Annotated in this window: 51 protein-coding genes, 1 tRNA gene and 1 pseudogene; 24 read left to right on the forward strand and 29 right to left on the reverse strand. The window is 70.3% G+C overall.

The features are described from left to right. Positions 1–72 precede the first annotated feature (72 nt). On the forward strand, positions 73–531 hold the full coding sequence (locus tag D3272_RS17550) for a Fur family transcriptional regulator (RefSeq protein ID WP_129220512.1): 459 nt from the start codon (positions 73–75) through the stop codon (positions 529–531). Positions 532–803: 272 nt separating this feature from the next. Further along, positions 804–1,601, forward strand: coding sequence for an outer membrane protein (locus D3272_RS17555; protein ID WP_129220513.1), 798 nt, complete (start codon positions 804–806; stop codon positions 1,599–1,601). A gap of 314 nt (positions 1,602–1,915) precedes the next feature. On the opposite strand, the gene rpmF is transcribed toward D3272_RS17555, so the two are convergent. Continuing rightward, on the reverse strand, positions 1,916–2,110 hold the full coding sequence (gene rpmF / locus D3272_RS17560) for a 50S ribosomal protein L32 (protein WP_129220514.1): 195 nt from the start codon (positions 2,108–2,110) through the stop codon (positions 1,916–1,918). Between the two features lie 237 nt (positions 2,111–2,347). Between rpmF and sdhC the strand changes: the two genes are divergently transcribed. From sdhC to D3272_RS17605, 9 genes are all read left to right on the forward strand, one after another. After that, positions 2,348–2,761, forward strand: coding sequence for a succinate dehydrogenase, cytochrome b556 subunit (gene sdhC, locus D3272_RS17565; RefSeq protein WP_129220515.1), 414 nt, complete (start codon positions 2,348–2,350; stop codon positions 2,759–2,761). Between the two features lie 13 nt (positions 2,762–2,774). Next, the gene (gene sdhD / locus D3272_RS17570) at positions 2,775–3,167 is read left to right on the forward strand and encodes a succinate dehydrogenase, hydrophobic membrane anchor protein (protein ID WP_129220516.1); all 393 of its coding nucleotides are present in this window, start codon (positions 2,775–2,777) and stop codon (positions 3,165–3,167) included. A 46-nt stretch (positions 3,168–3,213) separates the two neighbouring features. Then, entirely contained in the window at positions 3,214–5,082 is a 1,869-nt protein-coding gene (gene sdhA / locus D3272_RS17575; RefSeq protein WP_129220517.1) for a succinate dehydrogenase flavoprotein subunit, read from the forward strand. A 15-nt stretch (positions 5,083–5,097) separates the two neighbouring features. Next, entirely contained in the window at positions 5,098–5,442 is a 345-nt protein-coding gene (locus D3272_RS17580) for a virulence factor (RefSeq protein WP_245496644.1), read from the forward strand. Between the two features lie 83 nt (positions 5,443–5,525). After that, entirely contained in the window at positions 5,526–6,407 is an 882-nt protein-coding gene (kdoO, locus tag D3272_RS17585; protein WP_129220518.1) for a Kdo hydroxylase KdoO, read from the forward strand. A 130-nt stretch (positions 6,408–6,537) separates the two neighbouring features. Continuing rightward, on the forward strand, positions 6,538–6,801 hold the full coding sequence (locus D3272_RS17590) for a DUF433 domain-containing protein (RefSeq protein WP_165361395.1): 264 nt from the start codon (positions 6,538–6,540) through the stop codon (positions 6,799–6,801). Then, positions 6,792–6,989: a hypothetical protein gene (locus D3272_RS17595; protein WP_129220520.1), complete on the forward strand. Its 198-nt coding sequence runs from the start codon at positions 6,792–6,794 to the stop codon at positions 6,987–6,989. The genes D3272_RS17590 and D3272_RS17595 overlap by 10 nt, the downstream gene beginning before the upstream one ends. Positions 6,990–6,999: 10 nt before the next feature. Then, positions 7,000–7,779, forward strand: a complete 780-nt coding sequence (locus D3272_RS17600; RefSeq protein WP_129220521.1) for a succinate dehydrogenase iron-sulfur subunit — start codon at positions 7,000–7,002, stop codon at positions 7,777–7,779. A 153-nt stretch (positions 7,780–7,932) separates the two neighbouring features. Next, positions 7,933–8,712, forward strand: coding sequence for a hypothetical protein (locus D3272_RS17605; RefSeq protein WP_129220522.1), 780 nt, complete (start codon positions 7,933–7,935; stop codon positions 8,710–8,712). Between the two features lie 36 nt (positions 8,713–8,748). Here D3272_RS17605 and D3272_RS17610 read toward each other — a convergent pair whose 3' ends face one another. Next, on the reverse strand, positions 8,749–9,369 hold the full coding sequence (locus tag D3272_RS17610) for an urease subunit gamma (protein ID WP_129220523.1): 621 nt from the start codon (positions 9,367–9,369) through the stop codon (positions 8,749–8,751). 12 nt (positions 9,370–9,381) lie between these two features. Then, the gene (locus tag D3272_RS17615; RefSeq protein ID WP_165361396.1) at positions 9,382–10,224 is read right to left on the reverse strand and encodes an urease accessory protein UreD; all 843 of its coding nucleotides are present in this window, start codon (positions 10,222–10,224) and stop codon (positions 9,382–9,384) included. Positions 10,225–10,315: 91 nt separating this feature from the next. Here D3272_RS17615 and D3272_RS17620 point away from each other — a divergent pair, with 91 nt between their 5' ends. Further along, on the forward strand, positions 10,316–10,771 hold the full coding sequence (locus D3272_RS17620) for a DoxX family protein (protein ID WP_129220525.1): 456 nt from the start codon (positions 10,316–10,318) through the stop codon (positions 10,769–10,771). A 303-nt stretch (positions 10,772–11,074) separates the two neighbouring features. On the opposite strand, the gene D3272_RS17625 is transcribed toward D3272_RS17620, so the two are convergent. Further along, the gene (locus D3272_RS17625) at positions 11,075–11,815 is read right to left on the reverse strand and encodes a hypothetical protein (protein ID WP_129220526.1); all 741 of its coding nucleotides are present in this window, start codon (positions 11,813–11,815) and stop codon (positions 11,075–11,077) included. Between D3272_RS17625 and D3272_RS17630 the strand changes: the two genes are divergently transcribed. Continuing rightward, positions 11,814–12,131: a hypothetical protein gene (locus tag D3272_RS17630; RefSeq protein ID WP_129220527.1), complete on the forward strand. Its 318-nt coding sequence runs from the start codon at positions 11,814–11,816 to the stop codon at positions 12,129–12,131. The genes D3272_RS17625 and D3272_RS17630 overlap by 2 nt on opposite strands. 872 nt (positions 12,132–13,003) lie before the next feature. On the opposite strand, the gene D3272_RS17635 is transcribed toward D3272_RS17630, so the two are convergent. The 3 genes and pseudogenes from D3272_RS17635 to D3272_RS17650 all read right to left on the reverse strand — a co-directional run bounded on the left by D3272_RS17635 (position 13,004) and on the right by D3272_RS17650 (position 15,443). Further along, the gene (locus D3272_RS17635; protein WP_129220528.1) at positions 13,004–13,345 is read right to left on the reverse strand and encodes a hypothetical protein; all 342 of its coding nucleotides are present in this window, start codon (positions 13,343–13,345) and stop codon (positions 13,004–13,006) included. A gap of 8 nt (positions 13,346–13,353) precedes the next feature. Then, positions 13,354–15,201: pseudogene (locus tag D3272_RS17640) on the reverse strand (phage portal protein). A 44-nt stretch (positions 15,202–15,245) separates the two neighbouring features. Further along, a complete protein-coding gene (locus D3272_RS17650; RefSeq protein ID WP_129220531.1) occupies positions 15,246–15,443 on the reverse strand; it encodes a hypothetical protein in 198 nt (65 codons plus the stop codon). 493 nt (positions 15,444–15,936) lie between these two features. Between D3272_RS17650 and rpsA the strand changes: the two genes are divergently transcribed. Then, the gene (gene rpsA, locus D3272_RS17655) at positions 15,937–17,673 is read left to right on the forward strand and encodes a 30S ribosomal protein S1 (RefSeq protein ID WP_129220532.1); all 1,737 of its coding nucleotides are present in this window, start codon (positions 15,937–15,939) and stop codon (positions 17,671–17,673) included. A 169-nt stretch (positions 17,674–17,842) separates the two neighbouring features. After that, the gene (locus D3272_RS17660) at positions 17,843–19,126 is read left to right on the forward strand and encodes an Hsp70 family protein (RefSeq protein WP_129220533.1); all 1,284 of its coding nucleotides are present in this window, start codon (positions 17,843–17,845) and stop codon (positions 19,124–19,126) included. 58 nt (positions 19,127–19,184) lie between these two features. On the opposite strand, the gene D3272_RS17665 is transcribed toward D3272_RS17660, so the two are convergent. The 3 genes from D3272_RS17665 to D3272_RS17675 form a co-directional block, all read right to left on the reverse strand. Beyond that, on the reverse strand, positions 19,185–20,168 hold the full coding sequence (locus D3272_RS17665) for a type 2 periplasmic-binding domain-containing protein (protein ID WP_129220534.1): 984 nt from the start codon (positions 20,166–20,168) through the stop codon (positions 19,185–19,187). Then, on the reverse strand, positions 20,165–22,297 hold the full coding sequence (locus D3272_RS17670) for a phospholipase C (protein WP_129220535.1): 2,133 nt from the start codon (positions 22,295–22,297) through the stop codon (positions 20,165–20,167). The genes D3272_RS17665 and D3272_RS17670 overlap by 4 nt, the downstream gene beginning before the upstream one ends. Positions 22,298–22,384: 87 nt before the next feature. Continuing rightward, positions 22,385–22,936, reverse strand: a complete 552-nt coding sequence (locus D3272_RS17675; protein WP_129220536.1) for a hypothetical protein — start codon at positions 22,934–22,936, stop codon at positions 22,385–22,387. 388 nt (positions 22,937–23,324) lie between these two features. Between D3272_RS17675 and D3272_RS17680 the strand changes: the two genes are divergently transcribed. The 4 genes from D3272_RS17680 (at position 23,325) to D3272_RS17695 (ending at position 28,180) form a co-directional block, all read left to right on the forward strand. Next, positions 23,325–24,791, forward strand: coding sequence for a sensor histidine kinase (locus D3272_RS17680; RefSeq protein ID WP_129220537.1), 1,467 nt, complete (start codon positions 23,325–23,327; stop codon positions 24,789–24,791). Beyond that, the gene (locus D3272_RS17685; protein WP_129220538.1) at positions 24,776–26,131 is read left to right on the forward strand and encodes a sigma-54-dependent transcriptional regulator; all 1,356 of its coding nucleotides are present in this window, start codon (positions 24,776–24,778) and stop codon (positions 26,129–26,131) included. Before D3272_RS17680 ends, D3272_RS17685 begins: the two co-directional genes overlap by 16 nt. Positions 26,132–26,228: 97 nt before the next feature. Beyond that, positions 26,229–26,891, forward strand: coding sequence for a hypothetical protein (locus D3272_RS17690; RefSeq protein ID WP_129220539.1), 663 nt, complete (start codon positions 26,229–26,231; stop codon positions 26,889–26,891). After that, the gene (locus tag D3272_RS17695; protein ID WP_245496645.1) at positions 26,888–28,180 is read left to right on the forward strand and encodes an MFS transporter; all 1,293 of its coding nucleotides are present in this window, start codon (positions 26,888–26,890) and stop codon (positions 28,178–28,180) included. The genes D3272_RS17690 and D3272_RS17695 overlap by 4 nt, the downstream gene beginning before the upstream one ends. Positions 28,181–28,225: 45 nt before the next feature. Here D3272_RS17695 and D3272_RS17700 read toward each other — a convergent pair whose 3' ends face one another. The 4 genes from D3272_RS17700 to D3272_RS17715 form a co-directional block, all read right to left on the reverse strand. Then, positions 28,226–30,031: an oligosaccharide flippase family protein gene (locus D3272_RS17700; protein ID WP_129220540.1), complete on the reverse strand. Its 1,806-nt coding sequence runs from the start codon at positions 30,029–30,031 to the stop codon at positions 28,226–28,228. A 207-nt stretch (positions 30,032–30,238) separates the two neighbouring features. Continuing rightward, positions 30,239–31,111: a glycoside hydrolase family 16 protein gene (locus D3272_RS17705; RefSeq protein ID WP_165361398.1), complete on the reverse strand. Its 873-nt coding sequence runs from the start codon at positions 31,109–31,111 to the stop codon at positions 30,239–30,241. A 34-nt stretch (positions 31,112–31,145) separates the two neighbouring features. After that, on the reverse strand, positions 31,146–32,531 hold the full coding sequence (locus tag D3272_RS17710; RefSeq protein WP_129220542.1) for a polysaccharide biosynthesis/export family protein: 1,386 nt from the start codon (positions 32,529–32,531) through the stop codon (positions 31,146–31,148). A gap of 169 nt (positions 32,532–32,700) precedes the next feature. Next, positions 32,701–33,744: a glycosyltransferase family 8 protein gene (locus tag D3272_RS17715; RefSeq protein ID WP_165361399.1), complete on the reverse strand. Its 1,044-nt coding sequence runs from the start codon at positions 33,742–33,744 to the stop codon at positions 32,701–32,703. A gap of 247 nt (positions 33,745–33,991) precedes the next feature. On the opposite strand from D3272_RS17715, the gene D3272_RS17720 reads away from it, so the two are divergent. Continuing rightward, a complete protein-coding gene (locus tag D3272_RS17720) occupies positions 33,992–35,044 on the forward strand; it encodes a hypothetical protein (protein ID WP_129220544.1) in 1,053 nt (350 codons plus the stop codon). Positions 35,045–35,063: 19 nt separating this feature from the next. Here the strand turns inward: D3272_RS17720 and D3272_RS17725 are convergent, their stop codons facing one another. The 3 genes from D3272_RS17725 to purE form a co-directional block, all read right to left on the reverse strand. Continuing rightward, entirely contained in the window at positions 35,064–35,747 is a 684-nt protein-coding gene (locus D3272_RS17725; RefSeq protein ID WP_129220545.1) for a TetR/AcrR family transcriptional regulator, read from the reverse strand. A gap of 305 nt (positions 35,748–36,052) precedes the next feature. Continuing rightward, positions 36,053–37,156, reverse strand: a complete 1,104-nt coding sequence (locus D3272_RS17730; protein ID WP_245496646.1) for a 5-(carboxyamino)imidazole ribonucleotide synthase — start codon at positions 37,154–37,156, stop codon at positions 36,053–36,055. Then, positions 37,149–37,625, reverse strand: coding sequence for a 5-(carboxyamino)imidazole ribonucleotide mutase (gene purE, locus D3272_RS17735; RefSeq protein ID WP_245496658.1), 477 nt, complete (start codon positions 37,623–37,625; stop codon positions 37,149–37,151). Before purE ends, D3272_RS17730 begins: the two co-directional genes overlap by 8 nt. A 234-nt stretch (positions 37,626–37,859) precedes the next feature. Here purE and D3272_RS17740 point away from each other — a divergent pair. Next, positions 37,860–37,935, forward strand: a tRNA-Ile gene (locus D3272_RS17740). A 200-nt stretch (positions 37,936–38,135) separates the two neighbouring features. Here D3272_RS17740 and D3272_RS17745 read toward each other — a convergent pair. From D3272_RS17745 to D3272_RS17755, 3 genes are all read right to left on the reverse strand, one after another. Then, positions 38,136–39,455, reverse strand: coding sequence for an alpha/beta hydrolase family protein (locus D3272_RS17745; RefSeq protein ID WP_165361400.1), 1,320 nt, complete (start codon positions 39,453–39,455; stop codon positions 38,136–38,138). A 130-nt stretch (positions 39,456–39,585) separates the two neighbouring features. After that, the gene (locus D3272_RS17750) at positions 39,586–39,897 is read right to left on the reverse strand and encodes a putative quinol monooxygenase (RefSeq protein ID WP_129220548.1); all 312 of its coding nucleotides are present in this window, start codon (positions 39,895–39,897) and stop codon (positions 39,586–39,588) included. After that, complete coding sequence (locus tag D3272_RS17755) at positions 39,890–41,581, reverse strand: FAD-dependent monooxygenase (RefSeq protein WP_165361401.1); 1,692 nt, start codon at positions 41,579–41,581, stop codon at positions 39,890–39,892. Before D3272_RS17755 ends, D3272_RS17750 begins: the two co-directional genes overlap by 8 nt. 101 nt (positions 41,582–41,682) lie before the next feature. On the opposite strand from D3272_RS17755, the gene D3272_RS17760 reads away from it, so the two are divergent. The 3 genes from D3272_RS17760 (at position 41,683) to D3272_RS17770 (ending at position 45,718) form a co-directional block, all read left to right on the forward strand. Continuing rightward, positions 41,683–42,339: a TetR/AcrR family transcriptional regulator gene (locus D3272_RS17760; protein ID WP_129220550.1), complete on the forward strand. Its 657-nt coding sequence runs from the start codon at positions 41,683–41,685 to the stop codon at positions 42,337–42,339. A 108-nt stretch (positions 42,340–42,447) separates the two neighbouring features. Beyond that, positions 42,448–44,172 carry an HAD family hydrolase gene (locus D3272_RS17765; protein WP_129220551.1) on the forward strand — a complete coding sequence of 575 codons (1,725 nt, stop codon included), beginning with the start codon at positions 42,448–42,450 and terminating at the stop codon, positions 44,170–44,172. Between the two features lie 247 nt (positions 44,173–44,419). Beyond that, on the forward strand, positions 44,420–45,718 hold the full coding sequence (locus D3272_RS17770; protein ID WP_165361402.1) for an OprO/OprP family phosphate-selective porin: 1,299 nt from the start codon (positions 44,420–44,422) through the stop codon (positions 45,716–45,718). A 45-nt stretch (positions 45,719–45,763) separates the two neighbouring features. Here the strand turns inward: D3272_RS17770 and D3272_RS17775 are convergent, their stop codons facing one another. From D3272_RS17775 to D3272_RS17815, 9 genes are all read right to left on the reverse strand, one after another. Continuing rightward, positions 45,764–46,381, reverse strand: a complete 618-nt coding sequence (locus tag D3272_RS17775) for a YfdX family protein (protein WP_165361403.1) — start codon at positions 46,379–46,381, stop codon at positions 45,764–45,766. A 339-nt stretch (positions 46,382–46,720) separates the two neighbouring features. Next, on the reverse strand, positions 46,721–48,517 hold the full coding sequence (locus D3272_RS17780; protein ID WP_129220554.1) for a glycoside hydrolase family 15 protein: 1,797 nt from the start codon (positions 48,515–48,517) through the stop codon (positions 46,721–46,723). A 21-nt stretch (positions 48,518–48,538) separates the two neighbouring features. Next, the gene (locus D3272_RS17785) at positions 48,539–49,534 is read right to left on the reverse strand and encodes an SDR family oxidoreductase (RefSeq protein ID WP_129220555.1); all 996 of its coding nucleotides are present in this window, start codon (positions 49,532–49,534) and stop codon (positions 48,539–48,541) included. A 244-nt stretch (positions 49,535–49,778) separates the two neighbouring features. Beyond that, positions 49,779–50,222 (reverse strand): cytochrome o ubiquinol oxidase subunit IV, encoded by a 444-nt coding sequence (locus tag D3272_RS17790; protein ID WP_207210243.1) that lies wholly within the window; start codon positions 50,220–50,222, stop codon positions 49,779–49,781. Continuing rightward, on the reverse strand, positions 50,219–50,845 hold the full coding sequence (locus D3272_RS17795) for a cytochrome c oxidase subunit 3 (RefSeq protein WP_129220556.1): 627 nt from the start codon (positions 50,843–50,845) through the stop codon (positions 50,219–50,221). Before D3272_RS17795 ends, D3272_RS17790 begins: the two co-directional genes overlap by 4 nt. Then, the gene (locus D3272_RS17800; protein WP_129220557.1) at positions 50,842–52,929 is read right to left on the reverse strand and encodes a cbb3-type cytochrome c oxidase subunit I; all 2,088 of its coding nucleotides are present in this window, start codon (positions 52,927–52,929) and stop codon (positions 50,842–50,844) included. Before D3272_RS17800 ends, D3272_RS17795 begins: the two co-directional genes overlap by 4 nt. After that, positions 52,926–53,825 (reverse strand): COX aromatic rich motif-containing protein, encoded by a 900-nt coding sequence (locus D3272_RS17805; RefSeq protein ID WP_207210244.1) that lies wholly within the window; start codon positions 53,823–53,825, stop codon positions 52,926–52,928. The genes D3272_RS17800 and D3272_RS17805 overlap by 4 nt, the downstream gene beginning before the upstream one ends. Positions 53,826–54,713: 888 nt before the next feature. After that, positions 54,714–55,346, reverse strand: a complete 633-nt coding sequence (locus tag D3272_RS17810; protein ID WP_129220558.1) for a hypothetical protein — start codon at positions 55,344–55,346, stop codon at positions 54,714–54,716. Between the two features lie 50 nt (positions 55,347–55,396). Next, on the reverse strand, positions 55,397–55,963 hold the full coding sequence (locus tag D3272_RS17815) for a hypothetical protein (RefSeq protein ID WP_129220559.1): 567 nt from the start codon (positions 55,961–55,963) through the stop codon (positions 55,397–55,399). Positions 55,964–56,015: the final 52 nt, after the last annotated feature.

Consider the following 56,015-nt stretch of genomic DNA (forward strand, 5'->3'; position numbering starts at 1 on the left):
AGTGATACTCATTTTCAATCCTCCCGGGGAGGAAAGCCTCTTTGAAGCCGCGACCGCGGATCCGGAACCCGCATGACGACCACCCACCAGACCAAACGGCTGCCCTCCAACTACCAGCTCGTCTACGATGTCGTGCGGGCCCAGGCGCCGGGCGTCCACGCCCCTGCGGGCGACATCTATGCGCGGGCGAGGGCGCTGAAGGCGACCCTGGGCTATTCCACCGTGTACCGGGCGCTCGATCGCCTGTGCCGGATGGGTCTGGTGCTGGAGCTGCACCTGCCGGGGATGAGCGCGGCTCTCTATGAACAGGCCCGCTCCGGCCACGCCCATTTCGTCTGCCGCGCCTGCGGCCGGATCGAGGACGTGGACTGCGACGTGCCCGCCGATGCCATTCATTCTTTCGTGAAGGGGCGCGACGGGGAGGTCGAGGAGATCATCCTGACCGTCCACGGCCGCTGCATGTCATGCAGACAGGCCTCGCCCCCCGCCGCAGAATCGGCCGAAGGCCAGCACCGGCCCGAGCTATCATAGATTAGGAAGCCGTTAGAATGCGTTAACCGTCGCGGAAGTTCCGCCAATTCGGCACAGTCTGAGCCGTTCTTTTAAACGGCTATTAACGCAATTCGGATCACGCCCTCACCGATTGGCGGTCAAATGTGGCAAGATCGCCCTCTACCGCCACAAAGCTGTGACGTTGCCGCAACAGCAGTCCGGAAGGCGCAGCGAGGGCCGGATTCGCGATTGCGTCGTCCCGGGGCCCGGCCGTAGGGTCCCTCCAGAGATCGCTCTGGAGAAAAATCTCGATGTTCGCTTCCAAGAAAATCGTCACCGTTGCCGCCATGCTGGTCGGCGCCGCCGGCGCGGCTCACGCCGCCGATCTGCCGGCTCGCGTGGCCCCGGCCCCGTATGTGGCCCCGCTGCCGGTCTTCACCTGGACGGGCGCCTACTTCGGCATCAATGCCGGCGCGGCCTTCGACAACAAGCAGGAGTTCACCACCACCGCCAACCGTTCGGACGGCATCGGCAACACGAAGTTCAGCGACAGCGGCTTCTCGGCCGGTGGCCAGATCGGCTACAACTATCAGCTGCAGGGCTTCGGCGGCTTCGGTGGTCCGGGTTCGGGCCTGGTGGTCGGCTTCGAGGCTGACGCCATGTACATGGACACCGACAAGTCGGTGAACACCATCACGAACAACGGCACCGCGTCGTTCCGTTCGGGCCTCGACTTCCTCGGCACCGCCCGCGGCCGCCTCGGCTATGCCTTCAACCAGTTCATGATCTACGGCACGGGCGGCTTCGCCTACGGCAACGTGAACAGCCGCGTCGTCTCGATCTACAACGGCAACACCGACCTGCAGCGTCAGTCCGGCTTCAACACCGGCTACACCTACGGTGGCGGCGTGGAATACGCCCTGCCGACGGGCTCCTTCCTGAACTTCTTCCACTCCAGCGCCGTGACGCTGAAGGCCGAATACCTCCGCTACGAGCTCGACAGCTCGAACCTGCGCGACACGTCGGTCAACACCGTCAACCTGCAGCCCGGCCTGAAGGTGAAGAACGAGGGCAACATCGCCCGCATCGGCCTGAACTACAAGTTCTAGTCGCCGTCCCGGCTCCGGCCGGGTCCGACCCGAACGCTTCCGGCCTGGCCGGAGGAAAGGCGCCGCAGCGAAAGCTGCGGCGCCTTTTTCAATGGTGCGCCGTCCTTCCCTGCGCCGTCATGACGGTGCGCCCGCCCTGGCGCGCCCTGTGCCGCTCCAGGGCGTCGAGCCCGGCGAGGCCGCCGGCCTGCGGCGTCGCCGGTCGGAGCCTCGCCGGTCAGAGCCCGGCCGGTCATGGCTCCGGCACGAAAAAAAAGCCCCCGGCCCGGAGGGGCAGGGGGCTTCTGTTGCGTCGGGCCGATGCGGCGCGGCGGTCAGTCTTCCGCGGCGACGGTCTTGGGCTTGAGGACCATGCGGCCCCGGTACATGCCGCTCTTCAGGTCGACATGGTGGGGGCGGCGCAGTTCGCCCGAGTCCTTGTCTTCCACGTAGGTGGGCTGTGCCAATGCGTCGGCCGACCGGCGGAAGCCCCGCTTCATCGGCGATGTTTTCCGTTTCGGGACGGCCATATCGCTCTCCGTTAAAATGTCACGTCCCGCTCAACAGGGGACGGGCCGCTCCGCCGAGACGGGCAGCCATCGGCGTCTCCCTAGCGGCAAACCGTGCCGGACGCCAGCCCAAAAACCGACTCCGTCGCCCGCAGGCCCGATCGGCGCTGCGTTGAAGCGACGCCGACGCAAATTGTTGCGGCGCCGCAACGATCCCTGTATCCCGATGGCCCAGCACTGGAGGGGGATCATCCAACGATGGCGGAAGCGCAATCGCGTCCGGAAGTGACGCGTCACCCGAGGCCCCTGTCGCCGCACCTCGGTGTGTATCGGCCGATGCTGACCATGATGATGTCGATCGCGCATCGCATCACCGGCATCGTCTTGTCGGCCGGGACGCTCCTGCTGGCCTGGTACCTCGTCGCGGCGGCCTCGGGGCCGCATGCCTTCGAGATCGCGGCGGGCTTCCTGTCCTCCTGGCTGGGCCTGCTCATCCTGTTCGGCTTCACCTGGGCGCTGTTCCACCACCTGCTCGGCGGGGTCCGCCACTTCATCTGGGATGCCGGCTACGGCATGGACCATCCCCAGCGCGAATATCTGGCACAGGCCACGCTCGGCGGCGGCATCCTCCTCACCGTGCTGGTGTGGATCCTGGCCTTCCTGGTGCGGTGAGGAGCGGTCCGCGATGAGCAACCACCCCAACCACATGCGGACCGAGCTGCGCCGGGTGCGCTACCTCGGCTCCGCCCGCTCCGGCACCACCGGCTCCATGCACATGCGCCTGACCTCGCTGGCCCTGGTGCCGCTGACGGTCGGCTTCGTCTGGCTCGCCCTGTCGCTGGTGGGCAAGCCCTACCGGGCCGCGCTGGCGACGCTGTCGCAGCCTGTCGCGTCCATCTTCCTGCTCCTGTTCATCCTGGCGGGCATCTACCATATGCAACTCGGGATCAGGAATATTGTCGACGACTATGTCCACGACGAACACGTCAAGGAATGGTCGCTGGCCGCCAACCTGTTCGCCTGCTTCGTCGTCGGCATCGCAAGCGTCTATGCGGTGATGCGGCTCAGCTTCCTGTGATGATGTCATGCCGGTGGGGGCGGCCCGCCGGTTTCGGAGAGATGTGATGGCCACCAACGGCAGCGGGACGAACGGCGCCTCGACCAACGGAACGGCGGCGAACGGCAAGGCGGCGAATGGCAAGGCCGGCCCCGCCTACCCGATCACCGACCACTCGTTCGACGTGCTGGTGGTGGGGGCCGGCGGCGCCGGCCTGCGCGCCGCGGTGGGCTGCGCCCAGGCGGGCCTGCGCACGGCCTGCATCACCAAGGTGTTCCCCACGCGCTCCCACACCGTGGCGGCCCAGGGCGGCATCTCGGCGTCGCTCGGCAACATGGGCCCCGACGACTGGCGCTGGCACATGTACGACACCGTGAAGGGTTCGGACTGGCTGGGCGATCAGGACTCCATCGAATACCTGTGCCGCAACGCTCCCCAGGCCGTCTACGAGCTCGAACACTGGGGCGTGCCGTTCTCGCGCACCGAGGAGGGCAAGATCTACCAGCGGCCCTTCGGCGGCATGACGACCGACTACGGCAAGGGCACGGCCCAGCGCACCTGCGCGGCCGCCGACCGCACCGGCCACGCCATCCTGCACACGCTCTACGGCCAGGCGCTACGCAACAAGACCGAGTTCTTCATCGAGTACTTCGCCATCGACCTCATCATGGAGGAGGGGCGCTGCCGGGGCATCGTCGCCCTGAAGCTCGACGACGGCACCATCCACCGCTTCCGCTCCAACCTCACCATCCTGGCGACGGGCGGCTACGGCCGGGCCTATTTCTCCGCCACCTCCGCCCACACCTGCACGGGCGACGGCAACGCCATGGTGCTGCGCGCCGGCCTGCCGCTGCAGGACATGGAATTCGTGCAGTTCCACCCGACCGGCATCTACGGCGCCGGCTGCCTCATCACGGAAGGCTCGCGCGGCGAGGGCGGCTACCTCACCAACTCCGAGGGCGAGCGCTTCATGGAGCGCTACGCTCCCTCGGCCAAGGATCTCGCCTCGCGCGACGTCGTCAGCCGCGCCATGACGATGGAGATCCGCGACGGCCGCGGCGTCGGCAAGGCCAAGGACCACATCCACCTGCACCTCGAGCACCTGGACCCCGCGATCCTGGCCGACCGCCTGCCGGGCATCTCGGAAAGCGCCAAGATCTTCGCCGGCGTCGACGTCACCAAGGAGCCGATCCCGGTGCTGCCGACCGTGCACTACAACATGGGCGGCATCCCGACGAACTACCATGGCGAGGTGCTGACCAAGGTGGGCGGCGACCCCGACAGCGTCGTGCCGGGCCTGATGGCGCTCGGCGAGGCCGCCTGCGTGTCGGTGCACGGCGCCAACCGCCTCGGCTCCAACTCGCTGATCGACCTCGTGGTCTTCGGCCGTGCCGCGGGCCTGCGCGCCGCCGAGCTCGTCACCCCCGGCGAGAAGCAGCGCGAACTCGCCAAGGATGCCGGCGACCTCGCGCTGGCACGCCTCGACCGGTTCCGCCACGCCAGCGGCGGCACGCCGACGGCGGACCTGCGCGGCCGCATGCAGCGCACCATGCAGAACAATTGCGCGGTCTTCCGCACCGGCGAGGTGCTGGAGGAGGGCGTGAAGCTCATCAACGACGTTTGGCGCGGCTCCGCCGACATCCGCACCACGGACCGGTCGCTGATCTGGAACTCGGACCTCGTCGAGACGATGGAGTTCGACAACCTCATCAGCCAGGCGGTCGTCACCATGGAATGCGCCGCCAACCGGCAGGAGTCGCGTGGCGCCCATGCGCGCGAGGACTTCCCCAACCGCGACGACAAGACCTGGATGAAGCACACGCTCGCCTGGCTCGACGAGGGCTCGCAGAAGGTCACGGTCGACTATCGCCCGGTGCACACCTACACGATGAGCAACGACGTGCAGTACATCGAGCCCAAGGCCCGCGTGTACTGATCTGGGTGGGGCGCCATGAGTTTCGGTGTCGGTATCGGGCATAACAAGCGACGGGCGGGACGCATGTATGCCATTGTCTTCGATTTCGACACCGAACTGCTCAAGGCGAACTACCCCGGGCCGAGCTGGAATAACGCCTCTGACAACGTCAAGCGATACCTGACGGTGAGGGGGTTCACCTGGATGCAGGGCTCGACCTATTTCGGTGACGACAGTGTCGATGCCGTCCGCTGTGTCCGTTTCGTGCAGAAACTTGCCAAGAAGTACGCCTGGTTCACGCCATCCGTGCGAGATATCCGCATGTTGCGGATCGAAGAGAACAATGATCTCAGGATCGCACTCGACGACGACGATGACTGACATCGCAGTACGGCGGGCTGTGTGAAGTGGAGAGCAGAATGCCGGTAACCGGGTCTCGATCGTCGTCGCCTGCAAACTCAGCCATGCGCAAGACGAGCGTCTGCGTCCCCATCACCCTGGCCGACTGGCAGGCCACACCCGACGCGGCCATGCGGCGCGACGCCGTCGGCGGGCTCGAACGCGGCGACGTCGTGCTGTTCCCGGACCTGCCCTTCACGCTCTCGCCCGCCGAGGCCAAGCTCCTCGACCCCGCCACCGTCAAGGACGGCACCAAGACGGTCAAATACGACCCCGACACCGGCCGCGTGTGGGGCTATGCCGACGGGGTCGACGCCGCGGCCGTCAAATCCATGATGTCGCGCTACGCCGATCACACCCGCCGCCTGCTCGACGCGCTGACGCCCTACGGCACGGCGCTGAAGATCGGCAACACCTCGTTCCGCCCGGTCGAGGCGCAGGGGCGCCAGCAATCGAAGCGCCACGACGACACGCGCCTGCATGTCGACGCCTTCCCGTCGCGCCCGAGCCACGGCCAGCGCATCATGCGGGTCTTCACCAACGTGCATCCCGGCGACAAGCCCCGCGTTTGGCGCGTCGGCGAGCCCTTCGAGACCGTGGCGGAGCGGTTCCTGCCCCGCATCGCGGCACCGCTCCCGGGCAGCGCCGCGCTGATGAAGCTCGTCGGCATCACCAAGTCGCAGCGCTCGCCCGCCGACCACTACATGCTCCAGCTGCACGACCGCATGAAGCTCGACGACGCCTACCAGCAGACGGTGCCGCACCAGACGGTGGCGTTCGCCCCGGGCCAGACCTGGATGGTCTTCACCGACCAGGTGTCGCATGCCGCCATGTCGGGCCAGCACGCGCTGGAGCAGACCTTCACCCTCGAGGTCGACGGCATGGCCGACCCCGAGCGGGCGCCGGTGCGGGTTCTGGAGCGCATGAAGGGCCGCAAGCTGCACTGAGAGTTTTTGGACCGAATGCCCCCGTCCTCGCAACCGACGAGAGACGTCCCGAAGGTTTCGGAGGACATTGGGGCACAGGTTCGAGACGGTCACGGATTCCGATGCGGCGAGCCGGCCCGGGAGGATGGAGATGGTGACGAACGCGACGCCTTTTCCGCGCATCACACGCGATCGCGGCGTGGTGGGCGGACGGCCGCGCGTGCGGGACCTGCGCGTCAGCTTCGGCATCAGCCGCGGCACCCTGGGCGACGGTGTCGCGGTCGATGACTTGCTCGTCGCCGATCCCCATCTGCAGCGGACCGGTATCCTGGACGCTTGTCGTCACGGTGCCGGGCTGGCGCGGGAGCGGGCGGCGGTCCTCGCATCGCCGGCAGGAATCGCGTGGTGGATATGAAGCTGGCGCCGGACTGGACGTCGACCCTGGGCCAAGCCGGCCACGATGCCGTCCATCGCTCCCGCGTCGGCCCCCCGCTGGTCCGGGTCCTGCGCGGGACCGAAGCCGACCTTTCATCCCATGCCCTCGTGACGGTCGACGACGACCGCGTGCGGCTCCGTCTCCCGAACTTCGATACGAAACGATAGGCTGGCAACCATGGTTGAACTCGCGCTCCCGAAGAACTCCCAGATCAAGACGGGCAAGACCTGGCCGAAGCCCGCCAACACCAAGGCCTTGAAGGAATTCCGCATCTATCGCTGGGATCCCGACACGGGCGAGAACCCGCGGATCGACACGTATTTCGTCGACCGCGAGGATTGCGGCCCGATGGTGCTGGACGGCATCATCTGGATCAAGTCGACCATCGACCCGACGCTGTCGTTCCGGCGCTCCTGCCGCGAGGGCATCTGCGGCTCCTGCGCCATGAACATCGACGGCACCAACACGCTCGCCTGCACCAAGGGCATGGACGACGTGCGCGGCGCCGTGAAGCTGTATCCGCTGCCCCACATGGAGGTCGTCAAGGACCTCGTCCCCGATCTGACGCGCTTCTACGCCCAGCACGCGTTGATCGAGCCCTGGCTCAAGACCGACAGCCCCACCCCCGAGAAGGAGTGGAAGCAGTCGCCCCAGTCGCGCCACGCGCTCGACGGCCTGTACGAATGCATCCTGTGCGCCTGCTGCTCGACCTCGTGCCCGAGCTACTGGTGGAACGGCGACCGCTACCTCGGCCCGGCGGCGCTGCTCCAGGCCTATCGTTGGCTCATCGATTCGCGCGACGAGGCGACGGGCGAGCGCCTGGACGGTCTGCAGGATCCCTTCCGGCTGTATCGCTGCCATTCGATCATGAACTGCGCCAAGGCATGTCCCAAGGGCCTGAACCCCGCCAAGGCCATCTCCAAGATCAAGAACATGATGGTGGCGCGCGAAGCCTGACGGGGCGGTCGACGCACCCCGCATGCGTCAGGCGCGCGTCAACCATTCGCCATGTTTGGCGCATCCATCCGCGCCAACCTGCGTTACCGCTGCAGAGGGACGGGTCCGGGCAGCGCTCCAGTGCGCCCGCCGTCCCGCAGTGGAGTGGCCGAGATGGCGCAGAACAATGGTCGCGGCGCGGTCGCCCTGATCGCCGGCGGGATCCTGGCCGTGACGGCCAGCGTGACGATGTTGAACGATGCCCATGCGGCCGAGGCCGGTCTTCGCCGGCCGGCCCACCGGGCTGCCGCGACGCATGCCCGCCCGGTCCGGGCCGCGGCGGCGCGTCCTCTGACGATCCGTCGTCGCGCCGCCGTGGCGCCCGTGGGCGTGGCGGGCGGCCCCGGCTTCTACGGGGACGAATATCTCGTGCGGCAGCACGCCTGGAACGACCCGCGGCTTTATTACTTCGGCCCGTTCCGCACCGGCGGCCAGACCTTCTACGGCGACCAGGCCGGCAACCCGATCACCCGCGGCAACGCGGGCCTGGGGCAGATCGCCGGTTACGGCGGCGCTCGGGGCGGTTATGGCGGGCCTCACTTCGATGCCGTGGGCGGCTTCCATTACGGGCCCGGGCCGGACTACAAAGTCGACAACGACTATGCCTCGGGCAGCCTGTCGCGGCCCGACTATGGCGATATCGAGCCCAGCTACCCGAGCGTGAGTTCGCGGGTCGCATCCCTCAATTCCGGCGTGGTGCCGCACACGACCGACCCCGTCATGGATCGGGCCACCGGCCGCAAGCTCCAGGCCGAGGGGCGCAGCACCGCATCCTTCGAGCAGGCCAAGGCCGAGTTCGCCGCCCCGATGCGGCGCCAGGCGCCGGTGGAGGCGGGGTTCGCCAACGGCGGCCTCGGCAGCATGGGCTTCCAAATGGGCACCGGCGAGTTCTGACGATGGCGGAGACGGGGCTTGAAGCCCCGTCTCCCGTCACAGCTTGCCCATGACCTCGCCGCGGAAGCCGTAGACTTCCCGGTCCCCCGCCAGCGCCACGAGCCGGACGTCCCGGCTCTGGCCCGGCTCGAACCGGACGGCCGTGCCGGCCGGGATGTCGAGCCGGAAGCCGCGGGCCTTGGCGCGGTCGAAGCGCAGGCCCGGGTTGGTTTCGAAGAAATGGTAGTGGGAGCCGACCTGGATGGGCCGGTCCCCGCCGTTGGCGACCGACAGCGTGACGGTGTCGCGCCCGTCGTTCAGGACGAGGTCGCCCGGCGCCGACAGGAGTTCGCCCGGCACCAGCGCGTCCTCGGCCCCGCGGATCGGGTGGTGCACGGTGACGAGCTTGGTGCCGTCCGGGAAGGTGGCCTCGACCTGGACGTCGTGGATCATGGAGGCCACGCCCTCCATCACCTGGTCGGCGCGCAGGACCTCCGAGCCGGCCCGCATCAGGTCCGCCACGCTGCGCCCGTCCCGCGCGCCCTCCACCACCATGTCGGTGATCAGCGCCACGGCCTCGGGGTGGTTCAGCTTGACACCCCGCTCCAGCCGCCGCCGCGCCACCTGGGCCGCCATGGCGATCAGCAGCTTGTCCTTCTCGCGCGGCGTGAGGTTCATGCGGGGGCTCCGTCAGGTCCAGAGGCGGGGCAGGGCGCGGCCGCGCAATCCGGACAGCAGCGCCACGATAGCGGCGCGCAGCCGCTCTGGCGAGGGCGAGATCGCCCGGGCCACGAGCAGGCCGTTCCAGGCGCTGACGCCGGCCGTCACGGCGGAGTGGGGCTCGAGGGCCGCCCGCGCCGCCGCGACGAGGCCTTCGGCCCGCCCCGACACCATCACGAGGCTGGCGCTGGCCCGGGCGCCCGCGCCGAGCGCCGGCCGGTCCAGCACGGCGGCGATGTCGCCCGCGATCGCGACATCCTCGGCATAGGCGAGCCGCCCGTCGCGGCGCAGCCGCCACCGGTCCGAGACGCGCCCGGCCCGCATGGTTTCGCCCATGGCGAGGCGGCCGAAGACCAGGATCTCGGCCATCAGGAGCTCGGAATCCCCCGCCATGTCGACCGAGAGCCGCCGGTCGAGGCGGGCGCCGTCGAACAGGATGGTTTCCTGCGGCAGCCATTCGAGGCGGGCGCCGGGTGCCAGCGCGAGGTCGACGGCGACGCCCGTCCCGGCCGTCCGCCCGTCGGCCTGCTGGCCGCGATATACCTTCTCGGCCGCCGTCGTGGTCAGCGTCACGGCGGCGCCGGCCTCGGCCGTGAAGGCGAAATGCGCCTCGTCGCCGCCGGCCATGCCGCCGCCGGTATTGACGATCACGGCCTCGCAGGTTTCGCCGCGGCTGCGCGGCAACCGCAGGCGGTAGCCGCCGGTCTCGTGCGGGCCGATCACCTCGGTGCGGGCGCCGACGCGGCGGAACCCGGCCGCGAGCGCGCCGCGCGCACGGTTCGAAGGGGAGGGGGAAGGGGCGGCTTCGGTCATGCCGGCGGTGTCGGGCTTCGCGCGGCGGCGCGCAACCCCTCGGGCGGCGCGCCGTTGATCCGGCAGCCCCCAGAGACCCCGCGAGACCGCCATGACGCCCGAGCCCACGACCCACCCTCGGAGCCGGGCCGCCGCGCGCCTGGCCCTGGCCGCCGTCTATGCCGGGATCGGCATCGTCCACGTCACGGCGCCCGACGCCTTCCTGCCCATCATGCCGGATTGGGTGCCGATGCCGCGCGACGTGGTTCTGGCGACGGGGGCCTGCGAACTCGCCGGGGCCGCCGCGCTGCTGACGCCGCGGCTGCGCCGGGCGGCGGGCTGGGCCTTCGCCGCCTATGCGGTCTGCGTCTTCCCGGCCAACATCAAGCACGCGGTCGACAACGTCCACGTGCCGCCCATCCCGTCGTCCTGGTGGTACCACGGGCCGCGGCTCGCCTTCCAACCCGTCTTCGTCTGGTGGGCGCTCTGGGCCGCGGGGGTGGTGGACTGGCCGTTCGGAGGCCGCGCGACGGTCCGTCGACAGGGGGGCGACGCGATCAAGGGCTGACGCGGCGATCTGTCTCGCCTGTGCCGAGACGGCCCGTCCAGGCTCGTGTCGGCTACGATCGCTTCAGGGCGAACCAACAGATGGGGTCTTCCAGGGTTGGTGCATGATCCATGGCGGCCCATCCCGCCTCGATCCACGACAGCATCTCGGCCGGAGTGCCGGGCCGAGGTCGGGTCCCATGCCGATGATCGGCATGGGTGCCCCTTCCTGGCGCGCCGCGATCATGTCGTGCGTCGTTGCGCGTGTCGCTCTCGCGTATCGATGAGAAGCACGGCTCCGCCGCACGACGAGGTGCCGCGACCCCTACAGCGTTTTGAAACGCTTCATGTAGTCGAGTGCCACGTCGTAATCCCCGTTGCTGCGCGGGCTGATGATCTGCATGCCTTCGAAGAAGCGCCTGTACTCGTGCATGAGGATCCGGAGGGCGGGAACGCGGTCCAGCGTCGCCGTGCGGGTCTGGGCGCCGCGAAGCGTCCAGGTCAGTGTCTCGCCCGAGACCTCGAACAGCATGGTCCCCGGCCAGGAAAAATACGCCTCCGCGACTGAGTCCGTGCCGTGCGACAAAGTTTTGAGAACGTTGCTCATGCTACCCCACCATTCGACGATGTCGGTCCATTCCGCATCCGTGATGAGGGGTCGTCCCCACACGGTGACACGGATGGATCCGTCCACGTAGAGGGGGCTTCTGAGTTTCAACTCGCCCACGGTTTCGATCGGAACGAAGCGACCGTCCTGCTTGGCGCAGGTCTCGATATGGAGCATCTCGTTCGCCATCATCGCGTTTCTCCTCACGGGAGTGGCACCAGACGCGTGATGCGGCCCTTGTAGGTCGTCATGTTGTAACAGACCCCCGTTTCGAGTGCCTATGAGTTTCCATCCGCATCTGTCTGGATCAGCGATGATCCCGTCTCTGTTCTTGCCGCGGACATCGCCGACGATGTCCTGGATCTCACTGATGCGCATTTTGCGGGGCAGGAAGGTTTGCGTCTGGCCCTCGCTGCCGTTCCAGTCGTCAGGAGCATGCCGCTCAAGGATGTGCTGCATGCTGGGCTTGTCGAGCAGGAAGATCTGGTTGCCGATCGTGTATCGGCGGGTTTGCATGAGGGAGGTGGCGCCCGCGGTGGTCGGCGCCGCCGCCCAGGTCATCCAGCGTGAAGTCACCAGGGTAGACACCCCGTTCCATCAGGCGGCGGACGACGTCGAGCATGTGGCGCCGGATCTCGTCCTGAGTTCTGAGGTCGAGATCCTCGCGAAGATTTGCGGCTATAAACGGAAGATCGATGAAATCGATATCGGCTTCGTTACGCAGCTCGCGCGCTGTGCGTTCTATGACTTCTTCGATCATGGAACATCTCAGTGATGGATTTTGCGTTCAATCACATCTGGTAGTTTTATATCTATGGCTGGAGACCCGGAGTCGACGTGACAGGACGCCAAGATGATCCTGGCATCACTGAACGGCAAGCGGACCATTGAGCCGCTTGCAAACGGCATCGGCGTTCCGCCGACACTCAGATAGGCATCATCGCGTTCTGCAGCCGGCAGTCCGCCAAACATGACACGGACGGTTGTCGATGTCCCCCGTTCGCCGATCGGCTTCCCATTGGGTCTCAGGAAATCACACACGCGCTGGATGGCGGCCTCGCCCGGCTCACGCTCGGCCGGGTCCGTCGGCTCGGCCGGCCGTCGGCTCGGCTCCTCGGGTGGGATCCCCTGGGCCTGTGCCGTCCCGACCGGGTTCAGCAGGTTGAGGAGCCAGGCGAGGCTTCCGGGCTGATTGTGGCCGGTGCCGCCTCCTCCGGAAGCCGGCGCACCGGCTGCGGCGCTTGCGCCAGGACCGCCTCGGCTCCAGCGGCCTCGCGGGTCGCGGGGTTCGGATGGGTCATAGTCGAAGGCCCGTGTGGCGTCCGTTGCTCTTCCAGGATCATCATCTGCGAAGACCGCCGCCGCGCTGGGGTATGTCCCGTCCTGGATGAGTCGTGCTTCCACCAGCCGCGCCGTCACCGCCGCCGGCCACAGCCCCAGCCCCGCGTAGATCTGCGTCGCCTCTCGCCTTCTACAGCGCGATGGCGGCGGCCGAGGCGGCGTCGACCTGCCACAAGGGCAGGAACGCGAAACTCAGCGCCGCGGTGTCGATGCCCTCCGAGCGCAGCATCGAGGGTACCCACGAGAACAGGTCTCGTGGGAGCCCTTGCCGGTCAAGCCGTGTGCTGCTCAAGCTACACCAGGGGGTTATGGTGTATTGCATGCTGGCTTGAGGCCGAGCCAGCAGATAGGATCAGACAGGGTGAGGGGCTTACCCATCGCGATCCACTCAGCTTCGATCCGTCGAAGATGCTCGCTCGGTTCGCCGGGCCAGAACGCCATGTGGATCGCGTGATCATAGTCACCGGGGTAGACGCCCCGGTCCATCAGGCGGCGGACGACTTCGAGCGTGTGGCGCCGGATCTCGTCCTGTGTTTTGAGGTCGAGATCCTCGCGAAGACTTCCGGCTATAAACGGAAGATCGATAAAATCGATATCGGCTTCGTTCCGCAGCTCGGCGACCGTGCGTTCTATGGTTTCTTCGATCATGGTAAGCCTCAGTAATGAAGTTTGCGCTCGACCACACCTGGAGTATTGATACCGATAGCTGGAGATCCGGGAGTCGACGTGACAGGACGCAAGGTGATCCTGGCATCACTGAATGGCAAGCGGACCATCGAGCCGTTTGCAAACGGCATCGGCGTTCCTCCGACGCTCAGATATGCATCATCGCGTTCTGCAGCCGGCAGTCCGCCAGACATGACACGGACGGTTGTCGATGTCCCCCGTTCGCCGATCGGCTTGCCATCGGGCCTCAGGAAATCACACACGCGCTGGATGGCGGCCTCGCGCGCGGCGCTTTCCATCCGGGCGACGTCGGCTTCGCTGGCGACATATCCGGGCGGCTCCAGGGTCTCCAACTCGCGGTTCGTCGGGTCGATCTCCTTGAGAGTCTGCCAGGCCCGCACGAAGTTTCGGACCCGGACGACCTCGCCCGGTTCACGCTCGGCCGGGTCCGTCGGCTCGGCCAGCCGTCGGCTCGGCTCCTCGGGCGGGATCGTCTGCGCCTGCGCCGTCCCGACCGGGTTCAGCACGTTGAAGAGCCGGGCGAGGCTTCCGGGCTGCTCGTGGCCGGTGCCGCCTTCTACGGGGGCCGGCGCGCCGGCCGTGCCTGTACCGGTCTGACGCCAGCGGCCTCGCAGGTCGCGGGGTTCGGACGGGTCATAGTCCAACGTCGGGCTGGTATTTGCGCCCTGGGCTGCTTCCGCCTCGGCGAACACCGCTGCCGCGCTGGGGTAGGTCCCGTCCTCGACGAGCTGCGCCTCGACCAGCCGCGCCGTCACCGCCGCCGGCCACAGCCCCAGCCCTGCGTAGATCTGCGACGCCTGCGCCTTCTGGAGCGCGATGGCGGCGGCCGAAGCCGCATCGAGCTGCCACAAGGGCCGGAACGCGAAGGTGAGTGCCCCGGGGTCGAGCCCCGCCGAGCGGAGCATCAGCCGGTCGAGCCGCTCCAACTGCGGGCGCAGGTCCAGTTCCTGTCGCGCCGCGATCATGTCGTAATAGTTCCGCGTATCGCTCTCCCCCGTGGCCGACAGGCCCGAGGGCGACTGGCCGAGCAGCCGCGTCACGGGAATGTCCGCCGCCCCCGCCGCCACCTGCAGGAAGCAGCGCACCATCTCGGGCAGGCCGCCGAAGTCGATCGCCTGGCGCGACCAGGTCTCGCCGTCGCCGAGCAGCAGGAGGTTGTTGATCGACTTCATCGCCGCCGCGTAGGCGAAGCGCGCCGACAGCTGCGCGGTGGTGTCGGCTGAACTCAGGTGCTCCGACAGGTTCGGCACCGTGACGATATCGACCTTGGCCTCGTGCATCAGCGACGTCGCGCCCGCGGTCGTCAGCGCCGCCGCATGGACGGCGTCGTAGAGGGCCTGCAGCACCGAATCCGACCAGGGACTGGCGGCCGTCCACGGATCCGGCAGCGGGTTGCCGAGGAAGCGTACGACCCGCGAGGGGTGGAGCGTCAGCGGAGCACGGCCGGAGCCGGCGAGTTCGTAGAAGGCCGGCTAGCCGCCCCAGGGGCTCAGCGGGTCGCTGGACGAACCCGCGGCGCCGAGCTGCCAGCGCGACACGACATGTAGGAACTTGAGCCCGCCGGGCCGCAGTCCCTCCTCGTCGAGCGGCCAGGCCAGCGCTGCGGCGTCGGTCTCGCCGGTGCCGACCACGATGGCACCGCCGCCGTAAAGCCGGCCCAGCACCAGCGCGCGCTGCACGGCCTTGCGCAGCCCGAGCCGCCGTTCCGCGGCCCCGGCCCCCGCCACATCGGCCGCGTGGCCCGACCAGGCGCGCCATAAGAGCAGATCGCGATCAGGTCGCGTCACCTGATCGCGTGAAGATGCTCGCAAAAACATGGCACGAGAGCTGAAGTCGCGAGCCAAGGCGAGCGGCGACGGCTCTAGCGCACCATGTCGTAGGGCACGATGTCGACGACCTTCCGGGCGAGCCAATCGCCGCGATACATCGCATCGATCTGGGCGCGGGACAGGTCGACGACGTGGAAGGCGTCGCCGGCGGCCTTGTCCTTGCCGGCCCCGAGCAAGGCCGCGAGGTTCGACAGGCTGTCGCGCGTCTCCGCGCCGAAGGAGAACGACATGGCGGGGCTCGCTGTTTGTGAGGGGAAGAGGGCGCGCGGCTTCGGCCCGCGGCTCATGGCGAGCGGCGGGGGTGGGCGGGCGCGGGGATCTGTCGGGAGAGGGCCGTCGCGAAGAGGCGGGCCGGAACGAAAAACGCCCGGAAGCGCGATGCCCCGGGCCGAGACCGCAATCCTGCAGTGAAGCGATTCTGGTCCGATCAGCCGCCCGACGTCAAGAACAAAGAAAGAACATCGCCGCGGCCGCCGATCCTCCTTGCCGCCCCCCGGCCGACCTGCTATTCGACGCTCCGGTTGCATCAGCGCGTCCGCCCCTCTTGGGGATGGCGGGCCGTCGACCCATATTCAGAAGACCGCTGTCCCAGACCGGCCCAATGCGCCGGCCCGCCCCTCCGGGGTGGTCGGTCCCCGCCGAGGGGACCGCCGGTTCAGGCCAGCGCCCATGAACACCAACCGCCGGCGCCGCTCGGGATTGCCCCGGGCCTCAGGAGACCGAATGTCCGCAGTCACTTCCTACGGTTCGCCCTCGCGCGATGATTTCGCCGCGCTGCTCGACGAGAGCTACGGCAAGAACGAAGCCTTCGAAGGCACCGTCGTCAAAGGCATCATCGTCGCCATCGAGAAGGATGTCGCGGTGATCGATCTCGGTCTGAAGACCGAGGGCCGCGTGGCGATGAAGGAATTCACCAACAACGGCCGGGACGAGCTGCCCGGCGTCGGCGACGAGGTCGAAGTCTACCTGGAGCGCATCGAGAACGCGCTCGGTGAGGCGGTGATCTCGCGCGACAAGGCCCGGCGCGAAGAGAGCTGGGTCAAGCTCGAGAAGGCGTTCGAGCGCCAGGAGAAGGTCGAAGGCATCATCTTCAACCAGGTCAAGGGCGGCTTCACCGTCGATCTCGACGGTGCCATGGCGTTCCTGCCCCGCTCCCAGGTCGACATCCGCCCAGTGCGCGACGTCGCCCCGCTCATGGGCGTGCCGCAGCCCTTCCAGATCCTCAAGATGGACCGCCGCCGCGGCAACATCGTGGTGTCGCGCCGCACGGTCCTCGAAGAGTCCCGCGCCGAGCAGCGCCACGAGATCGTGGCCAACCTCGAAGAGGGCCAGGTCATCGACGGCACCGTGAAGAACATCACGGATTACGGCGCCTTCGTGGACCTCGGCGGCATCGACGGCCTGCTGCACGTCACCGACATCGCCTGGCGCCGCGTCAACCACCCGACCGAGGTGCTGACCATCGGCCAGACCGTGCGGGTCAAGATCATCAAGATCAACCACGAGACGCACCGCATCTCGCTCGGCATGAAGCAGCTGCTCGACGATCCGTGGCAGGGCATCGAGGCCAAGTACCCGATCGAGATGAAGCTCAACGGGCGCGTCACGAACATCACCGACTACGGCGCCTTCGTGGAGCTGGAGCCGGGGATCGAGGGCCTGATCCACGTCTCGGAGATGTCCTGGACGAAGAAGAACGTCCACCCCGGCAAGATCGTGGCGACGAGCCAGGAGGTCGAGGTGCAGGTGCTCGAGGTCGACGCCGTCAAGCGCCGCATCTCGCTGGGCCTCAAGCAGACGCTGTCGAACCCCTGGGAGTCCTTCGCGGAGCGCTTCCCCGTCGGCACCGAGGTCGAGGGCGAGGTCAAGAACAAGACCGAGTTCGGCCTGTTCATCGGCCTCGATGGCGACGTGGACGGCATGGTCCACCTCAGCGACCTCGACTGGAACCGCCCGGGCGAGCAGGTCATCGACGACTACAAGAAGGGCGACGTCGTCAAGGCGCAGGTCCTCGATGTCGACGTCGAGAAGGAGCGCATCTCGCTCGGCATCAAGCAGCTGGCCGGGGACCCCTTCGTGTCCAAGGTCGGCGAGGAGCCGGGTACCTCGGGCGATCTGCGCAAGAACGCGATCGTCACCTGTGAGGTGATCGACGTGAAGGAAGGCGGCATCGACGTCAAGATCGTCGGCACCGACCTCACCGCCTTCGTCAAGCGCAGCGAGCTCGCCCGCGACCGCAACGACCAGCGCGCCGACCGCTTCGCCGTCGGCGAGAAGGTCGACGCCCGCATCACCCTGTTCGACCGCAAGGCCCGCAAGGTGTCGGTGTCGATCAAGGCGCTGGAGATGGCCGAGGAGAAGGAAGCCATCGCCAACTACGGCTCCGCCGATTCCGGCGCGTCGCTGGGCGACATCCTGGGCGCCGCGCTTCGCGCCCGCACCGAGGGCGAGAAGAAGTAAGCTTCTTCTCCCCGAACCGGTCCGACACACGAGGCCCGCGCGGCATCCCCGCGCGGGCCTCTCTTTTTGCCGCGGTCCGCCGCGTGGTGCCCGGCATCGACCTCGGCCTTGGCCTCGGCCACGACGCCCCGGGGCCGTCGGGACGCGTTACCTGCGAGAAGGACCATCCATGCGCGCCATCGGCATCGATTTCGGCACCACCAACAGCGCCGTCGCCGTGGTGGAGCCGGACGGGCAGGTCAGGAGCCTGTCCTGGCCGTCGGCCTCCGGCGACGTCGGCGTGTTCCGCACCGCGCTCGCCGTGTGGAGCGAGGGGCGTGTGCCGCGTGCCGTCGTGCACACGGCCGGCGGGCCGCAGGCGCTGGAACACGCCCTGTCGGGCTCCGGCCACGGGCGCCTCGTCCAGTCCATCAAGACCTATCTCGGCAGCCGCGGCTTCACCGAAACGCGGCTCTACGGGCGCCGCTTCACCATCGAAGACCTCGTCGCGACCTTTCTCGGCCATCTCGTGCCGGACCGGGAGGTGCTCATGGCCGGCGCCCACGGCATCGTGGCGGGGCGCCCGGTGGTCTTCGCCGGCGACCGGCCCGACGAGGCCCTGGCCGTCGGGCGGCTCGGCTCGGCCTTCGCCCAAGCCGGCTTCGGCGCCGTGGACCTCGCCTACGAGCCGCTCGGCGCCGCCTATTGGTATGCCCGCAACCTCACCCGCGACGAGACCGTGCTGGTGGCGGACTTCGGCGGCGGCACGTCGGACTTCTCGGTGATCCGCTTCCACCGGGCCGGCGGGTGGCGCGACGCCGAGCCGCTGGCGCATGGGGGCGTCGGGCTCGCCGGCGACACGTTCGACTACCGGCTCATCGAGCATTACGTGGCGCCGCAGCTCGGCAAGCATTCGCACTACCGGTCCTTCGACAAGCTCCTGCCCATCCCGGCCTATATCCACGCCGCCTTCAGCCAGTGGCACCAGCTGTCCTGGCTGAAGGCGCCGCAGACCATGGCGGAGCTGAAGAAGCTGCAGGCGGCGAGCGACGACCCGGAGGCCATGGAGCGATTGATCGACTTCATCGACCTCGACCTCGGCTTCGAGCTCTACCAGGCGATCAGCGGCGTCAAGATCCGGCTTTCCGAGGCCGAGGCGGCCGACCTCGCCTTCGACAGCGCGGGGATCCGGCTCTCGGCCCATGTGACGCGGGCCGACTTCGAGCGTCTCATCGCGCCCGACCTCGCCCGCATCGCGGCGGCGGCCGACGACACGCTGGCCCGCGCCGGCCTCGGCACCGACGATATCGACGCGGTCTTCACCACGGGCGGCACATCGCAGGTGCCGGCCGTGCGCCGGATCTTCGTCGAGCGCTTCGGCGAAGCCAAGCTCCACGCCGCCCACCCGCTGCAGTCGGTCGCGTCGGGGCTGGCGCTCTACGCCGCCGACAGGGCGGCGGGGCGAGCCGCGTAGAGCGCTGTCGCCTCGGATGGATGGGCGCTCGCCCGGCGGAACGGGCCGCGCCGCGCCGTCACGGCGAGGCCGGCACCACCATCGTCCCGGCGGGCCAGGGCTGGTTGGGCCCGGGCGGCAGCTTGAGGTCCGAGCCCGCGCCGAGGTTCTTCGCCCACAGCTCGGCATAGGTGCCGGTCGCCCCGACGGTTTCGGCATACCACCCCGGGCGGAAGCCCAGCGGCGTCGCGGCCTCGGCCAGCGGTGCCGCCCCGGCGCCCGTCCAGCCGGAGCGCGGGGCGGAGCCCAGCACCAGCGCCTGCAGCACCCAGGCCGTCATGGCGGACCAGCGCCCGTCCGCCGTGCCGGTCGCCAGGAACACGGGGTCGAGCGCCAGCGGGGCGTCGAGCAGGCGGCTCTTCAGGCCGTGGACACCCCCGTCCTGCCGCACCTCGGCGAGGAAGGTGGCGTCGCCCGCGACCGCGGTGCAGCGCCCGACGTTGTAGGCGTCGCGCAGCTCGACGTCCTCGCCGAAGCCGAGCCGCTTCACCGCCACGCCGTCGCGCTCCAGCGCGGCTTCGAGGGCCCGCTGCGCCCCGGTCCCGATCATGAAGCAGAGGCTCGCGCCCGAAAGGTCGTGCAGGGTCCGCACCGGGGACGCCTCCGGCACCATCACGGCTTCGGTCTCGATGAAGGCCGGGGCGCCGAGCACGATGCGGTCGGCGAGGTGTTGGGAGACGATGGTGCCGGCCGACAGGAACAGCACGTCGAAGGCGCCGGCACGGGCGGCCTCGAAATCCTTGGCGGCGTCCATCACGGTGAACCTCGCCTGCGCGCCCGGCCCCAGCGCCGCCACCGCCATGGCGCGGCAGAGGTCGACGGCGAGGCCGTGGGCGGGCCCGTCGCTGCCCTCCTCCACGGCGGCGACGCCCGGCCGTTCCTCGGCTCCGCAGGAGACGGCCCTGGCGGCCGCGATCCGGTCGATCACGGGACCCGCCCGGGCCGGCACCGCGGCGGCGCCCGCCAGCAGCAGCGCCGCGACGGCGAGCGCCCGCCCGCTCACCTGTTGTAGGCCGGGAACGTGATGGGCAACGTGTTGAAGCCCTCCGGCACCTTGGTGGCGATGCCCTGGCGCCGGTCCTCCGGCACCATGCCGATCGCCTGGCAGCCCTTGCCGTCGTAATGGGGCAGGTGGTTCACCACCGCATCCGGGATGGCGGCGTAGGAGGCCGGCAGCGGCGGCAGTTCGCCGGTGAGGCGCTTCGGCTCGAAGGCCGACAGCAGGTCGTCGGTCTCGGGCGTGTTAATGTCGCGCGGCCCGAGGTGGTGCTGCACGAAACCGTTCGGGCCGTTGAACCTGGCGTCCTCGCCGGCGATCAGCGCCTGGGCCTCGTCGGGCAGGCTGGCGAGGGGGGGCAGGTCGTAGATGGCGTTCAGCGTCTCGATCACGGCATTGTGGTCGCCCTCGGCATGCGACACCGCATGGGCGCGGGCATAGGGCGAGATCACGATCATGGGCACGCGGATGCCGCGCGCCAGCGGCAGCCCGTCCGGCCCGTAGGACAGGATGCGGGGCGCCACGTGGTCGAAGAAGCCGTCCGACTCGTCGTAGGTGATGACGATGGCCGATTGCGACCAGATCTTCGGGTCGGAGGCGACGGCGTTGATGACCCGCGCCGCCATGCCCTCGCTGAGCTGACGGTCCGAATAGCCCGGGTGGTCGTCGTCGCCGCCCTTGTTGGACGCGATGGTGGCGCGCTCCATGGCGGTGAGGCCGGCCGGGTTGGGGTAGTTCGGGTTCTGGATCGGCGGCGCGTCGCCGGCGATCGCCGAGAAGCCGCCGCGGATGTAGAAGACGCCGCCGTCGAGCGGCAGCTTGCCGCCCTTGACGTCGGAGAAGAAGTCTCCGAGCCCCTTCATGTTCTTGTTCATGTCGGGGTTGTTGGCGAGATAGCCGAAGTATTGCGGGCCCTGGTGGTGGCTCACGTAGCTGTCGTGGGTGGTGTCGCCCTGCGGGTCGGTCGGCTCGTGGTCGTAGCCTTCCTGGTACCAGCGCCACGACACGGGTGCGCCGCCGCGCGACGCGATGAAGGGGATGTCCTGCTTGACGTCGGGGAGGTCGAAATCCGGGTTGGCGTCGTTCGACGTCACCCGCACGGCGTTGCGGCCCGCCATGGTCAGCGGCACGGTGGCGTAGGTCTGGTTCACGGCGATGTTGCCGTTCTTGTAGCCGTCGCGCGGGCCGGCCGGCTGGCGCCCGGCCGCCGTCGTGTCGAACTGCGAGCCGTAGAAGGGCTGCGGATCGTTGACCAGCGGGGCGCCCTGCGTCTTGCCGCTGTTCTCGCCGTTGGTATAGGCCTTGCCCTCCGGCCCGTGCTTGACCCACTGCGTTTCGCCCGCCTGGCCGGCGATCATGGCGATGGCGTTGGGGGTCGAGGGCGTGTCCTCGGTGGCGAAGATGTTGTCGAAGATCGTGAAGCGGTTGGCGTAGTTCCAGAAGAACGGGATCGTGTCGCAGTCCATGTAGGACATCACGAGGTCGGCGTAGTCCTTCGCCATGCTGGCGCTCTTGGCGCCGCCCGAGGCGACGAAGCGGCCATATTCGGTGGCGGCGAAGCCGTCCATGCGGGCGATGCCGTCGGGGCCGACGTCGATCTTCTTGGCGAGGCCCTTGTGGCTGTGGTCGACGCTGTCCGTGAAGGTGGCGTTCTGCTCGGGCCCGATGCGGAAGGGCTGGGCGCTGCGCTCCGCGCCCTGCCAGTCCCGGTAATGCTGCATGAAGCCCGGCGTTCCCTCGGCGCCGCGGGGCTTCGTGCCGGTCGAGAAGAGACCGTCGACCCCCGGGAAGGAGCCGTATTCGTTGTCGAAGGAATGGTTCTCGTTGAACACGACGAAGACGTAGCGGACCTTCTTGCGCAGGGCCGCGATCGTCTCGTCGCGCGACAGGCTCGAGGCGGCCGGGTCGACCACATAGGGCTTCACGGCATCGGACGGGTCGGGCTGGAGGTGGACCAGCGCCGAAAGGCCGGCAGGGGGCGCGCTCGCCGGTGCCGCGGAGGTCGATGCCGGCGCGGCAGGGGCGGTCTGCGCGGCAGGGGCGGTCTGCGCGGCAGGGGCGGTCTGCGCGGCCCCGAGACCCGGCAGGGAGCCCACCACGGCGGCGGCCAGCACGCTCCGAACGACGATCCTCATCCCTGTCCCCTCCGATAGCCCGGCCGGGACCCTATCACGCCGGGGCGTGACGGGGTCGTGACGACGGCCCGGGGCGATCGGAAATCCTCAGCGGGACGCGGATGGCGCCGGCACGGCCGCCGGGGTCGCGGCGGCGGCGCAGCCCGGCTTGGCGGTGGCGATGTCGGTCTCGCCGCAGCGGTGCCGCGCCGTCGTCCGCAGGTCCGCCTTCGGGTCCACCTTGGGCAGGGCCAGGAAGGCCTTGAGCTCGGCCGCGGAGCGGCGGACGTCGGCGGCGAGCGGCCCGTCGTTGGGGTCGATGATGAAGGGCTGCCGCCAGGCATCGGCGCGCGACCCCGCCGGATGGAAGTCGAAGATCTGCTGCGGCGAGGGCGTGGCGGCCGTCGTCGGGGCGGCGTCGTCCTCCGCCAGGGCCGCCTCGGAGCGGCGCACCGTCTTGACGTCCGGGGATGATGCAGCGGCCCGGGCGGGCTTCGGCGGCGGCTCGGGCGCGGCGAGCGCCACCGGCCGGTCGTCGTGCAGCATGCAGGCGCCGAGCGCCAGCGCGAGGGACACGACCCCGAAGGCGCGGGCCGACGCGGCGCGGGACGGGGCGGTGGGCCAGCCCACCCGGCGCGCGGAAGCGGCGTTGTGCATCATCGGGGCTCCTGGGGGCAGTGCGTGGCCGCCGCGGCGGCGGGGACACGTTCGGGGCAGGTCGCCAGCCGGATCGGGGCCAGCGTCGCGGTCGGGATGCCGAAGGTCGCGGGGGCCGGCGCGGGAGAGCAGCCGCCGGTGGCCAACGCCAAAAGAGCGAGAAAGGGCAGGGGCAGGCGCAGCATGAACTCATTTTGCCCTGCCGGACGCCCGGCGTCCAGGGGCGACCCAAAGGCGACCCAAGGGCAGAGCAATGGCCGACCAAGGGCGACGAAGGGCGGCCTCGGCGCGGGTCCGGCCATGCGGCCCACCACCCCTTCTCCACCGTCGCGCCCTCCCCTACAAGGGGAAGCCGACGGTGGCGTCCTCCGTCGCCCAACCCGGATGAACCGTGCCGCGATCCCTTGTGGGGCGATTGATCGCCATCCTGGCGCTCCTCCTCGCCGCCGCGCTGGCGTCGGGCTTCGTCATGTTCTCGCTGTTCGAGCAGTCGACGGCCGCCAGGATCGGACAGGCCAGCGCGGTGGCGAGCCAGTCCTGCGGCGCCATCGCCCGTGCCTATCGCTTCTACACGGCGGATTGGCGGGGCGACGCGCCCGACCTGTCGGCGCCCGCCCTGCGGCGCGACCTCGCCGCCGTCGTGGTGACGGCGCTGAACGACAAGCGCGACGTCGAGGGCGGGCTGTGGCAGGCCGACGCCGGTTCCCTGGCCTATGCCTTCCCGAGCTACCAGGGTAGCGGCCCCAAGACCGACGTGCCCCAGGCGGAGCTGCCGCGGATCCGCGCCGCCGCCGCCGCCGCGCTGACCGACGACAGGCCGCAGCTCGCCCGGCTCGATGCCGCGTCGCAGACGCTGCTGATCGCGTCCTGCCCGCTGTCGGGCCCCATCCCCTCCCTCACGGCCTGGACCATGACGCGGGTGCACAGCTTCGCGGGCGAAACCTACGACCACCTGATGGCGGGCCTCGCCATCCTGTCGGCCGCCGTGATCGGCGCCTCGGGCCTGGCGTCCCTGCTGGTGCTGACCTGGAGGCGCCACGTCGGGCGCATCGAGGCCGCGTTCGCGGCGGCGGGCGGCGATGACCTGCCGCGCCTGCCGCCGACCGGCGAGCGCGAGCTCGACAGGATCGTGCTGGCCATGAACGACGCGGGGCGGCGGCTCGCCGCCTCGCACGACCGCACGCGGGAACTGTCCCGCCAGGTCGCCGAGGCGGAGCGGCTCGCCGCCATCGGCCGCGTCACGGCGGGCGTCGCCCACGAGATCCGCAACCCCATCGCGGCCATGCGGCTCAAGGCCGAGAGCGCGTTGCGGGGCGGCGACGAGCGCAAGGTGCAGGCCCTGGCGCTGGTGATCGCCCAGGTCGACAGGCTGGACGGGCTCGTGCGACGCCTGCTGACCGCGGCCGAGCGCGACCCGCCCCAACCCGTCGCGACGCCGCTCGCACCCTTCCTCGACGCCTGCGCGGACGCCCACGCCGAGGTGGCGCGCCAGCGCGGGCTGAGCCTCGCGGCGACGGCGCCGGGGGAATCGGCCTGGTTCGACCCGGCCCAGATGCGCCGCGCCCTCGACAACCTCGTCGCCAACGCGCTCGAGGCCGCCGGGGCCGGGACGGTGTCGCTGTCGGCCGCCAGGCTCGGGGACAGGCTGGTCTTCTCGGTGTCGGACGATGGCGGCGGGCCGCCCGAAGCCATCCGGGCGACGCTGTTCGAGCCCTTCGTGACGGGGCGGCCCGAAGGGGCCGGGCTCGGCCTGTCGATCGTGCGCGAGATCGCCCGCGCCCATGCCGGCAACGCCGACGTCGTGCGGGACGGCGGCATCACGACATTCCGGATCGAGATCCCATGGCGCATGTCCTGATCGTCGACGACGACACCGCCTTCCGCGAGGCCCTGGCTGAGGCGGTGTCGGATTTCGGCCACTCGGTGGAGGAAGCCGCCTCGGGGACGGCGGGCGACGCGGCCGTCGCGCGCGGTGGGGTCGACGCCGTGCTGCTCGACCTGCGCATGCCGGGGCTCGACGGCCTCGCGGTGCTGCGGCGCATCCGGGCCCGGCCGGACGCGCCGCCGGTCGCCATCCTCACCGCCCATGCCACGGCCGCCAACACCATCGAGGCCATGCGCCTCGGGGCGGCCGACCACCTGACCAAGCCGATCGACCACGCCGAGCTGCGCCGCGTGCTCGACGCCATGCTGGCGTCCCGCGCCGTGTCGGCGCCGGCGCCCGACCCCGGCACCGAGGGCTTCATCGGGTCCAGCGCCGCCATGCGGGCCGTGCAGAAGACCATCGGGCGCCTCGCCGACGGGGACGCCACCGTGCTGGTCACGGGGGAGACGGGCTCCGGCAAGGAGGTGGTGGCCCGGGCGCTGCACGATCACGGCCGCCGGGCCGGGGCCGCCTTCGTGGCGGTGAACTGCGCCGCCATCCCGCCCGACCTCCTCGAAAGCGAGCTCTTCGGCCACCTGCGCGGCGCCTTCACGGGCGCGGCGGCCGACCGGGCCGGCGCCTTCCGCGACGCGCATGGCGGCACGCTGTTCCTCGACGAGATCGGCGACATGGACGTCGCCATGCAGGCCAAGATCCTGCGCGTGCTGCAGGAGCGCGTCGTCACGCCGGTCGGCGGGCGGCCGGTCGCCGTCGACGTGCGGATCGTCGCCGCCACGCATCGCGTGCTCGCCGACCGGGTGCGGCAGGGGACCTTCCGCGAAGACCTGTTCTATCGCCTCAACGTCGTGCCGCTGCACCTGCCGCCCCTGCGCGAGCGCATCGCCGACATCGTGCCGCTGGCCGAGCACTTCCTGCGCCAGGCGGGCGGCCCCTGTCTCACCGCGGCGGGCGCGGCCGTCCTGGTCCGCCACCCGTGGCCCGGCAACGTGCGGGAACTGCGCAACGCCATGCAGCGCGTTTCGGCCCTGGTGCGCTCGCCGCGGGTCGGCGCCGACGACCTCGGCTTCCTCGAATCCCCGCCCGGCGATGCCGCCGCTGTCGACTGGCCCGACGAGGACCTCCCCGCCGCCGTGGCCAGGCTCGAGGAATTCCTCATCCGGCGGGCGCTGCGGCGCAGCGGCGGCAACCGGGCCGAGGCGGCCCGCACGCTGAAGATCCGCCGCCAGTTCCTCTACGCCAAGCTCGAGCGCTACGGCCTCGCGACGTCCGCCGAACGGACGGGCGACGTCCCCGAGGACGACACCGCGCCCTGACGTTCGGGGAAGGGCGCCGAGGGCCGGCGCGGCCCGGGCACTGGCACGCCGGATGCAGTCAGGAGGCGTCGGCCCGCGGGGCCGCGGCGAGTTCCCGATGCCCCCAGCCCTCTTCCTGTCCGCCGGACTGGCCGTGCTGCTCGGCTCGGCCGCGCCCCTCGCCGCCCGGGCCACCGACCTCGCGGGCCTTCCGGCTTACCGGGGACGCGTCGACCTGTTCACGCTGACGCCGCGGGGCGAGATCGACGGTCTGGTGCTGGCGGACGGCCTGGAGGTCAAGACGCCCCCGCACCTGTCCGACGCGGTCGCCGCCGCGGTGCGGCGCGGCGACACCGTCACGGTTCTGGGGCTCAAGGCCGCCGCGCTGCCGCTCGTGCAGGCCATGTCGATCTCCGACGAGGCGACGGGACTGACGGTGCGGGACGAGGGGCCCGGCTGGCCGGCGGCGGTGCGGCACGACGACGGCGCGGCCCCGCCGGAGCCCCGGCGGGGCCTGCGGGCCCGCATCCGGCTCGTCCTGCACGGCATGCGCGGCGAGGTGAACGGCGCCGTGCTCGACGACGGCACCGTCCTGCGCCTTCCGCCGCCCGACGCCGTGCGGCTCGGCGCCGTGCTGGCGCCCGGGCGCGTCGTGGTGGTGGACGGCCTGTCGCGGTCCTGGAGCCTCGGGACCGTGATCGAGATATCGGCGGTCGGCACCGCCGCCGATCGCATGACCCCGGTCGGACCGGCCGCAAACGGGATGGAGCAGCATCGATGACGGATCAGGGGCGGGCGACACGGCCTTCCGCTACGGGGGGTGGCGCCACGCGCGGTCTCCGGCCGCTGGAAAGCCTGAACTTCTTCATGGCCGACATGCAGGCCGGCATCGGCCCGTTCCTCGGGGTGTTCCTTCTGGCCCATGGCTGGGAAAGCGGGCTCATCGGCTCCGTCATGACCATCGGGGGCGTGGCCGGCATGCTGATGACGGTGCCGGCCGGCGCGCTGGTCGACGCCACGCGGCGCAAGCGCCTCTACGTCATCGTGCCGGGCATCTGCACGGTGCTGGCGTCGACCCTGATCCTGCTGTCCCAGCAGTTCTGGCTCATCGCGGCCTCGCAGGTGGCGACCGCCATCGCCGGGGCCGCCATCGGCCCGGCCGTCACCGGCATCACCCTCGGCATGGTGCGCCAGCGCGGGTTCAACCGCCAGAACGGGCGCAATCAGGCCTTCAACCACGCCGGCAACATGGTGGGGGCGGCCCTGTCGGGCTTCCTCGGCTGGCGGTTCGGCTTCACGGCGGTGTTCTGGCTCGCGGCGCTGTTCGGCGTGCTGGCGATCGCCTCCGTGCTGCTCATCCCGGGCGATGCCATCGACGACGAGGCGGCGCGCGGTCTCGCCAAAGGGGGGGCCGACGACGAAAAGGCGAGCGGCTTCCGCGTTCTGTTCCGCTCGAAGCCGCTGCTCATCCTGGCGGCGGCGCTCGCGTGCTTCCACCTCGGCAACGGCGCCATGCTGCCGCTCTACGGGCTGGCGGTGGTGGCCGCCAAGGCCGGCGATCCTTCGGCCTTCGTCGCCACCACCATCGTGGTGGCGCAGGCCGTGATGATCGTCGTGGCGCTGGTGGCCATGCGGGTCGCCGAGAACCGCGGTTTCTGGCTGATCCTGCTGATCTCCTTCCTGGCCCTGCCGGTCCGCGGCCTGCTCGCCGCCCACATGATCGACGCCTGGGGCGTCTATCCCGTCCAGGCGCTCGACGGCATCGGCGCCGGGCTGCAGAGCGTCGCCGTGCCGGCCCTGGTGGCCCGCATCCTCGACGGCACGGGCCGGGTCAACGTCGGCCAGGGTGCCGTCATGACGGTGCAGGGGCTGGGCGCCTCGCTCAGCCCCGCCATCGGGGGCTGGCTGGCGCAGGGGCTCGGCTACAGCACGGCCTTCACGATCCTGGGCAGCTTCGCGCTGGTCTCCATCGCGTTGTGGGTCGGCTTCGCCGGCTGGCTCAAGCCGGCCTGCGCGGGCGCCTCGGGCGGCGACCTGCCAGGGTCCGCCACGTCCGGCGCGCCTGCCTGAGAGTTTGCCGGGTCCCGGGGAAGCGCCGGGGGCCGCCCCCCGCCCTCAACGGCGCGAGAACACCACGCGCCGGATGGCGAAGGCGTCGGCGATGATCCGCCGCCCCTGCAGCATCATGAGCGCCGCCAGGAAGGTCACGCCCCCGAGGCCGACCGACGCGACCGTCCAGGCCAGGCCCTCGGGCCGCAGGCCGATCAGCGTGTGGCAGACCACGCCCGCCACCGTGCTGGCGGCGAGGCAGGGCAGGAGCGCGCTCAGGAGCGACCAGGGCCGGGTTCCCGTCACGGGACCGATGGCGGCGAACATGGCGGCCGCGTAGGCTGTGTTGGCGGCGCCGAGCCCCCAGGCGACGCCGAGCGGCCCGGCGAGGAAGCCGCCGACCGCCACCGCCACGATGCGCCCGGCGCTGAGGCCGCTGAGGGCCCAGAACAGCGAACCGCTCCGCCCGTTGGCCAGCAGGAGGGCGCCGCACTGCGCCGCCACAACGTTGAGGGCATAGAAGGGCACGACGATCTGGACGATTGCCGCCGCCGGGGCCCAGCGGCTCCCCAGCACGACGTCGAAGACCTGGGGGGCGGAGGCGGCGAGCAGCGCGGCGACCGGGAACAGCGCGGAGGCGAGCAGGCGCGACAGCGTCGCGTGCAGCGGCTCGATCGAGCGTGCGTCTTCGCGCAGCGCGTGGGAATACAGCGCCCCCCAGATCGGATTGCCGGCGGCCTCGCACAGGAAACGCGAGACCTGGTTGGCGAAGGTATAGGAGCCGAGGTTCGCGGCGCCGAACACCCGCCCGAACAGCAGGTTCTCGACCTGGCGCCCGAACAGTTCGGACAGGCGGCTGCCGATCAGCGAGCCGCCGGTCGCCGCATGGGGCTTCAGGGCCGCCAGGTGGAACTCGAAGGTGGGTCGCTCGAACGCCGCGGCGTTGAGAATGAGGCAGGTCACCGACCAGCCGAGGACGTATTGGAAGGCCAGTGCCCAGGCGCCGGCCCCGAGCAGCGCCAGGCCCACCGCCGCGCTGGCGCCGATCGTCGTCGAGACGAGGTCGGCCACCGAATGGACCACGAGGTTGCCGCGACGGACCAGGCGGGCGCTGGGCAGGGCGGTGAGGGCGAGGAGCGGGAAGCTCAGCGACAGCAGCGCCATGATCCCGGCCAGCCGGGGCTGGCCCGACACGTCGGCCAGGACGAAACCGCCTCCGATGGCCACGATGGCCATGAGCGTGCAGGACGCCAGCAGGGCCCAGAAGGCCGTCGACCACACGGCCGTCTCGGTCTCCTTCTCGCGCGCCAGCGAAGCCCCGAGACCGCCGTCGGCCAGCGTGGTGAAGAACGAGATGGTGGGTAGGGCCAGGGCGTAGAGGCCGAATTCCGCCGGGCCGAGCAGCCGCGCCATGACGGGCAGCAGCAGGAGCTGCAAGCCCACCTTGATGAGGTTGGCGGCGCCGCCGGCGGCGGCGTTGAAGGCGAAGCGGCGGCGCTCGTCCACGGGCGGCGGCGACGTCGCGGCCGTGGCGAGTCCGGCGTCGCTCTCCGGGGGCAGCAGGTCGGGAGGTGGCAGGAGTTCGGGAGGTGGCAGGAGTTCGGGAGGCGGCGAGTGCTCGGAAGGCGAGTGCTCGGGAGGCGGCGAGAGCCCGGCGTCGGCACCCTCGTCGGGCTGCCGCGCTTCGACCCGCGCGATGGCGGCATCCAGCGAGTCGAGTGCGGACGAGCTATCCCGCTCGTCGCCGCCGTTCTCTGCGACGGTGTTCAGCAGCGCGGCACGGGCCCGATCATAGGCGTCCTGCCGCGCCATGAGGTTCGGGTCGGGGAGGCCGGCCAGCATGCGGTCGAGGAGCGGCTCAAAGTCGGCCATCGGGCAGTCAACCCTTCCGAGGGAACGGGAGCAGGGCCGGCCTCGGCTCGACCGCTCGCGCGGTCTCCGCCCGAAGCCGCGGTCGGCTGATCTGGGACGGGCCCACCGGGTGCGTGGCCGCCCGAGGCACCGCCGCGGCGACCACGGCCGCGGCGACCGTGGTTGCAGAGACGCCGGGAGGCCGGCCCGCGCCCCGCGAAAGCCCGGTCACGGCGCCGTGGCTGTCTCGGGCAGGGCCTTGTCCCGGTAGACCCTGACATAGTCGACTGCCATGACGGCGGGGGACACGAGCTTGTCGATGGGCCAGCCCCCGCCGAGCGCGAGGTTCACCAGCATGTACATGGGTTGGCGATACTCGGGCGGCGTCGGCGTGTCCCAGATCTCCTCGCCGTTGAGGTAGAACCGCGTCCGCTGCGGATCGATCATCACGCCGAACCTGTTGAAGTGCGAGGTGAAGAAATTCGGCGAGATGTCGGTGATGTGGTCGAGTGCCAGGCGGTCCTTGCCGTGCTCCCAGATGTGCTCGACGCTGTGGAACCCCGTGGGAAAAGCGCCGTAATATTCGAAGACGTCGATCTCCGCCGAGGACGTTTCCTTCTGCGTGCCGATGAGCCAGAAGGCCGGCCAGACGCCGGGACCGTCGGGCAGTTTCGCCCGGATCTCGAAATAGCCGTAACGCTGGGCGAAGCCGTGCTGGCCGGGGCCATCCTTGTCCATCGAAGCGAGCAGCCCGGAATGCCATTTGCCCGCCGCATCCTTGTGCGCCGTGATGGTCAGCCCCTCGCGCGAGGCCGCGAAGGGTCCAAGCGGGCCGGGATCGTCGAAGGCGGCATCGCCGAAATCCCCGTTCCAGGGCGTGTGGGCGATCCAGCGGGTGTCGGGACCGTGGGCCGAAACGTCGAGGTATTTGAAGTCGTCCTCGAAGGTCAGCACGAAGTTGGACAGGTCGAGGGCCTTGGCCTTGGGCGCGGTCTCGGCCGCAGCCGGCGTCGCAAGGGAGAGGACGGCACAGGCGACGACGGTGAAGGCGGCGAGGGTCGGGCGGAGGGCCGCGGGACGGCGGGCGGCGGAGTGGAGCATCGGGGTCTCTCGCATCATGGCGCGACCGGGCCGCTCAACGCCGGCTCGGGACTGCGGAGGCCGCCGCCGTCTCGCGGCTCGGCAGCCCGGAGCCCGCATCCGCCGTCGCGCCGGCGGCGCCGCCGTCCGGGGCCGCCGAGGAGGTCGCCCGCCCCGCGGCACCGAGATCGTCCCGGGGCGGCAGCAGCACCCTCAGCACGTCGCCCGGGGCGACGAGGTCGGCCTCGGTGACGGTGCGGGTGTCGGACGCGTCGCCGGTGCGGTGCGTGAGGCGGAAGATGGGCTGGCGTTCGGCCGCGTCCCGCGCCACTGCCATGGGCGCCCGCACCTCGGACTGGTAGACGAGTTGCCGCGTCGTCTCGATCTTCTCGAAATCGGCGGCGAGCTTGGCCCGCACCTCGGTGGCCTCGGTCAGCGCCTCGTCGCGGCGCCGCGCCTTGAGGTCCAGCATGTCGCGGTCCGCCTTGGACAGGTCCTGCTGCGCCCGCAACGTCGCGAGCTGCACGTCGAGCCGGCTGCTCTCGTAGGAGGCGGTGCTCTGTTCTGCCGCGAGCTGGCGCGGCACCACGGCCATGCCCTTGGCGACGAGGTCGCTGACCTGAGCAAGCTCCTTTCGGGTCAGGTCGAGCTGGCGGCCGAGCGTGGCGTCCTTGGCCGCCAACGACGTCAGTTCCGAGGTCAGCAGGCCCTTGGCCTGCTTGATGGCGTCGAGCTGCGACTTCAGCGCATTGCGGCGCGCGTCGAACAGCAGCTGCTCCTCGCGAACGGCGCGGGCCATGTCGGGCTCGCCGGCCCGCGCCTTGATGTCGGGCGGCAGCGTGATCGTATCGGCATCGGCGATCTCGGCGTCGAGCCGCGCCTGACGGACCTGGAGGGCGACGCGGTCGGCCGCGAGGACGCGCAGATCGCCCCGCTGCGTGAGCGCGTCGCGCTCGTAGCCGATCAGGCTGTCGCCGCCGGCCCGCAGCAGGCCGCCCGCCGTTCCGACGGCCTGCAGCACCGACAGGCCGGGGCGGTAGTCGTACTCGCCCGGCTTGTCCACCGCGCCGATGATGTAGAAGGGCCGGTACTTGATGACCTGGACCGAGGCGTCCGGCCGTTGCGCCAGGCCGATCTTGGCCTGGAGCCGCGCCGAGATGGCATCGGCCAGGTCGGCCGGGGTTCCGTTGGAGGCCGGGACCTGGCCGAGCAGAGGCAGCGACACGGCCCCGGTGGCGTCGACCAGGAACTCGCCGTTGAGCGCCGCCCACTGATGCGCCTCGCCCGACCCGGTCCGCAGGTCGTAGACGCGGATGTCGAGCTTGTCCTGGGGGCCGAGCCTGTAGCCGTCCGACGCGCCGGCGGCGGTGGCGACCCGCGGCACGACGGCGATCAGGGCGGCGATGACGAGGGCCGCAGGGCGGCGAAGGGGACGGGTCATCGGAAGGCCTTTCGGATGGCGGGACGAGGCGGGCTGCGGAAAAAGCCCGCGGCCGAGGTCGGTTCTTGTCGGGACTGTCGCTGTTCTTGGCGTTTCGGGTCGCCCCGCCGTGGCGGGGTCGCCCTCGTCGCCGCGGGGCCCGTGAGGGTCCCGCGCCGGTCCTCGTGCGTCACACGACGGCGGCAGCTTCCATGGCGGCGATGCGGTGACGCACCGCCGGAGCGCCCCACTGCCGCGCTTCTACCAGGCGCTTGAACCGCTGCTGCGCGGCATATTTGAACCCGTGCAGGCGCCCGAGGCTCGGCATGGAACGGCCGAGGTCGGGATTGTCGTTCAGGAAAGCGACGTAGGGCTGGTGCCATTCCCGCCCCCAGGGCGCGAAGGCACCGTGCCATGGGCGGGGGTTCGACATGAAGTGGTAGACCCGCGGCGCGATGGCGACCTCGGCCCCGAAATTCAGGAAGAAGGGCGGGAAGTTCCAGCGGAACGACATCGGCCGATGGCGCTCCCCCACCACGATGTTCAGCGCGTCCTGGTCGCGGAACGTGAAGGTGCTGCCATGCTTCAGGCAGAGGGCCAGGCATTCGCGGCTGAGCGCCTCCCAGTCGTCACGGCGGAAGCGCAGCACGCCGGAGTTGAAGTACTGCGTCCGCCTTGCCGCCGGCATCCCGAGCCGATCGAAATAGGCACGGCGGGCCGGCCAGGGGCCCCGCGGGCTATCGATCATCACCGCCATGGGGTCGGGCGCGGCCAGGATCTCGCCGGGCGCGACGGCGTGGGCGACCAGAGGCTCCAGAGAGCCCGCCACCTGCGTGTCGCCGTCGAGATACACGATCTCGCGGTAGCGCGGGTCCAGCAGGTCGCACAGGAAGAAGCGCGCGCAGATCATGGGGGCTCCCACGAGCAGGCTGACCGGCGCCAGGATGAAGCGGATCCCTTCGCGCGCACAGAACCCCTGGGCCGCGGCCGTGAGCGGCGTCGCGGCGCCGAAACAAACCACGACGACATCGGCCAGGGCACGCGGCAGGTTCCGCCGAAGCTGGGATGCGCTGAGCAGGGTGGGCAGAAGGTAGCCCTCGTTGACCGTATAACAGCAGGCCCGCGACGGGCCGCCGCCGGTCTCGGGACCGCTGTCGGGTCCCGCTTCCGCGCCGCGTGCAGGCCCCGGTGCGCCGGCGGCTCCGGTCGGGTTCGACGACGACGGGGTCGACACAGTCAATGGAAGATCCGAGCCTCGATTCAAGATGCTAGAGGTATATTGGTCTGGAGGGCCGAATGTCCAAATTATTTAGAAAGGCAATTCGAACATCGTTACATGTGTTGGTGTTTAAACAATGCCACTGTGCAACTCTGTGCCGGTCCGCTGCGGAGCATGCCATTCTGGGCCGTGCGGATCTCTCCGCATCGATGCACCAGAGGATTGGGGCGGCTCCGGTAGCCGTCCGCTTGTGGAGAGGGCATTGGCTCAAGACCTCATCTCGACGCTTCTGGTCCTCGATCGACCGGAGGACGCCTCGGCCTTCCCCCAGGTCGGGCTCGATTCGTCCCAGCGAGCCTTCCAGGACGTCTACTGGCGTTGCGTCGCCTGCTTCTTCGCCACCTCGGCGCGACAGAACCCGGGCTGCCGTCACGCTTTCTTCACCAACGCCGAGGCGCTGCCGGTGGTGGACGGGCTCGACATCAAGGAGCTGCTGCGCCGGCTCGGCGTGGAGGTCGTGGCCCTGCCCATCACCCACCGGCTCGGCCGCGACAAGGTCACGTCCTGGAACAACGTCTTCTACATCCTCGACGTCATCGCCCATCTCGACCGCGAGGGCGGCTTCGCGCGGGCCGTGGTGATGGACTCCGATTGCGTCTGGGTGCGCCCGGCCGACGGCCTCATGGCCGACGTGGGGCGCCACCGCGCCCTGTCGATGTCGATCCCCTACGCCTATGACGAGAAGCTCAACAACGCGTCGCGCCGCGACATGGTGCGGGCCGCCCAGCAGCTCGCCGGTCACCAGTTCGATTTCATCCCGAACTTCTCCGGAGGCGAGATCTTCGCGGCGACGCGGGCCGGCCTGTCCGAAATCCAGGCCTTGGTCTCGACGCTGTGGACGCGCCTGCTGGCGAGCACGCCCGGGGAGGTCCACGTCTATACCGAGGAGCACCTGCTGAGCATCGCCTACGAGATGCTGAACCTGCCGACCGGGACGGCGGACCCGCATGTCCGCCGCCTGTGGACGGCGCTGCGGCTGAACAACGTGACGGTCGAGGACATCGACAGCGGGCGCTGCGCCTGGCATCTGCCGATGGAGAAGAAGACCGGCTTCGCCGACCTGTTCAAGGCCGTGAAGGACCGCGACTCCTGGCTCTGGACCGCCCCGCCCGACGAGATCCGCCTGCGGGTGGCGCGCGTCATGGGCATGCCCAAGCGCACGCCGCGGCAATGGGCCCTGCAGGTCGAGGCCCGGCTGCGCTTCTACGCCGGCAAGCGACTGTCGAACCTGAAGGGCGCCCTGTCGACCAGCTGACGCCGCCCCGCCGCCCCCCTCAGGCGAGGGCGGATAGCACGGGCGCGCGGTGATCGACGCCGCCCATCTCGGCCATGCTCCCCGTCGCGGCGCCGTTGAGGAACAGGTCGCAGACCTTCGCGGCCTGGGCGCGCAGGACGGCATCCCGCTCGGGCGCATCGCCGAGCCCGGCGAGGCTCGGCTGCTGTGCCACGTATTTGCACAGGCCCCACAGCGAGGCCTGGATGAAGGCCGGGCTGTCGCCCCGCATCAGCCCATCCCGCAACAGCCCGTCGAAGAAGGCCATCATCTCCCCGTAGACCTCCTGCAGGTGGCGCATGTCGTCCTGCCGCGCCATGCGGGCACTGTTCTCGAGGTAGAAGTCGAGGAGGTAGCCGTGCTGGAAGTTGAAGTCGATGAACAGGTAGGTGAGCGCCAGCACCTTGCGGTGCGGCGAGCCCTCGTCGCCCAGGATGGCCCTGACCTCGGCCGTGTAGGATTCGATCACGGGCTTGGCCGCCGCCGCCAGCAGGTCCCACTTGTCCGGGTAGTAATAGCTCACCAGCGCCGGTGTGACGCCGGCCGCCAGCGCGATCTCGCGCCGCTGCAGGTCGATCTTCGGCTTGGCCTTCAAGGCCTCGCGGGTCCGTTCCAGGAGGCGGATGCGGCCGACCTCGCCATCGCCCCGGGCCGGACGGCCCTGGCTCCGCATTTCCATCGGCATCGGTCCACCTCAGGTCATCGGGGTCAACTGCCGTAACGTCGGATAAATTGCCGAGCGCTTCAATAAATTTTGTTATTAAAATTTGATGACCCGGACATTTTATTGCCACTTCGGGTAATTGGCGACCGGACTGAGCTGTGTCGTTGTTGCGGGCGTCACTGTCACGTCGGGGTGAAATTTAGCCGAAGACGCACCGCTTTTCTACAGAAGGTGGTGGTCGCCGCGCGGCCGACGGGCGGGTCGAGATGCCGTGGTGCCGGGAAGAAAAAAAGCCCGGCCGCGGCGCCAGGCTGCGGCCCGGCCCCTCAGGAGCCGCGGCGAGGCTCGGGCGTGACGCGGGTGACGTGGCCCATCTTGCGACCGGGACGCGGCGCCGTCTTGCCGTAGAGGTGGAGGCTCGCGCCCGGTTCGGCCAGGATGCTGCGCCAGGCCTGCACGTCCTCGCCGATGAGGTTCTGCATGGTGATGGCGCCCCAGCGCTGGGTCGAGCCGAGCGGCCAGCCGCAGACGGCGCGGACGTGCTGCTCGAACTGGGACGTGGCGGCGCCGCCGAGCGTCCAATGGCCGGAATTGTGCACCCGCGGCGCGATCTCGTTGATGACGAGCCGCTCGGGGCCTCCCGCCCGGCCCGGCACGACGAACATCTCGACCGTCAGCACGCCGACGTAGTCGAGCGCGTCGGCGATGCGCCGCGCCATCTCGGCCGCCAAGCGCTCCGTCTCGGGGGCGACCTGCGCCGGCAGGGTCGTGGTGGCCAGGATGCCGGCGGCGTGGCTGTTCTCGTTGAGCTCGTAGGCGCGAAAGCCCCCGTCGACGCCGCGGGCCACGATCATGGACACTTCGCGGGTGAACGGCACGACGCCTTCGAGGATCGACTTCTGGCCCAGCGAGCGGAACACGACGGCGAGATCGGAGCCTTCGCGCACCATGGCCTGGCCCTTGCCGTCGTAGCCGAAGCGGCGGGTCTTGAGGATGGAGGGGCGGCCGAGCTGGGCCACGGCGCGCGCCAGGGCGCCGGGATCGTCGACCGCCACGAAGGGCGCCGTCTCGAGCCCGAGGCCGCGGAGGAACTGCTTCTCGACGAGGCGGTCCTGCGACGTCTTCAGCGCGTCCCCGTTGGGGCGCACGGGCGCGTGGCGGGACAGGATGAGCGCGGTCTCGGCCGGGACGTTCTCGAACTCGTAGGTGACGACCGCGACGGTGCGGGCGAAGCGGGCGAGGGCGGCCTCGTCGCGGTAGTCCGCCACCGTATGGGCGTCGGCGACCGCGAAGGCGGGGCTGTCGGCGTCGGGCGCGAAGACATGCGACCTCAGCCCGAGGCTGGCGGCCGCCATGGCGATCATGCGGCCGAGCTGGCCTCCGCCCAGGATGCCGAGCGTGTCGCCGGGCGAGACGGCGGGCTCAGCCACCTTGGGCCTCGGGGTCCCGCGGGCGGTGGGCGACGGCCTCGGTCTGGCGGGCCCGGTGGGCATCGAGGCGACCCGCGAGGTCGGGATCGGCGAGCGCCAGAACGGCGGCGGCGAGCAGGGCGGCGTTGACGGCGCCGGCGCGGCCGATGGCCAGCGTGCCGACCGGCACGCCGGCCGGCATCTGGACGATGGAATAGAGGCTGTCGAGGCCGCTGAGCGCGTGGGTTTCGACCGGCACGCCGAAGACCGGCAGCGACGTCATGCTGGCCGCCATGCCGGGCAGGTGGGCGGCCCCGCCCGCGCCCGCGATGATCACCTTGTGCCCGGCGCCCCGGGCGCCCTTGGCGAAGGCGACGAGGCGGTCGGGCGTGCGGTGCGCCGAGACGATGAGGACGACATGGGGCACGGCGAGCGCGTCGAGCGTCTCGGCGGCGTGCCGCATCGTCGCCCAATCGGACTGGCTTCCCATGATGATGGCCACGGGTGCGCCCTCGACAGCCGTCTCAGTCTCCACCGTTCCCCCTCGCCCCCGCGCGGCCGCGATCCAAGCTCGGCAATCTAGGCACATCGCGCCGCGCACGGAAGGGGGCACGGCCGCGTTCTCCCGCCCCGTCCTCGCCCGAACGCCCCCCGGCACCGTTGCGCGTCGCCCCGGATGCGATATGCTCGCCCGGCTTCCCGCGGCCTGCTCCCGGCCGCCCCGGGGCCGTTAGCTCAATGGTTAGAGCCGGCCGCTCATAACGGTCTGGTTGCAGGTTCGAGTCCTGCACGGCCCACCAATGATTTCAGGGGCTTCGCTCTATTCTTCCAAAGTCGCCTGCTTGCACGGCAACGATAACGGGATCGATTGGGCGGACGCCAGCCCTGTCCCCGCCGCGCCGCCCTGATCGCGGCTTTCTCATCGACCGTGGGCGGATCGGCGAAGACAGCCATGCCGGAGATGTTGCCGGCCGAGCCGCGCAGCTTGCAGCGGCCCGGGTCAGGACAGGCCGACGGGCCCGTCGTCGGACCAGAGCTGGTCGACGCCGAGCGGTGCGCCATACTGCAGCGTCCGGGTTCCGCCCCAGGGCTCGGCATGGAGGCGGCCGGTGCGGTCCACGACATTGTAGGTGCTGTCGAGCGGCTGGCCGGCGGCGCGGTCGGCGAGCCAGTCGGCGATGAGGAGGAAGAACGGCGTGCCGAGCTGCGAGGAGCGCGAGCCGCCCATGCCGTGCTCCTCGCCGGCGTAGAGGACCAGGGTCTTGGGACCCGTCACGGCATTCAGGTGCGCGATCGTGAAGCCGAGGTCGGACAGCGAATCGTCCTCGCCCGCCATCACGAAATACGGCATGGCGAGCTTGGCGCTGAGCGGCCGCACGTCCATCGCCGGCATCAGCGCTTCGAGCGCGGCCTCGTCCGCCGCGCCTGTCATGAACATCATGCGCTGGCGGAACGAAGGGGACGCCATCTCGAGCAGCGGCCAGTTGCCCGGGTGGAAGCAGGTGTACATGACGGCACAGGCGGCGAAGCGCGGCTCGTGGGCCGCCATCACGGTCGCCCAATAGGAGCCGAAGGACAGGCCCCAGGCCATGATGCGGGCCGCATCGACCTCCGGGCGGGCGGCGGCGACGTCGAAGGCCGCGGGGCCGAGCTCGCCGTAGGTGGCGGGGTCGAAGGCGATGCCGCGGGCCAGCGCCGTGCCCTGGCCCGGCCCGTCGATCACCAGGCAGGCGAAGCCGCGCCGCAGGAAGCGGTCGGCCGAAGCGAAGATCGCCAGTTCCTTGAAGGCGTCCATGCCCTCGATCATCACCAGGCAGGGCAGTTCGCCCCCGGCATAGCCGGGCGGCAGATGGAGATGCGCCGCCAGCGTCCGGCCCCGGAACGGCACCTCGACCGCGTCGATCCTGTGGTCGGCCCGCTCGGCATAGGCGGCGTAGCACTCGGCCTTCTTGCGCTCGAGCGCCTGCAGCAGGTCCGTGTCGGCGAAGATGGGCCATTGCGCGCCGCCGTACATGACGGCGGCGGCGAAGAAGCCGTCGCCGGCCGTCACCGCGTGGCCCTGGGCCAGGGCGGCACGGGCCTGCAGTTCGAAGCGGCGGGCGAGCCCGGCGAAGGTGGGCGCGATGTCGTCCCAGCGCTTGATCTGCCCCTGCAGGCCCATCACGGCGCCCTGGAAGTCGGGGCTCATGGGGGCGGCGAGGTAGTGCAGGCGCGACTGGTCGAACTCCGGGCCGACCAGCCTGACGACGGCGTCGAGGAGCCAGCGCTGGTCGCGGAAGCGGCCGACGCGCCGCTGGAGGTCGTAGGGGACACTGGGCATGGATCGGACTCCGATGGGTGCGGGACGCCTCAGGCTCCGGGTGACGCGGTGTCGGGTCCCCGGGGGGCGGGCAGCGCGACGAGGCGGCGGGCGGCGTCGCCGTCCCGGGTCATAGGGGCACGCGGCCCGATCACGGCCGCGGCGCTGCGGCCTTGGTCGCCACGACGGTCGCCTGGACGATGGCGGGCTGCGCCGTGAAGAGGGCCGCGGCGCGGCCCCGCACCGCATCGGCGGTCGGCCCGCGCACATGCGCCTCGAAGGCGGCGTCGTCGGCGAAGACCGCGAAGGTGGCGTAGCGGCCGGGGCCGGTCTCCAGGGCGTAGAACGCCGTCGTGCCGGGCTCCCCCGCGATGCCGTCGCGGCAGGCCTGCAGGAAGGCGGCGACCTCCGCCTCGCGGCCCGGCAGGGCGTCGAAGGTCGACCAGGCGATGCGCTCAGCCATGGGCCCGTCCCTCCGCCCGGAAGCGTTCGAGGGCCCGGGCGCAGGCCGCGACGTCGATCCCCTCCGCGCGCCACGCCACGTAGCCGTCCGGCCGGACGAGGTAGGTCGCCTGGGCGTCCCGCGCCTTCACGCCGTAGGCGTCGAACACCGCGGCGCTGGTCGCCGTCTCGACGCGCGGGTCGCGCCCGACCGCGAGCCGCGTGACGAGATGCGCGGCGACGCTCGGCGCGGCGAGCCCGGCGAGGGCATCGGCGAGGCGATGCGCCTCGTCGCGTTCCAGCGGCCGGCGCGACAGGGCCAGCACGGTGAATCGATAGCCCGCCAGAAGGTCGAACACGTCCCGGCGATGCGAGATGGCGGCGTTGGGCGCCCGCCGGCCCACCTCGGGCCCGGCGTCGCCGAGCCCCGGCGCGGCATCGGCGAGGAAGCGGCTCGGCCCGTAGGCGATCTCGAGCTGCGACAGCTTGCGGAAGGCCCGGTGCTGCACGGCGTCCAGCCGCGACACCGCGGCCGTCACGGGCCGGGCGATCCAGTCGCGCAGCGACGCCTCCCATCCGGTCTGGCCGGCCACGGCCGAGAACATCCGGTCGGACGTGTCCACCACCTGCTGGCCCACCGGCCGCCGTTCGCCGTCGTAGGTGTCGAGCAGGTCGTCGGGGGCGCCCGCCAGGACCGTGGCCAGCTTCCAGGCGAGGTTGGCGGCGTCCTGCAGCCCCGTGTTCATCCCTTGGCCGCCCGCCGGCGAGTGGATGTGGGCCGCGTCGCCCGCCACGAAGACCCGGCCGTCGCGGTAGCGCTCGACGCCGCGGTGCGAGACCCGGTAGCGGGTGGCCCAGACCGGGTCGCTGAGGCGCAGCTCGAGCCCGGTCGCCTCCCGGTACACGGGCTCGAGCTCGGCGAGGTCGAGCCGGGTTGCCTCGGCCCCGCCGCGGTCGGCCGTGTTGGAATGATCCGTCGCCATGACGCGCGAGCGCCCCGCGCCGTCGAGCGGCAGGAACAGCGCGATGGTGTCGCCATGCATGAAGACGCGGAAGCGCGCGTGGTCCAGCGGCCACTCCACGCGGCAGTCGGCCAGCATGAAGGTTTGCGGGTATTTGGCCCCCTCGAAGGCCAGGCCGAGGGCCTTGCGCACCGCGCTGTGGGCGCCGTCCGCCCCGATCACGTAGGCGCTGCGGATCGTCGCCTCGCGCCCGTCCGCGCCGGTGGCGCGCGTGGCGACGCCATCGGCGTCCTGCGTCAGGCCCGTGACGCGCGTCCCGCGCTCGACCGACACGCCGAGGCGCGACAGGTCGTCGATCAGCACGGCCTCGGTCTTCGACTGCGGGTGCAGGGTGATGAACGGGTAGGGCGTGTCGGGCGAACCGGCGCGGTCGTAGTCGAGCCCGCCGACGCGGGTCCCGCGGACGTGGAAGTCGATGCCGGGGTTGACGACGCCGCCGTCGAGGAAGCGCTCGGCGAGGCCGAGCTGGCCGAACAGCTCCATGGACCGGGCCATGACGGCGAAGGCCCGCGATTCGCGCGAGGCTTCGGCCCGGTCGTCGACGATGCGCACCGCGACGCCGTTCCGCGCCAGGAGGTCGGCGGCCAGGAGGCCGGTGGGGCCGGCCCCCACGACGAGCACGTCGCAACCGGGTGCGGGAGATGCGGGAGGGGCGGCAGAGGCGGGAGGGGCGGCGTCGGGCATGGCTGGCCTCCGTAAAACTGACCTGCAAGTCATATATCGTGCGGAAGGGCGCCGTCAACCCGCCATGACAGTTCGGGTCGGCTGTGCGAAGAGCGGGCCCCATGACCGACGCACCTCCGCCCGCCGGGCCCGGCCGACGCCGCCGGGGCCCCAGTCCCGCCAAGACGGCGGCGACCCGCCGGGCCCTCGTCGAGGCGGGGCTCGCCCTCTTCCTCGACACCGGCTACGGGGCGACGCGGATGAGCGACGTCGCGCTGCGGGCCGGGCTCGGCAAGGGCACGATCTACCTTCACTTTTCCGACAAGGCCGCGCTGTTCGACGCCGTGGTCAGGGAGGTGGCGCTGCGCACGCGGGCGCAGCGGGCGCTGCCCCGTCCGAGGCCGAACGAGCCGACGCGGGACTTCCTGCGGCGCGTGGTGCCGCCCCTGCTGGGCCTGTTCCGGGACAGCGGGCTGTCGCGCGTGATCCTGCTCGTCGCCTCCGAAGGCGCCCGGCTGCCGGAAGTGGCCGACGTCTACCGGCAGGTGATCATCGACCCCGTGCTGCGCATCGTGGTCCTCTACGCGGGCCGGGCGGAACGCCGGGGCGAGTTGCGGGCCGGCCCTCTGTCCCGCCACCCCCTCATCATGGTGGCGCCCGTGGTGGTGACGACCCTGTACAACACCCTGTTCGCCGGTGCCGCGCCCGTCGACGTCCTGGCGACGTTCGACGACTTCCTCGACCTGCTGTTCGCCGCGGGGGCGAAGAGCCCGGCCTGACCGGCCCGCATCGCGGATGCGGGACAGCGTTGCGCGCCGCGTCACGCCAGCTTCACGAGGCGCGCCTACTGAAAGCACAGTCCGAGCCTTCCACTGCGGGAGCAAGGCATGCATTACTTCAAAGCGCTGGCCACCGACTACGACGGCACCGTGGCGCATGACGGCGTCGTGGACGACGCGACGATCGCGGCGTTGGAGCGGCTGAAGCACGCCGGCCGCAAGCTCGTCATGGTCACGGGGCGCGAATTGCCGGACCTGCTGCGCGTCTGCCCCCGCCTCGACCTGTTCGATCGCGTGGTGGCGGAGAACGGTGCGCTGCTGTACACGCCCGCCACCAGGGAGGAACGCCCGCTCGGGCCGCCCCCGCCCGACGCCTTCGTGGCCGCCCTCCGGGCGCAGGGCATGGCGCCGCTGTCGGTCGGCCGCGTCATCGTGGCGACCTGGGAGCCCAACGAGACGGCCGTCCTGAAGGCCATCCGCGACCTCGGCCTCGACCTGCAGATCATCTTCAACAAGGGTGCCGTGATGGTACTGCCGAACGGCATCAACAAGGCTTCGGGCCTCGGGGCCGCCTTGGAGGACCTCGGCCTGTCGGCCCACAACGTCGTGGCGACGGGGGACGCCGAGAACGACCTCGCCTTCATGCGCACCTGCGGCTGCGCGGTGGCGGTCGGCAACGCCCTGCCGGCCGTCAAGGAAGCCGCCGACATCGTCACGCAGGCGCCGCGCGGCGCGGGGGTCGCGGAAGCGATCGCGACCTGGCTCGACGACGAGCCGCGGCTCGTCGAGGCCGCGGTCCTGCGCCACTCGGTCGTGGTCGGCACCCGTCTCGAGGACCGCGCCGCGGTCAGGCTGCGGCCCGACCGCGGCAGCGTGCTCATCACCGGCACGTCGGGCGGCGGAAAGACGACGCTGGCGACCGCCATCCTGGAGCGCCTGGCCGCCGCGGATTTCCAGCTCTGCCTGTTCGACCCCGAGGGCGACTACGGGGCCTTCGACGCCGTGACGTTCGGGGATGCCGACACCCCTGTCTCGCCGGAAGCGGCGCTCGATGCCGTGCGCAAGCTCGGCACCAACGTCACGCTGAACCTGCTCGGGTCGAGCGTCGAGGACCGACCCGACATGCTGGCGAGCCTGTTCCCGGCGGTGCTCGACATCCGGGCCAAATACGGCAGGCCGCACTGGATCCTGGTCGACGAAGCCCACCACATGCTGCCGCGCGGACGCGATGCCGGGGACGGCATCAACCTCGACGCCCAGGTGCCGACGATCTTCATCACCGTCCACCCGGACACGCTGGCCACCGGGGCGCTGGCCAGCATCGGCACCGTGCTGCTGATCGGCCGCGACAGCCTCGACCTCATCGCGGTGCTGAGCCGCACCCTCGACCGGCCCTGCCCGCCGCTGCCCGAGCGGGGCCCGGAGGTGGGCGAGGCCGTGTGGTGGGACTGCCGCGGCGCGGAAGCGCCCGCCCTGATCGCGGTCGGCAAGCCCAAGGGCGACGTCAAACGCCACACCCGCAAATATGCCGAGGGGACCCTGGGGGAGGACCGCAGCTTCTTCTTCCGCGGGCCGGAGGCGGCCCTGAAGATCCGGGCCCAGAACCTCAGCATGTTCCTGCAGGTGGGGGACGGCGTCGATCCCGATACCTACCTGTTCCACCTCCGCAACGGCGACTTCGAGCGCTGGATGCGCACGTCGATCAAGGACGACGGCCTCGCCGACGAGGTGGCGACCGTCGCCGCCAACGACGGGCTGCCGCTCGGCGAAACCCGCGCCCTCGTGCGCTCGGCCGTCGAGACGCGCTATACGGCGCCCGCCACGGCCCCGTGAGGCCGATGCGGACGGGCCGGTGCCGCGCCCCGCATGGCGGCGCCGGATAGGGCGGCACCCGGTCCCGGCCGCCGGCGCCCCTCGCCGCACCTTGTCCCATCCCGCGCCGCGCCGCGGCTCGAAGGTGTGGCGGTCCCGTCACCCTTCGGCCGGCGAAGTGTCGTATGCGGCAGACCTCGCCCTGCGCCGCAGGGCTGCCGATCGAGGTTCCATGCCAGGCCGTAGTCTCGCGTCGACGATGCTCCTCGTGGCCACAGTACTCTGTGCGCCATGCGGCCTGGCTGCGCCGTCCCTCGCGCAGTCGCAGCCGAGCGGCCCGGGCGACGGCGCCCTTCCCTTCTTCGCCGCCGCTTCGGTGCCGCTCGACGGGGGGACGCTGTCGCTCGACACGAAGGGCATCACGGTCAAGCGCGACGACGACGCGATCAAGTTCCGCATCGGCGGCCGCGTCCAGATCGATGCCGGGTCGGCCAGCCTGTCGCCGCGCTCGCTCGGGCCCGCGCTGACGGACGATGTCGCGCTCCGGCGCTCCTATTTCGAGACCTACCTGACGCTCCACGACGCCGTGGAGGTGGCGTTCCAATACGACTTCGCCAACGCCGCGCAGCCCATCCAGGACGCGGTGCTGGCCTACCGCGGCCTGCCGCAGGTCATCGCCTCGGTCGGCAACTTCAAGGAACCCGTCGGCCAGGACCAGCTGCGCAGCAACGACACGACGACCTTCGTCGAGCGGGCGCTGACCAACGCCTTCTATCCGGGCCGCAACTTCGGTGGCGTGGTCGCGTCCTACGGGGACCGGTGGACCGCCGCGGCCGGCGTGTTCGGCAACAACGCCAACGGCGGCATCGGCGATAACGGCATCGCCGGGGCGGCGCGCTTCACCTATGCGCCGCTGCTCGACCGCGACCAGCTGCTGCACGTCGGGGTCGGGGGATCGTACCGGGCGCTCGACCCCAACCTCACCGCCTTCACCATCAGCAGCCGGCCGGAGGACAACGAGGCTGCGCGCCCGCTGGTCAGCACCGGCACGCTGCGCGGCGCCCGCGACGTCGGCCGCGTCGATGTCGAGGCCATCTACCAGTTCGCCTCCTACCGCATCACCGGCGAATATGCCGTCGCGGCGGTCGGGGGCGTGGCGCCGAGCGCGACGGCGGCGCAGCGCGGCGACCGGGTCTTCCAGTCCGGATACGTCGAGGCCGCCTGGGTGGTGAACGGCACGGGACGGCCGTATCGCGTCGCCCCGAAATACGGTGCGGACTTCGCCGTCCTGGGCGGGGTCGAGATCGACGACGCGCAGCGCATCTCGCGCGGCGGCTTCGGCGTCTTCGAAGTCGCGGCCCGCTACAGCGCCATCGACCTGCAGGACGGCGCCACGCTGGGCGGCCGCCAGGCCGACGTCACGGCGGGCCTCAACTGGTACCCGGACCGCAACATCCGCCTCATGGCCGACTACATCCACGCCACGGCGGATCCGGCAGCCGCCACCCTGAAGGCCGGACGGGTGGACAGCGACGCCGTCGTGGGTCGCCTGCAGATCAAGTGGTGACGGCCGAAGCCTGCTGCTTCGGCCGCCGGCCCGGATTTCCGGGTGTCACTTCTTGGCGGGGGCCGCCGATGCGGCATTCGCACCGGCGGTCGGGGGCGTTCCGGATGCCGGCATGCCGGTCATCTTGGCCGCCTGGGCCGGCGTGTCGCCGAACACCACCGTGTCGGTCTGGAGAAGATCCTGGGCTGCCTTCAAGGCGAGGTTGGCCTCGTAATACTTGCTCTGGTCGAGGAGGTTCACGGCGGCGTCGACGTGGACGTCCGTCGCCTTGATGGGCATGAGCACGCGGGTGAAGCTCACGTCGATCGCCCCCTGCTTCAGCGTGTCGACGGCCTTGTCGGTGTCGCCGTTCTTGAGATGCTCGTTGGCCTCCTTGACCTTCGCGGCCTTGTCGGCCGACAGAACCATGTCGTCGGCGACCACCATCTGGCCGTCGATGGGGATCAGGTCCGTATTGCCGGTGCCCTTGCCGTCGGCCGTGGGGGCTCCGTTGGGGAAGTCCTTCGGCGCCTGCTGGGCCACGGTCTTGAGGTCGCCCTGGGCTTCCTTGACCAGGGTCTTCGCCGCCTCCGTGTTGCCCTGGAAGATCGCGATGCGGGCGGCCGCGAGGTCGCGCTCGGCCCTGAAGCCGTCGGTCGACACCATGAGGCGCTTGTCCGTCATGGCGGACTGGGGTTGCGTCTTGGCGCCATCGCTGGCCGCAGTGGCGGCCCATGCGGACGTGCCGGCCAAAGAACAGCCGAGCATCAAAATGCCATAGAATGCCGAGCTGCTGTGTCTAGAATCGCTCATGACGTCTCTCCGGGGCAGTCGATCGACGTGCGTCGGCCTGCGTTGCTATAAGCCGGAGGGTGGCACCGAGTTTCGTTAAATCGGCGTGCGAACATTAAACTTAGCTCATTGACGGCGGTGGGGGCCGGTGGCCCGGGCCGCCATGACGGTGCCAGGGCCGCGTCGGTCGATGTCCCGGCGCCCCCGACGCGTTGCCGCCCGCGCCTGTCGTCAGGCGCCGCGGGTCAGCACGGGGCCGCAGAGCGACAGGGCCGTGTTGACGATGGCGAGATGCGTCAGCGCCTGCGGGAAGTTGCCGGTCAGGTGCCGGGCCGGCACGTTGTATTCCTCGGCGAAGAGCCCGAGGTCGTTGCCCACGGCGAGCAGGCGCTCGAACTGCGCCACGGCCTCCGCGTGACGCCCCTGAAGCGCCAGGCAATCGGCCATCCAGCACGAACAGGCCAGGAAGGCACCCTCGTTGGGGCCGTCCACCTTGGCCTTCTTGCGCCGGATCAGCCCGCCTTCGGACAGGTCCCGCTCGATCGCCGCGATCGTCGCCGCCATGCGGGGATCGTCCGCCGGGAGGAACCCCACGATCGGCAGCAGGAGCAGGCTCGCGTCGAGGGCCTCGTCGCCGTAGGTCTGCGTGAAGGTGCCCAGCCCCTCGTTCCAGCCTTCGCGGCAGGCCGCCGCGTGCACCTGGTCCCTCAGGGTCCGCAGCCACTCCAGACGGTCCGGCGAGGCTTCGGTCGCCTGGCCGTCGCGGGCCGCCCGGTCGAAGCCGGCCCAGGCCATGGCCTTGGAATAGGTGTATTGCCGGGTTTCGGAGCGTGATTCCCACACGCCCGAGCCCGGCGTGTTCCAGACGGCCACGAGGTGGTCGACGATGCGGCGTTCCACGGCGACATGGTGGGGCGTGATGGCGATCCCGGCGCGGCGCGCGAGGTCGAGGCAGTCCAGCACCTCGCCGTAGACGTCGATCTGGTGCTGGCTCGCCGCGGAATTGCCGATCAGCACCGGGCGGGCGTCGCGGTAACCCGGCAGTTCGTCGATGTGGTACTCGTCGAGGCGCCGGCCGCCGTCGAGCCGGTACATGATCTGCATCCGGTCCGGGGCGCCGCCCACCGCCCGCAGCAACCAGTCCCGCCAGGCCGTCGCCTCCTCGACGAAGCCGGCGTTCAGGAAGGCCCCGAGCGTGAAGGCGGCGTCCCGCAGCCAGCAGTAGCGATAGTCCCAGTTCATCTTGCCGCCGGCCACTTCCGGCAGGCTGGTGGTGGGGGCCGCCACGAGGCCGCCGGTGAGGTCGTGCACCATGGCCTTCAGCGTGATGAGCGAGCGCTTGACGGTCGCCGGCCAGCGCGTGCGGCTCTCGTCGAAGCGGGCGATCCAGCCGCGCCAATGCCGACGCGTCTCGTCGAGCGCGCGCTCGGCGTCGAGCGCGCCCCGGGCGTCGTCCCGGCCGTCCGGCACCACATCCATCAGCGAGGCGTAGGACAGGACGAAGGCGAGGCGCTGTCCTTCGCGGATCGACACCTCGGCCGTCACGGTGTCGTCCGCGATCGCGACCGCGACGGGCGACACGAGGCTGACCCGGTCGGGCCCGATGCGCGCCGTCATCCCGCCTTCCGCGCTTTCGCACCAGGGCGGCATGGTGCCGTAGGCGAAGCGCAGGCGCAGCACCATGGCGAGGTCGACCGTTCCCGACAGGCCCTCGACGATGCGCACCAACGACGACAGGTCGCCGCGCCGCAGGGGCATGAAGTCGGTGATGCGGTAGGCCCCCGTCTCGGTCTCGGCGTCGGTCTGCAGGACCAGCGTGTCTTCCTCGTAGCGGCGCGAGCGCCCGGTGACGCGGCTCTTCGGGTCGAAGGACCAGCAGCCGTGCCGGTCGTCGCCGAGCAGGGCCGCCAGGCATGCGTCGCTGTCGAAGCGCGGCCAGCACAGCCAGTCGACCGAGCCGGCGCGGCTGACGAGCGCCGCCGTCTGCCCGTCGCCGATCAGGCCGTAGTCCTCGATGCGGGAGCTCATCGCAGTGTCCTCGGGGCTCGGTCAGATGTCGAAGCGTTTGGCGAGCCGGTGCAGCAGCACGGCGCCGCCGAGGAGTGCCAGGCCGGCGTAGATCGCGTCGCGATGCCGGTCGGTGAACATCTCGACGGAGCGGTCGCGCGACTTGGCGTCGAAGCGGCCGTGGGCGCCGTAGTCGCCCGGCACAGCGTCCCAAAGGTTGCTCTTGTGGTCGGGCTTCAGCTTCTGGTCCGTCATCTGGGAGCTGTAGCCGTGCTTGGCGAGGTAGCGGTCGGCGAAGGCCGGCGCGATGCGGTTGGCCCAGATGGCCTTCACGGTGGGCCAGCCGACCCAGATCTCGCGCCGGCGGCTTTCCGCCGCGAACAGGATGGCGCGGGCCGGGACCTCGGGCTGGAAGATCGGCGGCACGGGCTGGGCCCGGAACCCGAGCTTGTTGAGGGCCCAGTCGAACTGCGGCGTGTTCACCGCCGGCAGGTCGACCATGCACAGGTGGATGTCGAGCTTGTCGTGGATGAGTTCCGACCGCAGCGAATCCGTGAAGCCGCGGATGGCCGACTTGGCCCCGCAATAGACCGACTGCAGCGGCACCGACCGGTAGGACAGCGCCGAGCCGACGTTGACGATGGTGCCGCGGTTGCGCGGCGTCATGCGCTTGAGCGCCACCATCATGCCATGGACCTGGCCGAGGTAGGTGACCTGGGTGGCCCGCAGGGCTTCGGCGGCGGTGATGTGCTTGACCGGGGCGAAGACGGTGGCGAAGGCGACGTTGACCCAGACGTCGATGGGGCCGAGTTCGGCCTCGATCCTGTCCCCGGCGGCCGCGACGGCGTCGAAGTCGGCGACGTCGGTCGGGATCGGCAGGGCCCGCACGCCGTGGCGTCGGGCCTCCTGGGCGGCGCGCTCGAGGCGGTCGGGATCGCGGGACAGCAGCGCGACATCGTAACCCGCCCGGGCGAACTGCTCGGCGGCCGCCCGCCCGACGCCCGCGCCCGCGCCCGTGATCACGGCGATTCTGGTCATGCTGTCATCCTTTTCCATCGTGCGACGGAGCCTCGCGGCCCGGACTTCGCCAGCCCGCACCGCGCGGCCGATCTCTGTTGTCATCGAAGCAGAACGCCGTCGTGCGCCCGTGAACAACTTCGCATCGGGGAAGTAAGTCGGCGACGGCCCGGTCTCCTGTAGATCGCGCGAAGCGTCCCGATGTTCCGCTCCGCGCCGGTTTCCGTCGAACGTCCGGCGTGGACCGGCCGGGGCCGGGCGCCCGCTACATCATGCGGGCGCGGAGGTTGAACAGCACCACCAGGGTCCCGCCCACCATCAGCAGCACGATCAGGGTCGAGAAGAGGATGAGCAGGAGGTCGTCCCGCGCCTGGCCCTTGAAGTCGATGTGGAGGAAGCAGCGGAACTGCACCAGGACCTGGACGAGGCCCAGGCCGAAGACGAGCGCCAGGGCCACCGGGGGCTCGGCCCAGCGCCAATACACCAGGGCGAAGGCGAGCAGCGTCAGCGCGAGCGCGAGGCCGTAGCCGATGCCGTAGGTGAGGAGATCGCGCCGCCGGTCGGCCGCGATCTCGGCCTTCGACGGCCTCGCGGTCCGGCGCGCGGGAGGCGCGGCGGCCGGCCGGACCGAGAAGGCCGTCGCGACCCAGAGCGCCGCCGCGCCGTATCGGGCGAGGCGGCGGGGGAGTGATGGACCGGGACCGCTCACCGCATCACTCCCTGCAGGTAGACGACCGAGAAGATGGCGATCCAGATCACGTCGAGGAAATGCCAGAAGAGGCCGAGGCGCAGCAGGTTGATCTTCACCCGATCGTCGAGGCCGAACGCGGCGACCTGGACCAGCATGACGACGATCCAGCTGCAGCCGGCGACGACGTGCAGCCCATGGGTCGGCACGAGGGCGAAGAAGGCCGACAGGAAGCCGCTCCTGTCCGGCGTGGCCCCGTCGTGGATCATGACGGCGAAGTCGTTCGCCTCCATGCCGAGGAAGGTGAGCCCGAGCACCAGTGTCACCAGGAGCATGCCGACGACCCAGCGCAGCTGCCCGCCGTACTTCATGGCGAAGGACGACATGCCGTAGGTGAAGCTGCTCAGCAGCAGCACCATGGTTTCCCAGAAGGCGCTGTCGATCTTGAATTCGGCGGCCGGCCCGGGCGCGCCGGCCGTCGCGGCCAGCTGCGTGCCGTAGACGGCGAAGAGCAGCGCGAAGAGGATCGCGTCGCTCATGAGGAAGACCCAGAAGCCGAAGATCCCGGTTTCGGCCTCCTCGACGTCGATGGCCTCGAAGCCGCCGACCTTGAGGCCGACGTGGCGCAGTTGCGGGTCGGTCACGCGTGGAGCTCCGCCAGGCCGGCATTGGCCGACGTCGTTTCGAGTTCGCGCGGATGGACCTGCTGGGCGGCGGCCGTCGCCAGCCAGGCCCGGTCCGTCGCCTCGACCTCGCGGGCGCCGATCACCCGCTTGGTGCGACGGACGAACGACCGGGCGATCACGGCGGCCCACAGGACCGCCAGGCCGAACGCCGCCATCCACCAGATGTGCCAGACGAGGCCGAAGGCGCAGACCGCGCCCGACAGCCCGACGACGGGGCCCACCATGCTGTTCCGCGGCATGGCGATGTCGCGGTAATGGTCGGCGGGCTTGTAGGCGCCGCCGTTGGCCTTGCGCCAGTGCCACGGATCGCGGCGGCCGACATGCGGGATGGTGGCGAAATTATACTCGGGCGGCGGCGCCGCCACCGACCATTCGAGGCTGCGGGCGCCCCACGGGTCGCCCACCGGCACCCTGTGCTGGTCGCGCTGGCGCACGCTGACGTAGAGCTGCACGAAGAGCGTCGCGAGGCCGGCGAGCAGGAGGAAGGCGCCCAGCAGGGCGACGAGCAGCCAGGGGCGGAAGTCCGGCTCCAGGATCTCCTGCGTGCGGCGCGCCAGACCGGCGAGGCCGAGCACGTAGAGCGGCATGAAGGCGAGGTAGAAGCCCGACACCCAGCACACGAACGAGACCGTGCCCCACCGCTCGTTCAACCTGAAGCCGAAGGCCTTCGGAAACCAGTACTGGTAGCCGGCGATCATGCCGTAGAGCAGCCCGGGGATCAGCATGTTGTGGAAATGCGCCACCAGGAACACGGTGTTGTGCACGACGAAGTCGACCGGCGGCATGGCCAGGAGGATGCCGGTGAAGCCGCCGAGCACGAAGGTGACGATGAAGGCGAGGGAGAACAGCATCGGCGGGGTCAGGCGCACCTCGCCGCGGAACATGGTCCAGATCCAGTCGTAGACCTTTACGCCCGTCGGGATGCCGATGGTCATGGTGGCGATGCCGAACACGGCGTTGATGTCGGCGCTCTGCCCCATGGTGAAGAAGTGGTGTAGCCACACCGTGAAGGAGAGCACGGCGATCGCCATGGTGGCGATGACGAGCGACACGTAGCCGTAGAGCTCCTTGGACGAGAAGGCCGAGATCACCTCCGAATAGACCCCGAACGCCGGCAGGATGAGGATGTAGACCTCCGGATGGCCGAACAGCCAGAACAGGTCGATATAGATCATCATGTTGCCGCCGAGATCATTCGTGAAGAAATGATACCCGAGGTAGCGGTCCAGGGCGAGCATGAGGGTGGCCACCGTGAGGGGCGGCATGGCGAAGATCATCAGGATGGACGTGCACAGCGACGTCCAGCAGAAGAGCGGCATGCGCATCAGCTTGAGGCCGGGGCAGCGCTTCTTGAAGATGGTGACGGCGATGTTCATGCCCACCAGCGTGCTGCCGATGGAGGACAGCGTGATGGCCCAGATCCAATAGTCCGGTCCGACGCCGGGCTGGTAGGCGGCCTCGGTATAGGGCGGATAGCCGGACCAGCCGCCGGTGGAGAACTCGCCGATCGCCAGCGACACCATCATGAGGCCGGCGCCCCCGGCGGTGAGCATGAGGCTGATCGAGTTCAGCAGCGGGAAGGCGACGTCGCGCGCGCCGATCTGCAGCGGCACCACGTAGTTGATGAGGCCGGTCAGGAACGGCATGGCCATGAAGAAGACCATGATGCTGCCGTGGGTGCTGAACAGCTGGGCGAAGTGGTTGGGCCCGACGAGACCCGGCGCGCCGATGGCGACGGCCTGCTGGGTGCGCATCAGCACGGCCTCGATGAGGGCGCGCGACAGCATGACGAAGGCGAGCACGATGTACATGATGCCGATCTTCTTGTGATCGAGGCTCGTCAGCCAATCGGACCACAGCGGCTTCCACCAGCGCTTGTAGGTCAGCAGCGCCACGAGCAGCACGGCACCCACCACCACGACGCCGCCGGCGCCGGCCCCGATGGCCTCGCTCAGCGTGCCCTTCTCCCAGGCCCGCACGAAGGGCAGGTCGCTCCACTCGAAACGGCCGAGAAGCGTGGTCCAGATCTCGCTGCCGGTCATTTCATGCCCTTCATGGTCATGTCGGCCGAGCGCACGCCCGGCATTGTCTGGTCGAGGATGCCGTGGAACAGGTCGGGCGCGACCGTGCCGAACAGCCGTGGCCCGGACACCTCCCGCGCCGCCGCCAGCCGCTTGTAGCCGGCGAGGTCGAGCCGCCCCGGGTCGGCCCGGGCGGCGGCGAGCCAGGCCGCGTAGTCGCCCGGCGCCAGCGCCCGGACGGGGAAGTGCTCGTGCGGGAAGCCGTCGCCGCTGTATTGGACGTTCTCGCCGCTGAAGTCGCCAGGATGGTCGGCGGCGAGGTTGAGTTCGGTGGTCATTCCAGCCATGGCGTAGATCTGCCCGGCGAGGCGCGGCAGCAGCAGGGACTGCATCACCGTGCCGCTGGTGATGTCGAGATGCACGGGCCGGTCGGCGGGAAAGACCATCTGGTTCACGGTCGCCACGCCGGCGTCCGGATAGATGAACAGCCACTTCCAATCCAGCGCGACCGCCTGGATCCGCGTCGCCGGCTTGTCCGACACCAGGGGCTTGTAGGGGTCCAGCGTGTGGGTGTCGTTCCACAGGAACAGGCCGAGCACCATCACGATGACGATTGGGGGGATCCAGATGAAGCCTTCGAGCGGCCAGTTGAAGGCCCATTCGGGACGGTAGACGCTCTTCGTGTTCGACAGCCGGTAATACCAGGCGAAGAGCGGCGTGAGCAGCAGCACCGGGCCGATCACGAACAGCATGACGAAGCAGACGACCAGGAACAGGTGACGCTCCTGCGCCATGATGGGGCCGCCGGCGGCGAGCATGCCGTGGTTCAGCACCGCGCAGCCCGACAGGGGCCAGAGCCCGAGGATGGCCGACAGCCGGGCGACGCGCCGGCATGCCTTTGCGAGAGATGGGGGCAAGCGGCAGCCTTCTGACTAGCGGTGATGCGTGGGGGCGGGCGCGACGCGGATCGGGGCCGAGCGGCCGGACGCATCGCCGGGGCTCCGCATCGACGCCGATCCGGGCCCGAGGCGGCGATGCGCCGGCCCGCACAGGCGTCGCAGGGCCAGGCCTCGTCGGCCGGGAACCGCGTGCGGCGGGACGCGCCGGTGGCGGGCGGCGACCGCCGCCATCCTGGATGTCGGAGCCAGGGCCACGGTCAGGTCGGCGGCAGGCGGCTGCGGCCACCGGGCCGCCCGTCCGCGGCCGGTCGCCCTCCCGACGAAGCCGACCCCAAGCGCCGCACCCTCAACCATCCGTGTCGACACCCGCATGACGTCATGCAGCGGGAAGCCCCTCGGTCGGGGTCCAGTTCCGACGATGCTGCAGTTTTAATGTTCGCAGCCGTGCCAGCCGCGCCGCTGAGTGAAAAGGCGTTTTCCCGCCGCGAAAGAGCTTTTTGAGATCTTGCGCGGATGACGGCTCCGGACATCTCATCTTGGCCGTCGTGGGTTCGGCGGCGGCATTGGCTCCGGCCGCGACGACCCGGGTCTGCGGCCTGCCATGCGGGCCCGTGGCCCGCCGTGGCGGGGCAGGGCGGACGGGACACGCGGACCGCGGCAGCTGCCGCGGGATCATGGATGGGTCGGTCGTGTGGCGTGCGCGGGCCGCAGCTTTCGCCGTCCTGTCGCCGGAGGTGAAGGCGTCCTGGCGTCTGTCAGGCAGTCGCCGACGCTCGCCGGATCCCCACACGCGAGCCCGTTTGCGGGCTCCGATCGAAGCGCCGCGTCAACGACTGCCTGGCAGGGTTGCGGATGAAACGGTTGTCGGTCCGACGCTGGAGCGACGTCGCCGCAGGCGAAAGCGCTTCAAGCGTCTTCCCGTCGTCCGATCCTGGCCAGGGCGTCCTGGAACATGGTTCCGATGCCGAAGGAGGAGATGACCTTGTCCTCGAACAGCTTGGACAGGCACTCCGCCTCGGCAGCGTCCTGCATCGACTTGGAGGCGATCTCCCGGTCGGCCGCTGCGGCGAACTCCGTCGTCTGCAGCTTCGACCGCAGGTCCAGGACCATCGCCTCCAGCGTGGTGATCTGGGACTTGAACGATTCCGCCAGGCTCTTCCAGTCGTGGGCCATGGTCTCGGCCGTCAGGATGTCCTTCTCGGCCTGCGATTGGATCGCCACGATGCTGTGCCGCAGGCGATCGTTCTCGCGCATGACGTTCGGGATGAAGTTCTTCACGTCCTCGAGGATGTCGAAGGCGCTCAGAGCGTTGTCCTTGGGGTCGGCCGGCTGGCCTGCGACCGGCTGGTCCGGCACCGCCGGAACCTTGTCGACCTGTCCGAACGGCCGGCCGCCATCGCTGCCGCCCTGCGCCGGGCGCAGCGCCAGGATCATCGAACGCATGCCGTCCCGTCCGGCATGCAGTTCGGGGATGCGGGCTTCCGCCGTGTCGGCTGGGCTCGCCTGGGATTCCACGACAGCGTTTTTCTGCGGCAGCATGAGATCGTCCTGACGATATGGGTGCGGAACTCGTGTCGCCCCGTGAAGGCTCAGCTTTCTTTCAGTCCGTCCGCCTGCCGGATGGCGGCGTCCATGGCCGTCCTGATGTGCGAGCCGTAGCCGAAGGCCGCCTCGACCTGCTTCTGAAGCTTGTCCGTGACGAGTTCGGCGTGATCGGCGCGGAGCGCGACGTCCTTGTGCGCCTGTTCCAGCTTGATCAGCCGCGCTTCCGCGGTGTGATAGCGGGCCGTGACGGCCATGTTCTCGTTTTCGAGGCTCGTCGTCTTCTCCTGAAGCTGCAGCGCGAGCCCCCTCCAGTGTTCGACCGACTCGATCTGCTCGGCGCATGTCGCCTTTGTTTGAGCCAGTTCGGTGGCGAGGTTGCCGCAGCGTGAGGAGAGAAATTCTATAGCGCGGGATGCGCTGTCCAACAGCATTCCCGTGTTGTCGAGGATGGTGTCGACTGGGGGAATGCTCGCCGTCGCCGACACGGTTTCGCCAGGGCGGCTGTCGCGCCGAAACACCTTGTGCATGAAACTTTCGACGGTGGCGTACTGAGCGAGATCTATGTGGGTGGGTTCCTCGTTGCCGTGAGAAACCATAGTAATCGTCGTCATGGCCGGCCCTCAATTCTTGTCTCAGTTAGGTAAGGCGGCACGGTAAAAAATT

Source organism: Lichenibacterium ramalinae, assembly GCF_004137085.1.
In the GTDB taxonomy this organism is placed as follows: Bacteria; Pseudomonadota; Alphaproteobacteria; order Rhizobiales; family Beijerinckiaceae; genus Lichenihabitans; species Lichenihabitans ramalinae.

What these genes read in the sequence shown, in the direction of transcription:
- D3272_RS17550 (WP_129220512.1), top strand. Translation starts at nt 73, where the DNA reads ATGACGACCACCCACCAGACCAAACGGCTGCCCTCCAACTACCAGCTC.
- D3272_RS17555 (WP_129220513.1), top strand. Translation starts at nt 804, where the DNA reads ATGTTCGCTTCCAAGAAAATCGTCACCGTTGCCGCCATGCTGGTCGGC.
- rpmF (WP_129220514.1), bottom strand. Translation starts at nt 2,110, where the DNA reads ATGGCCGTCCCGAAACGGAAAACATCGCCGATGAAGCGGGGCTTCCGC.
- sdhC (WP_129220515.1), top strand. Translation starts at nt 2,348, where the DNA reads ATGGCGGAAGCGCAATCGCGTCCGGAAGTGACGCGTCACCCGAGGCCC.
- sdhD (WP_129220516.1), top strand. Translation starts at nt 2,775, where the DNA reads ATGAGCAACCACCCCAACCACATGCGGACCGAGCTGCGCCGGGTGCGC.
- sdhA (WP_129220517.1), top strand. Translation starts at nt 3,214, where the DNA reads ATGGCCACCAACGGCAGCGGGACGAACGGCGCCTCGACCAACGGAACG.
- D3272_RS17580 (WP_245496644.1), top strand. Translation starts at nt 5,098, where the DNA reads ATGAGTTTCGGTGTCGGTATCGGGCATAACAAGCGACGGGCGGGACGC.
- kdoO (WP_129220518.1), top strand. Translation starts at nt 5,526, where the DNA reads ATGCGCAAGACGAGCGTCTGCGTCCCCATCACCCTGGCCGACTGGCAG.
- D3272_RS17590 (WP_165361395.1), top strand. Translation starts at nt 6,538, where the DNA reads ATGGTGACGAACGCGACGCCTTTTCCGCGCATCACACGCGATCGCGGC.
- D3272_RS17600 (WP_129220521.1), top strand. Translation starts at nt 7,000, where the DNA reads ATGGTTGAACTCGCGCTCCCGAAGAACTCCCAGATCAAGACGGGCAAG.
- D3272_RS17605 (WP_129220522.1), top strand. Translation starts at nt 7,933, where the DNA reads ATGGCGCAGAACAATGGTCGCGGCGCGGTCGCCCTGATCGCCGGCGGG.
- D3272_RS17610 (WP_129220523.1), bottom strand. Translation starts at nt 9,369, where the DNA reads ATGAACCTCACGCCGCGCGAGAAGGACAAGCTGCTGATCGCCATGGCG.
- D3272_RS17615 (WP_165361396.1), bottom strand. Translation starts at nt 10,224, where the DNA reads ATGACCGAAGCCGCCCCTTCCCCCTCCCCTTCGAACCGTGCGCGCGGC.
- D3272_RS17620 (WP_129220525.1), top strand. Translation starts at nt 10,316, where the DNA reads ATGACGCCCGAGCCCACGACCCACCCTCGGAGCCGGGCCGCCGCGCGC.
- D3272_RS17630 (WP_129220527.1), top strand. Translation starts at nt 11,814, where the DNA reads ATGCTGGGCTTGTCGAGCAGGAAGATCTGGTTGCCGATCGTGTATCGG.
- D3272_RS17625 (WP_129220526.1), bottom strand. Translation starts at nt 11,815, where the DNA reads ATGCAGCACATCCTTGAGCGGCATGCTCCTGACGACTGGAACGGCAGC.
- D3272_RS17635 (WP_129220528.1), bottom strand. Translation starts at nt 13,345, where the DNA reads ATGATCGAAGAAACCATAGAACGCACGGTCGCCGAGCTGCGGAACGAA.
- D3272_RS17650 (WP_129220531.1), bottom strand. Translation starts at nt 15,443, where the DNA reads ATGTCGTTCTCCTTCGGCGCGGAGACGCGCGACAGCCTGTCGAACCTC.
- rpsA (WP_129220532.1), top strand. Translation starts at nt 15,937, where the DNA reads ATGTCCGCAGTCACTTCCTACGGTTCGCCCTCGCGCGATGATTTCGCC.
- D3272_RS17660 (WP_129220533.1), top strand. Translation starts at nt 17,843, where the DNA reads ATGCGCGCCATCGGCATCGATTTCGGCACCACCAACAGCGCCGTCGCC.
- D3272_RS17670 (WP_129220535.1), bottom strand. Translation starts at nt 22,297, where the DNA reads ATGAGGATCGTCGTTCGGAGCGTGCTGGCCGCCGCCGTGGTGGGCTCC.
- D3272_RS17675 (WP_129220536.1), bottom strand. Translation starts at nt 22,936, where the DNA reads ATGATGCACAACGCCGCTTCCGCGCGCCGGGTGGGCTGGCCCACCGCC.
- D3272_RS17685 (WP_129220538.1), top strand. Translation starts at nt 24,776, where the DNA reads ATGGCGCATGTCCTGATCGTCGACGACGACACCGCCTTCCGCGAGGCC.
- D3272_RS17690 (WP_129220539.1), top strand. Translation starts at nt 26,229, where the DNA reads ATGCCCCCAGCCCTCTTCCTGTCCGCCGGACTGGCCGTGCTGCTCGGC.
- D3272_RS17695 (WP_245496645.1), top strand. Translation starts at nt 26,888, where the DNA reads ATGACGGATCAGGGGCGGGCGACACGGCCTTCCGCTACGGGGGGTGGC.
- D3272_RS17700 (WP_129220540.1), bottom strand. Translation starts at nt 30,031, where the DNA reads ATGGCCGACTTTGAGCCGCTCCTCGACCGCATGCTGGCCGGCCTCCCC.
- D3272_RS17705 (WP_165361398.1), bottom strand. Translation starts at nt 31,111, where the DNA reads ATGCTCCACTCCGCCGCCCGCCGTCCCGCGGCCCTCCGCCCGACCCTC.
- D3272_RS17710 (WP_129220542.1), bottom strand. Translation starts at nt 32,531, where the DNA reads ATGACCCGTCCCCTTCGCCGCCCTGCGGCCCTCGTCATCGCCGCCCTG.
- D3272_RS17725 (WP_129220545.1), bottom strand. Translation starts at nt 35,747, where the DNA reads ATGCCGATGGAAATGCGGAGCCAGGGCCGTCCGGCCCGGGGCGATGGC.
- purE (WP_245496658.1), bottom strand. Translation starts at nt 37,625, where the DNA reads ATGGGAAGCCAGTCCGATTGGGCGACGATGCGGCACGCCGCCGAGACG.
- D3272_RS17745 (WP_165361400.1), bottom strand. Translation starts at nt 39,455, where the DNA reads ATGCCCAGTGTCCCCTACGACCTCCAGCGGCGCGTCGGCCGCTTCCGC.
- D3272_RS17750 (WP_129220548.1), bottom strand. Translation starts at nt 39,897, where the DNA reads ATGGCTGAGCGCATCGCCTGGTCGACCTTCGACGCCCTGCCGGGCCGC.
- D3272_RS17755 (WP_165361401.1), bottom strand. Translation starts at nt 41,581, where the DNA reads ATGCCCGACGCCGCCCCTCCCGCCTCTGCCGCCCCTCCCGCATCTCCC.
- D3272_RS17760 (WP_129220550.1), top strand. Translation starts at nt 41,683, where the DNA reads ATGACCGACGCACCTCCGCCCGCCGGGCCCGGCCGACGCCGCCGGGGC.
- D3272_RS17765 (WP_129220551.1), top strand. Translation starts at nt 42,448, where the DNA reads ATGCATTACTTCAAAGCGCTGGCCACCGACTACGACGGCACCGTGGCG.
- D3272_RS17775 (WP_165361403.1), bottom strand. Translation starts at nt 46,381, where the DNA reads ATGACGGACAAGCGCCTCATGGTGTCGACCGACGGCTTCAGGGCCGAG.
- D3272_RS17780 (WP_129220554.1), bottom strand. Translation starts at nt 48,517, where the DNA reads ATGAGCTCCCGCATCGAGGACTACGGCCTGATCGGCGACGGGCAGACG.
- D3272_RS17785 (WP_129220555.1), bottom strand. Translation starts at nt 49,534, where the DNA reads ATGACCAGAATCGCCGTGATCACGGGCGCGGGCGCGGGCGTCGGGCGG.
- D3272_RS17800 (WP_129220557.1), bottom strand. Translation starts at nt 52,929, where the DNA reads ATGACCGGCAGCGAGATCTGGACCACGCTTCTCGGCCGTTTCGAGTGG.
- D3272_RS17810 (WP_129220558.1), bottom strand. Translation starts at nt 55,346, where the DNA reads ATGCTGCCGCAGAAAAACGCTGTCGTGGAATCCCAGGCGAGCCCAGCC.
- D3272_RS17815 (WP_129220559.1), bottom strand. Translation starts at nt 55,963, where the DNA reads ATGACGACGATTACTATGGTTTCTCACGGCAACGAGGAACCCACCCAC.